63 protein-coding genes (1 of these 63 cut by a window edge) are annotated in these 53787 nt (G+C 63.3%); 17 read left to right on the top strand and 46 right to left on the bottom strand.

Annotation, left to right across the window (positions count from 1 at the left end; all coding sequences use genetic code 11):
• Window positions 1-93: 93 nt before the first annotated feature.
• The gene (locus tag KF712_12700; protein ID MBX3741848.1) at window positions 94-1167 is read left to right on the top strand and encodes a lipid A deacylase LpxR family protein; all 1074 of its coding nucleotides are present in this window, start codon (window positions 94-96) and stop codon (window positions 1165-1167) included.
• 661 nt (window positions 1168-1828) lie between these two features.
• The gene (locus KF712_12695; protein MBX3741847.1) at window positions 1829-2863 is read left to right on the top strand and encodes a BON domain-containing protein; all 1035 of its coding nucleotides are present in this window, start codon (window positions 1829-1831) and stop codon (window positions 2861-2863) included.
• Here KF712_12695 and KF712_12690 read toward each other — a convergent pair.
• Genes KF712_12690 through KF712_12665 form a run of 6 tightly spaced genes read right to left on the bottom strand, consistent with a single transcriptional unit; the run spans window position 2847 to window position 9831 of the window.
• Window positions 2847-4235, bottom strand: a complete 1389-nt coding sequence (locus KF712_12690; GenBank protein MBX3741846.1) for an NAD(P)/FAD-dependent oxidoreductase — start codon at window positions 4233-4235, stop codon at window positions 2847-2849. The genes KF712_12695 and KF712_12690 overlap by 17 nt on opposite strands.
• Window positions 4232-5089: a metallophosphoesterase gene (locus KF712_12685; protein ID MBX3741845.1), complete on the bottom strand. Its 858-nt coding sequence runs from the start codon at window positions 5087-5089 to the stop codon at window positions 4232-4234. The genes KF712_12690 and KF712_12685 overlap by 4 nt, the downstream gene beginning before the upstream one ends.
• A gap of 2 nt (window positions 5090-5091) precedes the next feature.
• Complete coding sequence (locus KF712_12680) at window positions 5092-6024, bottom strand: hypothetical protein (protein ID MBX3741844.1); 933 nt, start codon at window positions 6022-6024, stop codon at window positions 5092-5094.
• On the bottom strand, window positions 6021-6650 hold the full coding sequence (locus KF712_12675) for a response regulator (protein ID MBX3741843.1): 630 nt from the start codon (window positions 6648-6650) through the stop codon (window positions 6021-6023). The genes KF712_12680 and KF712_12675 overlap by 4 nt, the downstream gene beginning before the upstream one ends.
• Window positions 6634-8442, bottom strand: a complete 1809-nt coding sequence (locus KF712_12670; protein ID MBX3741842.1) for a HAMP domain-containing protein — start codon at window positions 8440-8442, stop codon at window positions 6634-6636. The genes KF712_12675 and KF712_12670 overlap by 17 nt, the downstream gene beginning before the upstream one ends.
• Before the next feature lie 12 nt (window positions 8443-8454).
• Complete coding sequence (locus tag KF712_12665; GenBank protein MBX3741841.1) at window positions 8455-9831, bottom strand: sigma-54-dependent Fis family transcriptional regulator; 1377 nt, start codon at window positions 9829-9831, stop codon at window positions 8455-8457.
• 312 nt (window positions 9832-10143) lie between these two features.
• On the opposite strand from KF712_12665, the gene KF712_12660 reads away from it, so the two are divergent.
• The gene (locus KF712_12660; GenBank protein ID MBX3741840.1) at window positions 10144-10350 is read left to right on the top strand and encodes an entericidin A/B family lipoprotein; all 207 of its coding nucleotides are present in this window, start codon (window positions 10144-10146) and stop codon (window positions 10348-10350) included.
• 88 nt (window positions 10351-10438) lie between these two features.
• On the opposite strand, the gene dxs is transcribed toward KF712_12660, so the two are convergent.
• From dxs to KF712_12635, 5 genes are read right to left on the bottom strand one after another with little or no spacing between them, the layout of a single operon-like run.
• On the bottom strand, window positions 10439-12340 hold the full coding sequence (dxs, locus tag KF712_12655) for a 1-deoxy-D-xylulose-5-phosphate synthase (GenBank protein MBX3741839.1): 1902 nt from the start codon (window positions 12338-12340) through the stop codon (window positions 10439-10441).
• Window positions 12318-12647: an exodeoxyribonuclease VII small subunit gene (gene xseB / locus KF712_12650; GenBank protein MBX3741838.1), complete on the bottom strand. Its 330-nt coding sequence runs from the start codon at window positions 12645-12647 to the stop codon at window positions 12318-12320. Before xseB ends, dxs begins: the two co-directional genes overlap by 23 nt.
• A gap of 4 nt (window positions 12648-12651) precedes the next feature.
• A complete protein-coding gene (locus tag KF712_12645; GenBank protein MBX3741837.1) occupies window positions 12652-14454 on the bottom strand; it encodes a glycosyltransferase family 39 protein in 1803 nt (600 codons plus the stop codon).
• 24 nt (window positions 14455-14478) lie between these two features.
• Entirely contained in the window at window positions 14479-15846 is a 1368-nt protein-coding gene (locus KF712_12640; GenBank protein MBX3741836.1) for a sigma-54-dependent Fis family transcriptional regulator, read from the bottom strand.
• Between the two features lie 3 nt (window positions 15847-15849).
• Complete coding sequence (locus KF712_12635; GenBank protein MBX3741835.1) at window positions 15850-17007, bottom strand: PAS domain-containing protein; 1158 nt, start codon at window positions 17005-17007, stop codon at window positions 15850-15852.
• 35 nt (window positions 17008-17042) lie between these two features.
• On the opposite strand from KF712_12635, the gene KF712_12630 reads away from it, so the two are divergent.
• A complete protein-coding gene (locus tag KF712_12630; GenBank protein ID MBX3741834.1) occupies window positions 17043-17360 on the top strand; it encodes a divalent-cation tolerance protein CutA in 318 nt (105 codons plus the stop codon).
• A 110-nt stretch (window positions 17361-17470) separates the two neighbouring features.
• On the opposite strand, the gene KF712_12625 is transcribed toward KF712_12630, so the two are convergent.
• The 3 genes from KF712_12625 to KF712_12615 are packed head-to-tail and all read right to left on the bottom strand — an operon-like array spanning window position 17471 to window position 20087.
• On the bottom strand, window positions 17471-19078 hold the full coding sequence (locus tag KF712_12625; protein MBX3741833.1) for an FAD-dependent oxidoreductase: 1608 nt from the start codon (window positions 19076-19078) through the stop codon (window positions 17471-17473).
• Between the two features lie 29 nt (window positions 19079-19107).
• Complete coding sequence (locus KF712_12620; protein MBX3741832.1) at window positions 19108-19458, bottom strand: hypothetical protein; 351 nt, start codon at window positions 19456-19458, stop codon at window positions 19108-19110.
• Window positions 19459-19469: 11 nt separating this feature from the next.
• On the bottom strand, window positions 19470-20087 hold the full coding sequence (locus KF712_12615) for a L,D-transpeptidase family protein (protein MBX3741831.1): 618 nt from the start codon (window positions 20085-20087) through the stop codon (window positions 19470-19472).
• Between the two features lie 126 nt (window positions 20088-20213).
• Here KF712_12615 and KF712_12610 point away from each other — a divergent pair, with 126 nt between their 5' ends.
• The 3 genes from KF712_12610 to KF712_12600 are packed head-to-tail and all read left to right on the top strand — an operon-like array spanning window position 20214 to window position 22658.
• Window positions 20214-20510: a zinc ribbon domain-containing protein gene (locus KF712_12610; GenBank protein MBX3741830.1), complete on the top strand. Its 297-nt coding sequence runs from the start codon at window positions 20214-20216 to the stop codon at window positions 20508-20510.
• Between the two features lie 46 nt (window positions 20511-20556).
• On the top strand, window positions 20557-21243 hold the full coding sequence (locus KF712_12605; protein MBX3741829.1) for a hypothetical protein: 687 nt from the start codon (window positions 20557-20559) through the stop codon (window positions 21241-21243).
• Window positions 21243-22658 (top strand): hypothetical protein, encoded by a 1416-nt coding sequence (locus tag KF712_12600; GenBank protein ID MBX3741828.1) that lies wholly within the window; start codon window positions 21243-21245, stop codon window positions 22656-22658. The genes KF712_12605 and KF712_12600 overlap by 1 nt, the downstream gene beginning before the upstream one ends.
• 91 nt (window positions 22659-22749) lie before the next feature.
• Here KF712_12600 and KF712_12595 read toward each other — a convergent pair whose 3' ends face one another.
• Window positions 22750-23469, bottom strand: coding sequence for a hypothetical protein (locus KF712_12595; protein MBX3741827.1), 720 nt, complete (start codon window positions 23467-23469; stop codon window positions 22750-22752).
• A 369-nt stretch (window positions 23470-23838) separates the two neighbouring features.
• Here KF712_12595 and hemL point away from each other — a divergent pair, with 369 nt between their 5' ends.
• Window positions 23839-25125 carry a glutamate-1-semialdehyde 2,1-aminomutase gene (gene hemL / locus KF712_12590; protein MBX3741826.1) on the top strand — a complete coding sequence of 429 codons (1287 nt, stop codon included), beginning with the start codon at window positions 23839-23841 and terminating at the stop codon, window positions 25123-25125.
• Between the two features lie 9 nt (window positions 25126-25134).
• Window positions 25135-25419, top strand: coding sequence for a hypothetical protein (locus KF712_12585; GenBank protein MBX3741825.1), 285 nt, complete (start codon window positions 25135-25137; stop codon window positions 25417-25419).
• A gap of 192 nt (window positions 25420-25611) precedes the next feature.
• Here the strand turns inward: KF712_12585 and KF712_12580 are convergent, their stop codons facing one another.
• The 3 genes from KF712_12580 to KF712_12570 form a co-directional block, all read right to left on the bottom strand.
• A complete protein-coding gene (locus KF712_12580) occupies window positions 25612-25956 on the bottom strand; it encodes a hypothetical protein (protein MBX3741824.1) in 345 nt (114 codons plus the stop codon).
• 226 nt (window positions 25957-26182) lie between these two features.
• Window positions 26183-26566, bottom strand: coding sequence for a hypothetical protein (locus tag KF712_12575; protein ID MBX3741823.1), 384 nt, complete (start codon window positions 26564-26566; stop codon window positions 26183-26185).
• Window positions 26567-26612: 46 nt separating this feature from the next.
• On the bottom strand, window positions 26613-26831 hold the full coding sequence (locus KF712_12570) for a hypothetical protein (GenBank protein ID MBX3741822.1): 219 nt from the start codon (window positions 26829-26831) through the stop codon (window positions 26613-26615).
• Window positions 26832-27138: 307 nt separating this feature from the next.
• Between KF712_12570 and KF712_12565 the strand changes: the two genes are divergently transcribed.
• From KF712_12565 to KF712_12550, 4 genes are read left to right on the top strand one after another with little or no spacing between them, the layout of a single operon-like run.
• Complete coding sequence (locus KF712_12565) at window positions 27139-27468, top strand: tryptophan-rich sensory protein (GenBank protein ID MBX3741821.1); 330 nt, start codon at window positions 27139-27141, stop codon at window positions 27466-27468.
• Between the two features lie 3 nt (window positions 27469-27471).
• Entirely contained in the window at window positions 27472-27630 is a 159-nt protein-coding gene (locus tag KF712_12560) for a tryptophan-rich sensory protein (GenBank protein MBX3741820.1), read from the top strand.
• Window positions 27631-27668: 38 nt separating this feature from the next.
• Entirely contained in the window at window positions 27669-28007 is a 339-nt protein-coding gene (locus tag KF712_12555; protein ID MBX3741819.1) for a DMT family protein, read from the top strand.
• A 10-nt stretch (window positions 28008-28017) separates the two neighbouring features.
• On the top strand, window positions 28018-28590 hold the full coding sequence (locus KF712_12550; protein ID MBX3741818.1) for a pseudouridine synthase: 573 nt from the start codon (window positions 28018-28020) through the stop codon (window positions 28588-28590).
• 4 nt (window positions 28591-28594) lie between these two features.
• Here KF712_12550 and KF712_12545 read toward each other — a convergent pair whose 3' ends face one another.
• The 6 genes from KF712_12545 to KF712_12520 all read right to left on the bottom strand — a co-directional run bounded on the left by KF712_12545 (window position 28595) and on the right by KF712_12520 (window position 34172).
• The gene (locus tag KF712_12545) at window positions 28595-28972 is read right to left on the bottom strand and encodes a hypothetical protein (GenBank protein MBX3741817.1); all 378 of its coding nucleotides are present in this window, start codon (window positions 28970-28972) and stop codon (window positions 28595-28597) included.
• 179 nt (window positions 28973-29151) lie between these two features.
• Window positions 29152-31074, bottom strand: coding sequence for a hypothetical protein (locus KF712_12540; protein ID MBX3741816.1), 1923 nt, complete (start codon window positions 31072-31074; stop codon window positions 29152-29154).
• Window positions 31075-31130: 56 nt separating this feature from the next.
• Window positions 31131-32237, bottom strand: a complete 1107-nt coding sequence (locus KF712_12535; protein ID MBX3741815.1) for a metal-dependent hydrolase — start codon at window positions 32235-32237, stop codon at window positions 31131-31133.
• 71 nt (window positions 32238-32308) lie between these two features.
• Window positions 32309-32761 carry a hypothetical protein gene (locus KF712_12530; GenBank protein ID MBX3741814.1) on the bottom strand — a complete coding sequence of 151 codons (453 nt, stop codon included), beginning with the start codon at window positions 32759-32761 and terminating at the stop codon, window positions 32309-32311.
• A complete protein-coding gene (locus KF712_12525; protein MBX3741813.1) occupies window positions 32758-33345 on the bottom strand; it encodes a sigma-70 family RNA polymerase sigma factor in 588 nt (195 codons plus the stop codon). The genes KF712_12530 and KF712_12525 overlap by 4 nt, the downstream gene beginning before the upstream one ends.
• Window positions 33342-34172 (bottom strand): hypothetical protein, encoded by an 831-nt coding sequence (locus tag KF712_12520; GenBank protein ID MBX3741812.1) that lies wholly within the window; start codon window positions 34170-34172, stop codon window positions 33342-33344. Before KF712_12520 ends, KF712_12525 begins: the two co-directional genes overlap by 4 nt.
• A gap of 277 nt (window positions 34173-34449) precedes the next feature.
• Here KF712_12520 and ilvD point away from each other — a divergent pair, with 277 nt between their 5' ends.
• Complete coding sequence (ilvD, locus tag KF712_12515) at window positions 34450-36150, top strand: dihydroxy-acid dehydratase (protein ID MBX3741811.1); 1701 nt, start codon at window positions 34450-34452, stop codon at window positions 36148-36150.
• 101 nt (window positions 36151-36251) lie between these two features.
• A complete protein-coding gene (locus KF712_12510; GenBank protein MBX3741810.1) occupies window positions 36252-36959 on the top strand; it encodes a hypothetical protein in 708 nt (235 codons plus the stop codon).
• 93 nt (window positions 36960-37052) lie between these two features.
• On the opposite strand, the gene KF712_12505 is transcribed toward KF712_12510, so the two are convergent.
• From KF712_12505 to hisI, 19 genes are all read right to left on the bottom strand, one after another.
• Window positions 37053-38333: a dihydroorotase gene (locus KF712_12505; GenBank protein MBX3741809.1), complete on the bottom strand. Its 1281-nt coding sequence runs from the start codon at window positions 38331-38333 to the stop codon at window positions 37053-37055.
• A 45-nt stretch (window positions 38334-38378) separates the two neighbouring features.
• The gene (locus KF712_12500; GenBank protein ID MBX3741808.1) at window positions 38379-38753 is read right to left on the bottom strand and encodes a PIN domain-containing protein; all 375 of its coding nucleotides are present in this window, start codon (window positions 38751-38753) and stop codon (window positions 38379-38381) included.
• Window positions 38741-38962 (bottom strand): hypothetical protein, encoded by a 222-nt coding sequence (locus KF712_12495; GenBank protein MBX3741807.1) that lies wholly within the window; start codon window positions 38960-38962, stop codon window positions 38741-38743. Before KF712_12495 ends, KF712_12500 begins: the two co-directional genes overlap by 13 nt.
• 65 nt (window positions 38963-39027) lie before the next feature.
• The gene (locus KF712_12490; protein ID MBX3741806.1) at window positions 39028-39948 is read right to left on the bottom strand and encodes an aspartate carbamoyltransferase catalytic subunit; all 921 of its coding nucleotides are present in this window, start codon (window positions 39946-39948) and stop codon (window positions 39028-39030) included.
• The gene (locus KF712_12485) at window positions 39938-40642 is read right to left on the bottom strand and encodes a hypothetical protein (protein MBX3741805.1); all 705 of its coding nucleotides are present in this window, start codon (window positions 40640-40642) and stop codon (window positions 39938-39940) included. The genes KF712_12490 and KF712_12485 overlap by 11 nt, the downstream gene beginning before the upstream one ends.
• Complete coding sequence (gene pyrR / locus KF712_12480; GenBank protein MBX3741804.1) at window positions 40639-41169, bottom strand: bifunctional pyr operon transcriptional regulator/uracil phosphoribosyltransferase PyrR; 531 nt, start codon at window positions 41167-41169, stop codon at window positions 40639-40641. Before pyrR ends, KF712_12485 begins: the two co-directional genes overlap by 4 nt.
• A gap of 10 nt (window positions 41170-41179) precedes the next feature.
• Window positions 41180-42430, bottom strand: a complete 1251-nt coding sequence (gene purD, locus KF712_12475) for a phosphoribosylamine--glycine ligase (GenBank protein ID MBX3741803.1) — start codon at window positions 42428-42430, stop codon at window positions 41180-41182.
• A 78-nt stretch (window positions 42431-42508) separates the two neighbouring features.
• Entirely contained in the window at window positions 42509-42946 is a 438-nt protein-coding gene (locus KF712_12470) for an ester cyclase (GenBank protein ID MBX3741802.1), read from the bottom strand.
• 220 nt (window positions 42947-43166) lie between these two features.
• Window positions 43167-43373 carry a phosphodiester glycosidase family protein gene (locus tag KF712_12465; GenBank protein ID MBX3741801.1) on the bottom strand — a complete coding sequence of 69 codons (207 nt, stop codon included), beginning with the start codon at window positions 43371-43373 and terminating at the stop codon, window positions 43167-43169.
• Complete coding sequence (locus KF712_12460) at window positions 43313-43918, bottom strand: hypothetical protein (protein MBX3741800.1); 606 nt, start codon at window positions 43916-43918, stop codon at window positions 43313-43315. Before KF712_12460 ends, KF712_12465 begins: the two co-directional genes overlap by 61 nt.
• A 22-nt stretch (window positions 43919-43940) precedes the next feature.
• A complete protein-coding gene (locus KF712_12455; protein MBX3741799.1) occupies window positions 43941-44330 on the bottom strand; it encodes a type II toxin-antitoxin system VapC family toxin in 390 nt (129 codons plus the stop codon).
• Window positions 44318-44530, bottom strand: a complete 213-nt coding sequence (locus KF712_12450; protein ID MBX3741798.1) for an AbrB/MazE/SpoVT family DNA-binding domain-containing protein — start codon at window positions 44528-44530, stop codon at window positions 44318-44320. Before KF712_12450 ends, KF712_12455 begins: the two co-directional genes overlap by 13 nt.
• Before the next feature lie 51 nt (window positions 44531-44581).
• The gene (locus KF712_12445) at window positions 44582-44992 is read right to left on the bottom strand and encodes a GNAT family N-acetyltransferase (GenBank protein ID MBX3741797.1); all 411 of its coding nucleotides are present in this window, start codon (window positions 44990-44992) and stop codon (window positions 44582-44584) included.
• 156 nt (window positions 44993-45148) lie between these two features.
• Window positions 45149-46273 carry a YcaQ family DNA glycosylase gene (locus tag KF712_12440; GenBank protein MBX3741796.1) on the bottom strand — a complete coding sequence of 375 codons (1125 nt, stop codon included), beginning with the start codon at window positions 46271-46273 and terminating at the stop codon, window positions 45149-45151.
• On the bottom strand, window positions 46270-47433 hold the full coding sequence (locus KF712_12435; protein MBX3741795.1) for a hypothetical protein: 1164 nt from the start codon (window positions 47431-47433) through the stop codon (window positions 46270-46272). The genes KF712_12440 and KF712_12435 overlap by 4 nt, the downstream gene beginning before the upstream one ends.
• Window positions 47430-48167: a hypothetical protein gene (locus tag KF712_12430; GenBank protein ID MBX3741794.1), complete on the bottom strand. Its 738-nt coding sequence runs from the start codon at window positions 48165-48167 to the stop codon at window positions 47430-47432. The genes KF712_12435 and KF712_12430 overlap by 4 nt, the downstream gene beginning before the upstream one ends.
• A gap of 9 nt (window positions 48168-48176) precedes the next feature.
• Window positions 48177-49109 carry a hypothetical protein gene (locus KF712_12425; GenBank protein MBX3741793.1) on the bottom strand — a complete coding sequence of 311 codons (933 nt, stop codon included), beginning with the start codon at window positions 49107-49109 and terminating at the stop codon, window positions 48177-48179.
• 120 nt (window positions 49110-49229) lie between these two features.
• The gene (rplS, locus tag KF712_12420) at window positions 49230-49577 is read right to left on the bottom strand and encodes a 50S ribosomal protein L19 (protein ID MBX3741792.1); all 348 of its coding nucleotides are present in this window, start codon (window positions 49575-49577) and stop codon (window positions 49230-49232) included.
• 135 nt (window positions 49578-49712) lie between these two features.
• Window positions 49713-50162, bottom strand: a complete 450-nt coding sequence (gene hisI, locus KF712_12415; protein ID MBX3741791.1) for a phosphoribosyl-AMP cyclohydrolase — start codon at window positions 50160-50162, stop codon at window positions 49713-49715.
• 142 nt (window positions 50163-50304) lie between these two features.
• Between hisI and KF712_12410 the strand changes: the two genes are divergently transcribed.
• On the top strand, window positions 50305-51321 hold the full coding sequence (locus tag KF712_12410) for a hypothetical protein (GenBank protein ID MBX3741790.1): 1017 nt from the start codon (window positions 50305-50307) through the stop codon (window positions 51319-51321).
• Window positions 51322-51326: 5 nt separating this feature from the next.
• On the opposite strand, the gene KF712_12405 is transcribed toward KF712_12410, so the two are convergent.
• Window positions 51327-51788, bottom strand: a complete 462-nt coding sequence (locus KF712_12405) for a TPM domain-containing protein (GenBank protein MBX3741789.1) — start codon at window positions 51786-51788, stop codon at window positions 51327-51329.
• A gap of 189 nt (window positions 51789-51977) precedes the next feature.
• Here KF712_12405 and KF712_12400 point away from each other — a divergent pair, with 189 nt between their 5' ends.
• On the top strand, window positions 51978-52334 hold the full coding sequence (locus tag KF712_12400) for a cupin domain-containing protein (GenBank protein ID MBX3741788.1): 357 nt from the start codon (window positions 51978-51980) through the stop codon (window positions 52332-52334).
• Window positions 52335-52585: 251 nt separating this feature from the next.
• Here the strand turns inward: KF712_12400 and KF712_12395 are convergent, their stop codons facing one another.
• Window positions 52586-53011 carry a transcriptional repressor gene (locus tag KF712_12395; protein MBX3741787.1) on the bottom strand — a complete coding sequence of 142 codons (426 nt, stop codon included), beginning with the start codon at window positions 53009-53011 and terminating at the stop codon, window positions 52586-52588.
• A gap of 44 nt (window positions 53012-53055) precedes the next feature.
• A protein-coding gene (gene ruvB, locus KF712_12390; protein ID MBX3741786.1) for a Holliday junction branch migration DNA helicase RuvB crosses the window boundary here: on the bottom strand, window positions 53056-53787 show its 3' portion. 300 nt of this gene lie beyond the right edge of the window; only the last 732 of its 1032 coding nucleotides appear in the window; its start codon lies off the right edge, out of view; its stop codon occupies window positions 53056-53058.

Genomic DNA, 53787 nt, shown 5'->3' with positions numbered 1-53787 from the left:
GATGCCTGAAACAAAGGGGAGTGAACGATTCGGGAGGATTCGTTCACTCCCTCTTCCCTTTTCTGATACCCATACCCTCCTGCACCCACCCCGATGAAACTCCTGCCCAGCATCGCCACCGCCGTCATCTGCACCACCGCCGCCACCCAGGCCCAGGGACTCTATTCCCTGAATCCTTTCCCCGACAAGGACAGCGGCTACACGACCCTCTATTTCGACAACGACCTCTTCGGAGGCGATGACAAGGACTACACCAACGGCATCCGCCTTTCGTGGATTTCGGAAGACCGTCCGGTCGAGCGCCTTGGCCTGCAGCGGAACCTGCGGCGTTTCTCCGGCGATGATGAGAGTTACGGTGTTTTCAGGAAAATCACCGGCTTCAAGGATTCGTCGAAGGTGCACTACAACTACGGCTTCTCCCTCACCCAGTTGATGTTCACGCCGGAAGATCCCGCGCCTGCCGTGCAGCCCGCCGGGCAGCGCCGTTACGCCGGCTGGCTTGGCCTCGGCTTTTCCCTCCACGTGAAGGACGAGCACATCCTCAACTCCATCGAGTTCACTGTCGGCATGATTGGGCCGAACTCCCTTGCGGAGGAGTCCCAGGACACCATCCATGATCTCCGGGACATCGACAAATTCAACGGCTGGAATGACCAGGTGCCGAATGAGGTGACGGCGGACATCAGCTTCGTGCAGAAACGCCGGGCGGACTTTGTCGAGGTGGAGCGCGGAGCGTTCCGCATCGACGGCCTCACCGAATGGGGCGTGAGGCTGGGCACTTTCCGGACGGAGGCCCATCTGGGCGGGTTCTTCCGCGCCGGTTACAACCTTCCTCCTGACTTCTCGGATCCGCGGCTTTCCTCGACCGCCTATTCCCATCGCTACTTCGGCGGCGGCGGTGACTATCAAGGCCACTGGTCCATCTACACGCTTTTCGGCGCGACGGTCCGTGGGGTGGCCCATGACGCGACGCTGGATGGTCCGGTCTTCCGGGATTTCGACACGGGGAATCATCGCAGGCCCTTCGTGGCGGAGGCATTCTGCGGCCTGGGCATCCGCTACCGCCTCGTCGAGCTGAGTTATGTCCACACCTGGAGGACCAGGGAATACCGCGAGCAGGAAGGGCACGCCGACTTTGGGACGGTGGCCGTCCGTGTGAAGTTCTGAGGGATCACCGTGTGGCTGGGCCATCCTGGCCCAGGCCGTTGCCGGAGCATCCTGCTCCGCCACGGAACGGTCACTGGTCACTGGTCCACTGCTGACGCCCCCGAAGCGGGCATCCCATGAACAACTCCGGCTTGGTCCCACCATGCCGGTGCGGCATCATCCATCCATCGCGGAACCTCCTGCCCGGAGAGTTCGCCGGCGAGCTGGTCCGCTTTCCATGACATTGCGGGGAACCCGGCCGAGTTCCATCCCCCTACCTCGACAACAGCACGGGGGGCAACCGAGTGGCAGGGGCTAGGTCCGCACGCCACCCTAAACAAGGTGCGGAGGGTCACCCTCTTCCACAACTCCATGCAGGCAGGTCACTGTCCCATGGGGGGAGGGGGGGTATTGCCCGAGGAGTGCTTTCCATCCGTGTCGATCCCCGCCTTTTCCCCCGCACATACCCCCGATTCAAAAAAGAGCCCCCGATTCAAAAAACCCGCGTCCTTGCCTTTTCGTGCCCTGTGCATGCACATTGCACGCCCATCCGGGCTGGTGCGGGGGAGGGAGCGGTCAGGCGGAAGTTCGATGGGTTTGAGGGACAGCCGCTTGTGGCCGCTTCCGGGTTCGTGGCACGGGGTATGCGATTTGGTCCATGGAATTTGTCCCCGATGATGCCATGAAAACGAATACAGCAGAAAACCACGCCCGTTGGATGGCGGTGGCCATGATCAGCACGGCTTTTGCTTCCGCCACTCCGGAGATGGCTCCGGGAACACCCGGCGAGATTTCCGAATACATCCAGATGGAGATCTCCTCCGACACCCGCATGGACGGGACGAAGGTGTCCGCCACCATGCGCGACGGCATCGCCATCCTTACCGGCAACGTCGCGACGCTGGATCAAGCGGAGCGCGCCGCCGAACGGGCGATGTCGGTCGTCAAGGTCCGCGCCGTCGTGAACGAACTGAAGATCGGTGGCACCACCACCACGGATGATTCCGTAAAGGCCGCCGTACTCACCGCTCTCGGGAAGAACAAGGCGCTCGATGCCAGCCGCATCACTGTGAACGTGGAGGGCGGGAAAGCCGTCCTCGGCGGTGCCGTGGGCACATGGGATGAGCAGGAAATCGCCCGTGAGACGGTGTCCAGGGTTCCCGGAGTGACGGTGATCGAGAACAAGACCGAAGTCACTTTCGACGGCATCCGCAGCGACGACCAGATCGCGGATCAACTGCGCCAGTTGATAGCGAATGATCCGCTCTGCGATGGACTCGCGCTCTCGGTTTCCGTGAAGGAGGGGGTCGTGAGGTTGAAAGGTGAGCTGGGCAGCAGGGGGGAGTATGACCGCCTCGTGCGCCGCTCCTCCGTCACCGGTGTGTTCGAGGTGAACGCGGACCGTCTCACCATCAACTCCGACCTCAAGATGGAAGCGGTGGAGGACAAGGACTTCACTCCGGAACAGATGATGGCCGCGCTGGACGATGCCATGGCGGCGGACCGCCGCATCGATGCGGGTCTGGTCAACAGCGAGCTTGCCGACGGAGTGGTGACACTCACCGGGCAGGTTCCAGCGGAGGAAATGAAAACCGCGGCGGAGTCCACGGCGCGTGGTGTCCCGGGCGTGATGGCGGTGAACAACCTCATCCGTGTCGGGGAGACGCAGCGCCCGCTCGTTTCCGTGAACGCTCCGGTGGTCACTCCCCGCCGGTGAGCGCTTCTTCCGCCGCGGATGCCCATGCCTCCACCAGAGTGGGATGGTAGTGCGGCACCGCGGCGTATTCCTCCAGCGTCATTCCCCGGGAAATCGCCACCTGGATGGCATGGGAGGTTTCCAGCACCTCCGGCCCCGCCGCCGCCGCGCCGATGATCCGGTGGGACTCCGCCTCCGCGATGACCTTGACGAAACCATGCCGCGACCCGGCGATCATTCCCTTTCCCTGGTCGTTGTAGTCGATCCTGCCGGTGAGGATTTTGATGCCTTTCTTCCCGGCTTCTTTCACACCCGTCCCGATCTCCACGCACTGCGGCTCGGTGAACAGCCCGACCATCGCCGTTTCCGGACTCCATTCATGGGAAAGCTCCGAGTGGCCGTCCCGGATGATGCGTTCCGCGTTGCGGGCCGCGACCGCTCCCTGGATGACGGCGAGATGCACCACCGCGAACGGACTCGCACAGTCCCCCACCGCGAAGACATGCGGCAGGGAGGTCGAGCACCGGTCGTCGATGAGGATCCGCTTGCGGTCCATGGCGATGCCCACCTTCTGGAAGCCGAAGCCGATCGTGTTCGGAACCCGGCCGGTGGCGATCAGCAGGGCATCCACGGTCAGCGTTTCCTTTCCCGTCAGTGACAGATGGAATTTCCCGCCCCTGTGCTCCACGTGGAAGATCTCCGTCTTCTTCAGGAATGTGATGCCGCGTTCCGTGCTCTCCGACTCGATGGCTTCCGCGATGTCATCGTCAAAGTGGCTGAGGATCCTCTCGCCGCGGACCAGGACGGTTACGCGGCTGCCAAGTCCTTCGAAGAGATGGGCGGCCTCCATCCCGATCGCGCCGTGCCCCACGACGGCGATGGTCTCCGGAAGGTCCGGGATCTGGATCATCTCATCGCTCGTCCAGTAGGGTGTGCCTTCCAGCCCTTCGATCTCCGGGATCTCCGGCTTTGATCCGGTGGCGATGATGAAGGCCTTGGCCTGGAGGCGTTGCTTGGTTTCCGCCAGTTCCAGCTCATGGGCGGAGACCAGCATCGCCGTGCCGCGGATCAGTTCGTAGTCCGCATTCTCCATCTGCTCCCTGCGGTATTCGCGGAAGTCCTTCAGGAGCACATCCGCGCGTTCGCGGAGCCGTTTGATGTCCAGCACCGGAGCGTCCGCAATGATCCCGAAGCGTTCCGCCTCACGGATGGCGCGCATCCGGTTGGCGGTCTCGATGATCGCCTTCGACGGCATGCAGCCGCGCAGGATGCAGAGGCCGCCGAGCGGGCCGGGTGCCTCCACCAGCGCGCAATTCAGGCCCAGTTCCGCTGCGGTGGATGCCGCGGAGTGACCGGCGCTTCCGCCGCCGATGACGATGAGATCGTATTTCATTCGGAATCTTCGGGTGGGATGACGGCAATTTCATCCGTAACGGAATCTTCGCAATCCTTCCATCCATCCTGGCCACGTTCGAAGCGGGAAGTCGATGTGGGAATGAAGCTTTCCCCGATGAACCGCCAAACCGTGATCTCCATCATCGCCGCGGTGAAGCGGATCTCATGGAACCCTTGTGGCTCCCCTTGCAGACGGGTGGAACAGACGGTCGGAGCCTGGGAGACGACACATTTCCAACCCTCCAGCACTCCCGCGGTGGCGAGCTGCGAGCGGTGGAAATGTCCGCAGAGAACGAGATCCACCCGCGCGTCATCGACCGTCTGGAGCAGGTCGGGCAGCGGCTTCACCACCACCCTGTTGTATCCGGGAGGGGCCAGCAGCGGGTGGTGGAGGGTGAGGATGCGGAAGGGGTTTTCCCCGCCTTCCTGGAACCGCGACACACAGCGGGCCAACTGTTCCCTGGAAAGGATGCCTTCCGACCAGTCCGCGTGGAAGCCGAACGCACGCGTGCTGTTCAGGCTGACGATGTGGAAGTCCGCCGCGCGGTGGACGGGTTCCAGATCCCTGCCGAACGACCGCGAATACCGCCGGAAGGGCCGGAAAAAACGGTCGAACGGTTGGTTGGTGGCGGGGATGTCATGATTGCCCGGGATCACCAGCAGCGGACCGGGGATCGTCGAGACGAAGTTGTAGGCCGCCTCCAGTTCGGTCCGCCGGGCACGCATGGTGAGATCCCCGCTGAGAACCGTGAAGTCGTAGGCATGGGACCGGGCGTGGCTCAGGAAAGCTTCCGCCGCGGCGGTGCTCACCGCGCCGAAATGGGGGTCGGAGAGGTGGAGGAGCCGTGTCATCGTCAGGTATCTCCGGAGTCAGCGAGATGTTCCGCGGTCGTGAGGACCACCAGCCGTTCAGGCAGGATGTCCAGCCGGATGGGCAGGGAAAGGCGGATGATTTCCCCGTCCAGCATGACGGTGCAGTGCTTCCTGCCGCGGGCATGCAGTTCCAGCGAGCGCGCCTTGATGATCTTCAGCTCCGCGTTCTCCTCATGTCTTCCCAACAGATAGTCGAGCATCGCCCTCACGGCGGAGGAGGCCTTCCGGTGCGTGCCGATATAGCCGGTCAGCGTGCCGGAACGGAAGTCCGTGCGTGCCGGGACGATGCCCGTGGTGGAGCGGTATTTCCCGGGAACAAAGGCGGAGAACTTCGTGCGCGCCCGCCCGGAGGCATCCTCCCCCGACCACTCCAGGGAGAGCGGGCGGGCACGGGCGAAGATCTTCGGCACCCCGGTGATCAGTTTGAGAGTCTTCCTCCACCACCGGCCGCCGTGGTCCCGTTTCTCGAAGAAACTGGAGAACTCCGGGTAGAAGCCGAGGATGGTGGTGCAGAGGCAGGCACGGCCCGACACCATCAGCACGTCGATGGGGATGGCCTGCGCCCCGGCGAGGAACTCCGCCGCCTCCCTGATGTCCAGTGGTACCCCCAGGTCGCGTGCGGCGAGGTTGAATGTCCCCATGGGCAGGATGCCCAGCGCGATGCCGGTGCCACCCAGCAGCCCGGCGGCGGTGGAAACCGTGCCATCCCCGCCACCCACGATGATCGCGTCCGGCCTGTCCGCCACGGCCTTTTTGATCTCATCCTCCACCCGTTCAGGGTCGATCACGTGGGCGAGGAGCTGATGCCCTTGCCCGCGGAAAATTTCCTGCACCGTCTGGCAGACATCCGATGCGAGCAGGCCTCGTTCGTTGCCACCTGCGGCGCGGTTGAGGAGGAGCACGCATTTCATCATGTCGGGGAGGTGCTGGAGCGGAAGGCGAGCGCGGCCAGAGAGGAGCGTATGAGGCTCTCCCCGGCGCCCGGTGATTCATCGTCCGGAGGATTGAGGATGGATTCCAGGACCTTGATCCAGACGGTCGTGCCATGGTGGTGGGGGGAGTCGGAGCGCGCGTGCTCCAGAGCCAGCGGGACGTCGCCCCTGCGGATGGCCCCCACCGTGCGGGAGGTCGGCGTATCCGGTGGGGCCAGCACGTAATCGACCACCTCCCGCAGATCCACCGGACGGACGGGCTTGAGCAGGAAGTCCGGCACCCGGTGCTGGATCGCGCGGATCACCGCCAGCGGGGTGAGGGCCGCACTGCACAACACGATGGGAACCGTGTTGCCCGCCTCGCGCAGGGCTTCGATCACACCCAGCCCGTCGATGTCCGGCATGCGCAGGTCCAGGATGAGCAGGTCGTAGGAGGCGTTCTTCAGCCTGTCGAGTGCCTGCCTGCCCGTGGCGGCGGTGTCCACCTGAGTCGCACGGCTTGCCAGCGCATAGGAAAAACCCAGCCGCAGCGTGGGCTCGTCATCCACAACGAGCAAACGCCGCTGTGGCGGACCGGCGGCGTTTTCCTGATCAGGCGATGGGGACATCCAGGTAAAATTCCGTTTGGTTGCCGGCACGCTCCATCAGACCGATCCGGCCTTCATGGGCGCGCATGATTTCCCGTGAAATGAAAAGCCCCAGTCCGACGCCCTCATGCGGCTGGCCGGGTGCGCGGAAGAACCGTTCGAAGATCCTGCCCTGGCTTGCCTCGGGCACGCCCGGACCCCGATCGATCACGGACACCCTCAGAAACTCCGCCCCCTGCTTCGCACAGCGGAGCGTGATGGTCCCGCCGGGCGGGCTGTGCTTGATGGCGTTGGACACCAGATTGTTCATCACTTCGTCCAGGCGGATCGGGTCCGCCAGTGCGTCCGGCAGGGTGCTCTCCGGGGGTTCCACCTCGATGAGGCAGCCTTTCGCGGAGGCGGCGCCGTGGTAGAGGCGGACGGAGCGTTCCATGGTTTCCCGCATCGGCACCGGGACGCGCGAGAGCTGGGTGGTGCCGCCTTCCGCGCGGGAAAGGTCAAGCAGCGTGTTGAGGGTGACGAGGAGTCTTTCGCAGTCCTCGTTGGCGGACTCCACCATCTTGTGCTGCATCGCGTTGAGCGACTTTCCGCTCTCCTCCAGCAGGAGGTGGAGCACCATGCGGATCCCGGTGAGGGGGGTCTTGATCTCATGGCTGACCGTGGAGAGCAGGTTGGTCTTCATGTCGTCCAGCCAGCGGATGCGACTCACGTTGTGCAGGAGCACCGCCCAGCCGCAGCCTCCCTTGTCGTCATCCTCGGAAACGAAACGGAAAATACGGGGGAGGTAGTAGAACTCCTCTTCATGGATCCGGAAGAGAAGGGCCTCCCGCGGGTCTTCCGGCAGCAGGTGGGTGCCTGTCTTCCGGCATTCATCGAGGATGCGCTGGATCTTCAGCGGCAACCTTCCGGAGACCCCCAGATCCTCGGTCAGCTCCTCGGCCGCAGGGTTGATCTGCACGATGTTCGTGTCATCCCCCAGCACGAAGACGGGCGAAGGGATGGCCTCCAGGATCGCGCGGTTCACCAGGTTCGTCCGCATCAGGTGGTCATCCATCACGGACCGCCGCTGCTTCAGCTCCGCCGCCATGTCGTTGAAGGCCGTCACCACGGACCGGAATTCGCTGCCCTGGCCGGGTTCGGGCAGGTTCAGCTCGAAGTTTCCTTTCCGGATTTCATCGATCGAAAGCTGGAGCCGGCTGACGGGGTCCACCAGGTGGCGCATGAGCTGGAAGTAGATGATGAAGGCGATGGCGGTGCCCAGCAGCACCAGGGTGGAGACGAAGAGGTAGTTCTGCGTCGCGGTTTCCTTCGCTTCCCGCCCGGTGGAGAGGAGTTTCGTTTCCGCCATCTTGGCGATGCTGTCGGCCAGGTCGGTGATCCTCTGGGTCTGGTTGCTGATGGAGAACAGGATGCGGTCCTTTCCTTCATGATCCCGCGGCGGGTTGGTCAGGATACGTTCGTAGGTTTCCTTATAGGCCGCCACCGCCCTCGAAAGAGCCTCCTCCTTCATCTCCGACTCGTGGAGGATCTGGAGGCGCGCTGACAGTTCCGCGGAGTAGGTGTCATAGACCGTGCGGTCGGGGAGATCCGGCGCAGCCTGCACGGGACCCGTGAACAGGGGGATGTAGGTGGAGTTCAGTGTGGAGGTGATGGTCCTGAACCCGTTCGCCGTGCTGACGATCATGTAGTCGGAAGCAAGACGCTTGTCGAAGCGCTTGTTGGAATCACGCATCAGCAACAGTGCTGCGGCTCCGACCCCCCAGAGGAGGATGATGAGCGTCAGCAGGCCGAAGAACAGACGGAATCTTAACATTGCCGTGAGATGTCATTCGATCCCGTAACGCTTCCGTTTCCGGTAGAGCGTGGCCTTGTCGATGCCAAGGATCGACGCGGCATCCTGCAGGGACGGAGCCCATTCCAGGACACGCAGCAGGTGGGCCTGCTCGATCTCATCGATGGTGTGTTCGCCGCCGATGCAGAGGCCGGAGGCGGGGTCGCGGCTCGCGGTGTTCGCGGAGACCGGAGTGGGGCGGGGAAGATCCTCCGCTTCGATCTTGTTGCCGCGGGCCAGGATGGCGGCCCTTTCGATGGCGTTGCGGAGTTCCCGCAGGTTGCCCGGCCAGCCGTGTCTCATCAGTGATGAGCGGCCGTTCTCGCTGAACCCCTCCACCTTGCGCCCCATCTGCCCCGTGAAGAACGAAAGGTAGTCGCAGGCGAAACGATAGAGGTCGATGGGGCGGTCACGCAGCGAGGGCACCGTGATGCTGATGACGTTGAGGCGGTAGTAGAGATCCTCGCGGAAATGGCCTGCCGCGATCTGCGCGGGCAGATCCCGGTTGGTGGCGGCGATGACCCGCACGTTGGACGGTCGGACCTTGTTTTCCCCGAGGCGTTCGTACTCACGCTCCTGGAGGAGACGCAGCAGCTTCGGCTGGATCTCCATGGGAAGCTCGCCGATCTCATCGAGAAACAGCGTGCCGCCTTCCGCGGCGTGGACCTTGCCCCAGGTGTCTTTCACTGCGCCGGTGAACGATCCCTTCATGTGGCCGAAGAGGACGCTTTCGAGAAGCTCCTTCGAAAGGCTGGGGCAGCTCACTGTGACGAAGGGCTTGTCCCGCAGGTGGCTGCGGTCATGGACCTCCCGGGCGATGACGCTCTTGCCGGTGCCGCTCTCGCCGAGGATCAGGACGGAGGCATTGGTGGCCGCCGCACGGAAAAGGATGTCGAACTCCTCATGGGTCCTCTTGTCTTCGGAGGTGAAACGCAGGGGAGGCGAGGATTGCTTCGCTTCCGACTTCAGTTCCTGCACGGTTTCCTGGAGACGCACCACCTCGCCCTGGGTCTGGAGCGCTTTCTTCGCCTTGATCAGGATGGCCCGCAGTTGGTCCGGAGTGAATGGCTTCTCCAGATAGTCGAACGCCCCCAACTGGGTGGCCTTCACCGCCGTGGCGACCGATGCGTGGGCGGTGAAGATGGTCACCAACTGCCGCGGCTTCATCCCCAGTATTTTCTGGAGGATCTCCAGGCCGTCCTCGTCGCCAAGGCGGAGGTCGAGGAAGACCAGGTCAAAGTTTTCTTCTTTGACACGCCGCAGGCACGAATCGCCGTCTTCGGCGGTTTCGACATAGTGGCCCTCGGCTTCAAGAGCCAAGGAAGTGGTCAGGCGGATTGATTTTTGGTCATCGACGATCAGGATATCCATGCAAGGAGGGCTTCTGCTGTTGGTGGTCTCTACCAGTTTCCATGCCGTTGATGGAATTCGATGCAACCGACAGGTAATGAATGGAATATCATTTGTAGCAGGCTTCGTTTATGAAAGATTCTGTTGCATATTGCAACTAAATCCGAGGTCCCCGGCATAATGCAATGGACTGCGTAATCTCACCAACTTGCTGCAAATTGCAATTATAAGCCCTGCCCATTGGATAGATGATTTTCAATATTAATATTGAAAATCAATGGTTTGGGCATTGTGGGAGAGTTTGGCCTGATCAATGCGAGAAGGGATTTCACTATGAATCCTGTAGTCATCTCCAAAACCGCGGCAAACCAGCTTTCCAACTTCAACCGCACCCTCCTTTGCGGCTTTGCGCTCATGGTGACGGCAGCCTTCGCGCTGTCCACCACCTCCTGCGCAACGTCGAAGGGCTTCGGACGGGATGTGAAGAAAGTGGGTAACAAGATCGAAAACGCGGCCGACCGCACCGGCGGAGCCAACTGATCCTCAGCAAACATGGACGCTCCCGTCCATGTTCGCTGACGTAAGGCTAGGGACGGAAACGTCCGCGCGCCTTACCCTTTCCCGCCACTCAGAAGTGGCGGGAAATTTTTTCGACCGCAGCTTCGGCGGTCAGGCCATGGAGTGCCCGGAGGGTCTCCGGCTTGCCATGTTCGACAAACTCGTCCGGCCAGCCGATCCGTTCCACCGGGGTGTGGATCCCGGCACCGTGCAGATGCTCGATGACGGACGCGCCGAATCCGTTGAACAGGACATGGTCCTCGAAAGTGCAGACTACCTTGCAGCGCGAGGCGAAGGCTTCCAGCACCGCGGTGTCCAGCGGCTTGATGAAGCGGGGATTGATGAGTGCGACGGAAAGGCCTTTCGCCTCAAGCTCCAGTTTGGTGCGCTCCGCCATCTCGAACATCGTCCCCAGGCCGATGAGGGCCACATCCGTGCCCTCCGCCACGACCTCCGCTTTGCCTATCGGCAGGATCTCCGGTGTCGCGGCGATGGGTGTGCCCTTGATCACGCCCCGCGGGTAGCGGATGGCGGATGGACCGTCATCGTAGGCGGCCATCGTGTGGAGCATGTTGACGAGTTCATTCTCATCCTTCGGCTGCATGTGGATGAGGCCGGGGATGTGGCGCAGGTAGCCGATGTCGAAAAGCCCGTGGTGCGTGGGTCCGTCGTCTCCGGAAAGCCCGCCGCGGTCCATGCAGAGGCGGACCGGCAGTCCCTGCAGCGCCATGTCATGGATGATCATGTCATACGCCCGCTGCATGAAGGTGGAATAAATGGCCAGGAACGGGCGGAGACCCTCCGTCGCCATCCCGCAGGCGAACAGCGCGGCGTGTTCCTCCGCGATGCCCACGTCGAAATAGCGCTCCGGCAGCTCGTTTTTGAAGATGTCCAGCTTGGTCCCGCCCGGCATCGCCGCGGTGATGGCGACCACCTTCGGGTCCTTCTTCGCAAGGTCCGTCACCGTCCGCCCGAAGATCTCCGAGCAGGTGGGGGAGGTGGTGACATCCGTGGATCCGTCCTCGATCTTGTAGGCGCCCAGGCCGTGGAATTTCCCGGGGTTGTCGAGGGCCGGCTGGTAGCCACGGCCCTTCTCCGTGATGATGTGCAGCACCACCGGTTCCTGCAGCGTCTTCAGGTGCTCGAAGGTTTTGACCAGCAGCGGCAGGTCATGACCATCGATCGGTCCGAAGTAACGCAGGCCGAATTTTTCGAACAGCACGTTCGGGAACAGCAGGTTTTTCGCGCCTTCCTCGACCTTGTGGGCGAGCGACCGGATGGCCCGGCCGGCGACTTTCTCCACGAAGTCCGCCGCCTTTCCGCGGACCGCGGAATAGGTGGGATGAGTCTGGAGCGCATTGAAATAGCGGGCGATGGCTCCGACATTCTTGTCGATCGACCATTCGTTGTCGTTGAGGACGACGATGAACTTCCGCGTGGTCTCCGCGATGTTGTTGAGCGCCTCGAGGGTCGGGCCGCAGGTGAATGCGGCATCTCCGGCCACGGCGACGACATGGTTGCCGCCCCCGGTCAGATCCCTCGCGGCGGCCATCCCCAGCGCGGCGGAGAGGGCGGTGCCGGCATGTCCGGCTCCGTAGGCATCATGCTCGGACTCCGACCGCAGCAGGAAGCCGTTGAGGCCCTTGTAGGTGCGGATGGTGTGGATCTGCTCCGCCCGTCCGGTCAGCATTTTGTGGACGTAGCCCTGGTGGGCCACATCGAAGACGAACTTGTCCTCAGGGGTGGAAAACACCCGGTGCAGGGCGATGGACAGCTCCACCACTCCAAGGTTGGGACCCAGGTGGCCGCCGGTCCGGGAAAGCGAGGTGATGAGCGAGTGCCGGATCTCCTCCGCCAAGGCGGTCAGTTCGTCGTCGGCCAGGTGCTTGACATCATCCGGGGTGCGAATCGAGGAAAGCAACGGTCCGAGTGCCGGTGGCACGTCGGGCTTAGAAGAGGCGGATGTCGTCATCGTCGTCGGGATCGGCCGCGGAGCGGGCGGCACTGGCGGGCCCGGGAATGTGCGCGGGATCGTTGTCGGTTTCCAGTCCGATTTCCGCCTGATTTCGGAGGGTGATCAGCTCGATCCGGGATTTCGCCTCCTTGAGCAGGGATTCGCATGTGTTGAGCAGGGTTGTACCCTTCTCATAGTGCTCCACCAGCTCGCCCAGCGGGAGCTGGTCGTGCTCCATCGCTTCCACGATGGCCTCCAGGTCGCTGATGGCTTCCTCGAAGCTGGGGCCGGTCTGCGGCGGTGATGCTGGATTCTGCTTTGCCATCGGTTCAGCGGCCGGGTTCGGAGGTGGAGCGGATCGCGCGGTCGCTGTAGAAGATCATGTCCACACCGAACAGGGGCAGGGGATAGGGGTAGCGCTTGGCGATGCCTTCCAGCTTCGGGTCCTTGTCAAAGGTCCGCAGGCCGGAGGTGGAGGCGTAGGTCCGTCCGTCGATGACCAGCGAGGTGAAGTCCTGGTACTGTTGGTAGATCTCCGCGATGGAGCCGTGCTGGTTGGAGACGGGGGAGATCAGGATGCCGGTGAGCGGAGTCTGGGAATCCGCGGCGATGGTCTCGAATTTCTCGAAACCCCTCCGCGTGGTGGGCAGCCAGAGGCTCACCCGGTCCGCATACCAGGCCACGGCCCACGGTTGGTCCGCCACGACGATCTCGTTTTCCTTCACCACCTTCTTGAGGCCGATGTTGAGCGCGGGCGCGTAGTACGGCGGCCAGTGGGGGAGTCCCCCGCTGTCCCGCATGTTCATGCCGTTGATGACCTGGCGCGGCAGGATGATCATCATGGGCATCGCGCAAACGAGGACGATCACGTAGAGGTGTATGTTCCTCATGAACGGCGTGGTGTTCACCACGGGCAGGCGGGACCACAGGATCGACACGAAGGCGATCCCGTAGGCGGCCATGATGGGCGCGAACAGGAGGTGGAGCTGGTTGGGGTCCAGCCCCTCGCTGGAGACTCCGTAGAACGACAGCCCGATGGCGGTGGTCACCCACATCAGCAGGATCACCCAGCGGAAATTCGCGATCGGTGCGCGTTTGAAGGGGTGGAGCAGGGAAAGGAAGAACAACGGCGCCACCACGATGCCGGCCAGCAGCGGGATGATGTCCATGGTCTGCAGCAGCGTGGTGCGGACGATCTTCATCACCAGACCATCCGTCACGGCCGCCGCTTCGGTCAGGTCATGGCCGCGCATCACCGCTTCCTCGGTGCCCATGCCCACGCCATTGTAAAGGGTGAGGAAGGCCGCGCCGAACGGGGACTCCGTGATCCGGTAGGCGCGCAGCATCGGCCCGACCGCGGCGAGGATGATCAGCACGATGACCGCCGCGCCGATGACGCCGCGCGGGCGGAACGCGAGCGCCGCGTAGATGACATAGCCCAGGGCGATCCACACCGTCATCCAGTGGGTGAGCGCCAGCAGGGTGAAGAACACCCCGGCGATGAGGGCCGGGACGAAGGGGAGCCGTCCCTCCGCCTGGGCTTCCACCGCCCGGTAGGCGAAGTAGAGGGCGGAGGTGAAGAGCAGCAGCATCAGCATCTGCGGCAACCCGCTGAGCGAGAAGTCCCAGAAGGTCTGGCAGAAAAGCATGAGGATGGCCGAGACCGCGGCGATCTTCGGGTCGAAAATCCTCGTCACCAACAGGTAGGTGACCGCCATCGACATCAGGAAAAACAGCGTGGAGATGGCGGCGATGACCCGGTCCAGCGGGAATACCATCTCCTTTTCCTTCATCGGCCAGGCGTTGGGATCGTTCGCGCCGATCAGCCTCAGAACCACGGAGTTGACCAGCGGATTGAGGGGGGCGTGGTAGGTGTCCTTGAAGTCTTTCAGCGCGACGGTCTCGGAGAACCCTTTTGACGCCATGTCATAGGCGGCGGGGCTGACCATCTTGGTGGAGAACCCGTTGCCCCGCGCGATTTCACGGGCGATCTGCGCCTGCTCCATGCCCTTCGGGGCGTTCAGCCCCTTGAACAACGCGAAAAGGTTGGCGAAGGTGAGGATGATCAGCACCAGGATGAAAAGCGTGCGGCGGATCAGGATGCCTTTTTCCAGGACAGGGCGTTGGCTCATAGGTGGAGATGGAATTGGGGGTCGTCAGAAATTGAATTCCTTCAATTTGCGTTGGAGTGTGCGGCGGCTGATTCCCAGCAGTTCGGCGGCGCGGGTCCGGTTGTCACCCGCCGCGGCGAGGGCACCGCGGATCGCGTTGCTTTCGAGCGCATGCAAGTTGAAATCGGCAGGCGCGACAAGCGGGTTTTTGAGCAGCAGCGGCGCGTCCGCTTTCGGAATCGGCGCGGAATGAAGGAATTGGGGCAGATGGCGGACGTCGATGACGGGATCGTTGCTCATCACCACCCCGTGTTCGATGGCCGTGCGCAGCTCCCGGACGTTGCCCGGCCATGGGTAGGACAGCAGCAACTGCAGCGCCGCGTCCGTCAGCGGCTTTTTCGGGCGGTCGTTCTCCTTGGCGAACTCGCCCAGGAAGCTGTTCGCCAGCAGGACGATGTCTTCGCGCCGGGTTCTCAGCGGCGGCATCTCCAGTTTCACCACATTCAGGCGGAAATAGAGATCCTCGCGGAAATCCCCCTGCTCCACCAGGTCCCGGAGGTTCTTGTTCGTCGCGGTGATGACCCGCACATCCACCTTGATCGGCGTGTTGGAGCCGACCCGCTCGATCGTCCGCTCGGACAGCATCCGCAGCAGCTTCACCTGGGTGGGGGCGTCGATTTCCCCGATTTCATCGAGAAAGAGGGTGCCGCCGTCCGCCTGCTCGAACCTGCCGATGCGTTTCTGCGCCGCGCCGGTGAACGCGCCCTTTTCATGGCCGAAAAGTTCGCTCTCCAGCAGTTGCGGGGAAAGGGCCGCGCAGTTCACGGTGACCATTTTCCCGGAAGGCCGGCCGGACAGGTGGTGGAGGGTGTTCGCCACCACCTCCTTGCCGGTGCCGGATTCGCCTTCGATGAGAATGGTGGCGCGGGTGGGGGCCACCTGCCGGATCAGGTCGAACACCCGGTTCATCGCCGGGGATTTTCCGATCAATTTGTCGATCTTGTGGGCCTGCTTGACCTGGGTGACGAGCTGACGGTTCTCCGTCTCCAGCGTCCGTCCGCGCAGCGCGCGCTTCAGCAGCATCTCCACCTCGTCCAGGTTGAGCGGCTTGGTGACGAAGTGCCAGGCCCCGCGCCGCATGGCCTCCACCGCGGTGTCCACGGAGCCATAGGCGGTCATGATGAGGGAAACGGGCGGCTCCGGGAGCTTCTGCGCCATCTCCAGCAGGTCCATCCCGGAGTCCCCGCCCAGCCGCAGGTCGGTCAGCAGGAGCTGGATCGGCTCGGATTTCAGGATGGTCAGGGCTTCCTCCACCCCGGCGGCGGTATAGACATCGAACTCCTCCTCCAGCGCGCTGCGGAGGCCTTCGCGGGTGGCGCGTTCGTCATCGACGATGAGAAGGGTGGGGAGCATGGGTCAGAGGTCGATGGTGGGTGAGGCGAGCAACCGCGGGCTGCGGTCGCCGCGCGGCAGGTGGATGTGGATGCGGGTGCCGGAGTTCTCCTTGCTGTCGATCTCGATCTCCCCGCCATGCTCCCGGATGATCCGGCGCACGATGAGCAGCCCCAGGCCGGAGCCGGAGGATTTCGTCGTGCGGTAAGGCTCGAACAAGGCCCCCATGTGCTCCGGGGAAATGCCGGTGCCGTTGTCCTCGATGGTGATGACGAACTCGTATTCGGTGAACCGCGTGCGGATACTGATGCGGCCGTTCTGCCCGGGCAGCGCCTGGTAGGCGTTCCGGATCAGGTTGTAGAAGACCTGCTGGAACTGGCCGCCATCGACATTGGCGGGGGGCAGGAACTCCGCCAGGTCCAGCTCCACGGCGATGTTGCGGGACGCCAGTTCCGGCTCCAGCAGCTTCAGGGTTTCCTTCAGCAGGAAATGCAGGTCGCACCGCTCGCGGGTCGGCTTCGTCGGCCGCACGGCGTGGAGGAACTGCTTCAGGATGGTGTCCAGCCGCTGGATCTCCTCGCGGGCGGTCTTCAGGTTGTCCTCCAGCGGGCCGCGGTCACCCGGTGCCAGCTTCCGCAGCTTCCGCCCCATCAACTGGAGGTGGATGTCCAGCGAGTTGAGTGGATTCCCGATCTCATGGGCCACCCCCGCGGCCAGCAGGGTCAGCGCGTTGAGCCGCTCCGTCTCCAGCGTTTCCTCCGCCTCCGCCCGTGTGCTGGTCAGGTCGCGCACCAGCATCACGTGTCCCAGCGGCGCTCCGGAGTCCTCGATGGGCGCCAGATAGAAATTCAGGTAGCGGTGGTCCGGATAAAACACCTCCAGATCCCGGGAGACCGCATGCCCGGGCCGGGCGAGGCTGTCCCAGTCCAGCCCGCGGATCTGGCTGGCGATCAGCTCGCCGGTCGCCCGCTTCGGGTCCAGCCCGAAGAACTGGCACGCCGCCGTGTTCATGAAGTCCACCCGGCTTTCCGGATCCAGGATGATCACCCCTTCCCGCAGCGCCTCAAACACTTTTGTCAGCGTCCCCTTCTCCCGGATCAGGCGGGTCACCAGTTGGTGCACCTCCCCCGGATCCACGCTGTCCAGCCGGGAAACGAGTTTGTCGAGGAAGCCGGGTTTCACCTTTTTGGACGTTCGGTTATCGGTTAAGCAGGGGAATGGATCTCTTGCTGGTCATCTCGACGTTTCCTGATGAGGAAAAGGCGCGACAGATTGGCACGCTGCTGGTGGAAAAGCAACTGGCTGCGTGCGTGAATCTTCTGCCCGGCGTCACCTCCATCTACCGCTGGCAGGGAAAGGTCGAAACGGAGGGCGAAGTGATGGCCATTTTCAAAACCACCGCGGCGGGCTTCCCCGCGCTGCGGGATGAGCTGCTTTCCCTCCACCCTTATGATGTGCCGGAGGTTGTGGCCCTCCGCATCGAGGATGTCTCGGAAGCCTATGGCCGCTGGATCATGGCGGAGGTGAGAGGCTGAAGCTGGCTGGCCGCTGGGAGCGCCGGTCTTCAGACCGGCGATATGAAGCGAAGATGCCGGTCTGAAGACCAGCGCTCCCAGCCTCCGGAGGTCGGCGCGTTCCTTCCTCCTCAGCCACCCGCTTCCAGTGGCGTGGCCCCCACCAGCCGCACGCCTCCTTTCAGGAGTTCCAGCATGCGGCCGCGGAAGACGATGGCATCGGTGCTTTCCACGGCGGTGAGGTTGCGTTTCCAGAGGCCGTTTTCGGTTTCCGTCTGGTCGATGATGCTGCCGGGGCCGTAGTGGCGGTCTTCCTCCCCGGTGGCGGTGGCGGCGATGAGGCCTGACCGGACCATGAGGTAGGCACGGCAGACGTCGCCTTTTTCGATGAAGGTTTCGCCCGCTTCGAAGTGGACGGAGGGCATGGGGTCCGGGGTTGCGGCGACGGGCAGGGCGAGGTCGCGGGGAAAGAGCAGCTCGAAGGTCCAGTCGAAGATCACGCGGAGCTTCCGCGCGGTGCCGGGTAGTTTGGCCAGGTAGATGGTGCGCCACATCCACCAGGCGATGAAGCCGCTGAAGCGGTAGCCCATCACCTCCGCGACCGCTTCCCGTGAGCCGACGGTGGCGAGCTGCCCCATGTAGCGGTAGGTGAAAGGCGCGGGCTTTTCACCCTTCAGGACCGCGGCGATGTTGCGGCCGATCCGTTTGCCTTGGCGCGAAGCGAACTGGGCGGTGGGCGGGGAGGTCTTCATCTCCCCTTCATCGTCCCATGGGACGGCGGCGCAGTCGCCCGCCGCCCACAGGGTGGGATGCCCGGCGACCTGCATGGTGGGCAGGGTGGGGATGCGGCCTTTTTCCGGCTCGATGCCGAGCTGCCTGCACAGGTCCATGACGGCCGGGTTCGGGGCGTTGCCGATGCTGGAAATGATCGTGTGCGTGCCGATGAAGCTCGTCTGGTTGTAGGTGATCCTGCCTGCGGTCGCCTCGCTGACGCGGGAGTTGAGGATGATCTCCATGCCCCGCTTTTCGAGCACCCGCTGGGCATGGTCCCCGAGTTCCGGGCCGATCTCCTCCAACAGATGCGCGCGGCTGTGGATGAGGATCACCCGGGCGGGTGTGTCATTCAGGTTGGCGTAGAATTCCTTCGCGCCTTTCACCAGGTCGAGGATTTGTCCGGCGGTCTCCACCCCCGTGTAGCCGCCACCGACGATGGTGAACGTGAGCAGGCGTTTGCGCACGTCTTCATCACTGGCCAGGTTGGCCTCCTCCAGCCGGTTGATGATGGCGGAACGGATGCGGAGGGCGTCGGTCACGGACTTCATCGGCATCCCGTGTTCGGTCATGCCCGGCACCCGGCTCAGGTCGGTGATGCTGCCCAGAGTGACGACCAGATGTTCGAAATGGATGGTCTGGTTGCGGGTGAAGCGCCCGCCATCGACGATGACTTTTTTCCCCTGCCAGTCGATGTGCTGCACCTTCGCCTGGAGGACATCGACGTTGCGGCAGAACTGCCGGAGCGGGTGGACCACATCCTGCGGGGCCAGCGCGGAACCGGCGACTTCCGCCAGCATGGGGTGGAACACCATCGCGTTCCGTTCCGCGACCAGCGCCACTTCATCGACCGCCTCCGGGCCGAGGATTTTCCCGAGAGCCTTCGCGCAATACGCTCCGGCGAACCCGCCGCCGAGAACCAGGACTTTATAACGGAGCGGCTGGCTGGCTTCCACAGGGTCAGGCATCCCGCAGCCTAACAGGGAATCGCGTTTCCTCAATAGCGGGGAACTTCCGGATCCACCGTCAGGCTCCACAGCTCGATGCCGCCGTGCATGGAGAACGCGTTCGTGAAGCCGCGGGAGCGGAGGAAAAGCGCGGCACGCATGGACCTCATGCCGTGGTGGCAATAGACCACCACACCCCGTGCGGGATCGTCCGTCAGTGCACCGGCCCGCTCGGGAAATTCACCGAGCGGCACCCACTCGTTGCCGGGGATCCGGCAGATGGCCAGTTCCTCCGCCTCACGGCAGTCGATCAGGCGCGGCCGTTCGTTTTCCGGCAGATCGATCCAGGCGGCGACGGACTCCGGGGAAACTTCGGCGGTGGCTGCGGGATCGGGAAGCATGGTTCCGGAGCTCACTCCACGATCACCGGCGTGCCCATCTGGACGTTCTCGAAGAACTTGGTGGACATGTGGTGGGGCATCCGCACGCAGCCGTGGGAGGCCGCGTAGCCGGGGAGGTAGCCGGTGTGCATGCCGACACCGCCGTTGAAGCGCATGAAATTCGGCATCGGCGCACGGACGAAGGTCGCTCCGGCGGGGATCTTCTTCAGGCGGATGTCCACATCGTCATCGATGGTGTTGCCCGCGGCGTCCTTGAACACGCCATAGAGGGAGGAGCGGTGGTCCTTGCTTTTTTCGGTGATCTTGTAGGTGCCGGGAGGGGTGCCGTGGTCCTCGTCACCACTGGAAATCTTGGAAACGCCGACCAACTGGCCGCCTTTGTAGAAGAATGCCTTCTGCTGCGCGCGGTTGATTTTGACCAGCGGGGAGCCGACGACTCCGTCACCGTCCCAGTAGGAAATGTCGTCCGGGATGGCCGGCGGCTTGTGGTGGGGACCGCCGGAAGTCTGCCGGTGGATGGAGCCGCCGATGCCGGCCATATAGTCCGAACCGGGAGGCGCACCACCACCACAGGAGGTGAAGGCGAGTGCGGCGAGACAGGAAATGGAAAGCAAGGAGAGAAACTTCATGGCGGATCGGTTTTCCGCGCGGACCTTGGTCCGGACGGGGTGCTAGGTCAAGTGAACAGTCATCCCGGCCCGCTCAGGCCGGGGTTGCGCCATGGGAGGGAAATGGTAAGGATCTTATTCCAATTTATGCCGAATTACGATTACCAATGCGGGAAATGCGGACACACCTTCGAAGTGTTTCAAAGCATGAAGGACGCCAAGCTGGAGGATTGCCCGCAGGAGGGGTGTGACGGAAAGGTGAAGCGCCTCCTCGGCACCGGTGCTGGTCTGATTTTCAAAGGCGGCGGCTTCTACCAGACGGACTACCGTTCCGCTTCCTACCAAGCCGGCGCGAAAGCGGACAGCGGCTCATCCCCGGCGCCTGCCGCGAAATCCGAGTCCGCTCCTGCTCCGGCGCCCGCCGCTCCCAAATCCGGCGAGTGAGTCTCCGGCTTTCCTTTTCCTGCCTTTTCCAGAAAAACCCCAACCCATGGCCGAAGAATCGAATACCAAGTCCCGCGGCTGCTTCTCGCGTCTCTTCTCATCTTTCCTGTTCCTGATCGCCATAGGGCTGGCGGTGGCTTTGTATTTTGCGACGCAACCGCAGGACCTGTCGGATGTGAAGGGCTATGGTGGGATCTCCGGCACCCCTCCGCGGGATCTCGGCCAGGCGCTCCACAATGCGGTGGAGAGAGGCTATGACCTCCGTCTTTCCGAGGAGGATATGAACCGCTGGCTGGCGGGCACGCTGGCCATGAAACAAGGCGGCGTGCTGGGAGCCAGCGTGAAGCTGGAAGGGGTGGCCATCCGCCTGGAGCAGGATGTCGCTGAGGTGGTGATGGTGCGCTCCGCGTTCGGCCGGCCGTTCACCGTCTCCATGTTCCTGAGGATCGAGCAGACGGAATCTTCCGATGGCGTTTCGACCGCCCTCCACCGCGATGGTGGTGCGTATATGGACAGTTTTCCGAACCTGAAGAAAGGCGGGCGCTTCGGAAAGCTGGTGGTGCCCCAGGGACTGCTGCTGCTGGTGATGCCGTCGTTTTCCGAGTTGAAGGACCAGTTCAAGGATGAGATCTCCAATGGACTGGAGAAGATGGCACGGGTGAGGATCGAGGAAGGGAATCTCGTTCTGGATCCACGTGGAAGCCCCTCCCCCGAAACGATCAATCCATTCTGATGAAGTTTCCGCCACTCATCGTCTCCCTCGTCCTGCTGCCACTTGCCATGGCACAGGAGGCACCGCGCGCGACGCTGGTGGTGGAGGACAACGGGGCCGCGCCCGGTGAGGCGGTCAGCCGTTCCGGTCTCTTCCGGGTGACCGGTGGCGACGGTGGCACGCGCGGGACCATGGCCTTGCTGGCGGACCAGACGCGTGAGGAACTCCGTGCGCTGACCGAGGAGAAGGGGGAGGAACAGGTGGTGATGCCCATCCGCATCCTGCTGTCAGGGACCCCGGGGGAGCCAGCGCCGTCGCGGCCGGTGATGATGGAGTTGTTTTTCAACGACCAGGCGTTCGACCTGCGGGTGCGGGCGCACATGGGGCGCGGCGTCGAGCGGGAGCGGTTCGCTTCCGTGCTGACATCCGCCCTGATCTACGAGCGCACGCTGCGCAGCCGGAAGCCGGACGAGTCCGAGAAGGAGTTCAACGTGCCGCCATGGTTGGTGGAGGGCCTGCGGGAGGCCACCGCATGGAGGCTGAAGGAGGCGGACCGCCGCCACTATGAGGCGCTGTTCCGGCAGGGGGGGATCTACCAGATGGACCAGTTGTTCTCCGTCACCGGGCCTGCCAAGGAGGAGATGGACACCGCGATGAAGCTGGCGTTCCGTGTTTCCTCCGGCGCGCTGGTGATGGCGCTGCTGGAGCAGCCGATGGGCAAGGAGGGCTTCCGCGCCTTCCTCTCTGAGGTGGCGGGCTACCAGGGGGAGATGCCGGTCCTGCTCAGGAAGCATTTCCCGGAACTGAATCTTTCCGAAAACAGCCTCGAGAAGTGGTGGGCGCTCCAGATGGCGAACAAGGGTGCCGCCCCGCTGTCCGACAGCCTTTCCATCGCCGAGACGGAGACCGGTCTGGATGAGGCGCTGCGCTTCCACTTCCGCGGGGAGGGAGGAACCGTGGCGGAGAAGCCCCTGTCCTCATGGCAGGAACTGTCCGACCTGAAACCGCAGGAAAGGATCGATGCGGTCAAACCCGCCCAGGATGCCATCTGGCGTCTCAGCTACCGCAGCTTTCCCTCCTATCGGCCGTTGCTGGTGGAGTATCAGGCGGTGCTCACCTCCCTGGAACGGGGGGAGACGGCGAAGGTGCCGGAGCGTCTGGCGTCCCTGGAGCAGTCCCGGGAGCTGATGCGTGCAAAAGGAGAGCGGGCGGTGGATTTCCTCGACTGGTTCGAGATCACGCGCGCGCGCAATCCCAGCGGCGTGTTCGACGACTACCTGCGGTTGAAGGAGCGCCTGCAGGAGCGGAAGCACGTCCGGACGGATCCCATGTCGAAGTATCTCGACCGCATGGACGAGCTGTTCGACCACGGACAGGATGCAAAGCCGCAGTTGCCGGCGCGCGATGCGCAGGCACCGTTGATGCTGCCGGAGTGAAAGCGTGGGGCCGGGACCCTTTACTACGTGAAGACGCCGGTCTGAAGACCAGCGCTCCCAGCACCCGCGAGCCGCCTGGTCCCTGAGGTCGTCACCACCTGAAGATGAGCGGTGGAACGATGATCCGCACATTCCCTCCCTGCCGGTTCTCGCTCTCCGTCACCGCGGTGACGAGGCCGTTTTCGAACTCGACGGCGGTCTTGCTCTTTTCCTCCTGCGTGACGTGGGAAAGCTGGCGGAAAACCCCGCCGGTCACCGGATCAATGCGGGTCACGTAGTGTTTCACCTCCTCATAGTCGATGAATTCCCATGACCCCGCCTCGCCGGTGCTGGTCCGGCGCATGGAGGTTTTCGTCGGCTTGCCCAGAGAGAGGGCGACTTCGTCGATGGTCATGCCCACCGCCACCGCCTTCGCGGCGATGAGGTTCTGCACCTCGATCTGGCGGACGTAGAGTTTCTTCAGATTCTCCACGAACGCGGGGTCCTTCGACGCGAACGCCCACGGCCCGACCCAGCCGGAGATGCCGCCGCTGCGGCCCTGGCCCCGCACGCGGTACACCTTGTCCGTGATGGCCTCCAGCTTCACCCGTTGGTTCGCCCGCAGGTAGCCAAGCCGGTGGCTTCCCGTCTTGTCGGAAAAGACCGGCGCTTCCTTGATGACCTCCAGCTCGATGGGGTCCTTCAGCGTTTCCTCCAGATAGACCACATCCGGATCGGAGTTGAGGAGCGAGGTGCGGTCAGCACGTTTGATCTGGGCCCCCGCGGAAACCGCGAGACAGACGGAGACGAGCGCGATGAGCCACCGGTTCATTGGATCAATCTACCGGCATCCGCGGAAAACGGAAGCCTGTTTCTCCTGTGACGTCCGGTACACCGGATTCATTCAAAGGAAAATGACGCCGGGAGGCAGGGACCGCATTCCATGCGGTCCGGATGGGGAAAGCTGCCGCGATCCCACGATCCCGCCCTTGTCGACACAGCGTGATCCCATCCTGCGGGGCATGCCGCAACACATCCGGCATCACGGGATTTTTTCTGCCGTCCCCAGCCTGACCGCATGGAATGCGGTCCCTGCCATCCCCTCCAATCCTTAACGGCATTGGACTGAAGCCCGCGCTCCATCCTGCAAATTTCACGGATTGCGGCCCCGGGATTTCCGGGAGAACATCCCCGCGCAACCATGTCCTCCTCGTCGATCTCCTCCAAACTCTTCGCCACCGCCAAAACCCTGATCCCGGGAGGGGTGAACTCACCCGTCCGGGCATTCCGGAATGTGGGCGGGGAGCCGTTCTTCGTCCGCCGGGCGAAGGGCAGCCGCATCGAGGATGTGGATGGGAAAACCTACATCGACTACATCGGCTCCTGGGGGCCGAACATCCTCGGCCACGCGCCCACCGTCATCACCAACACCATCCATGAGGTGGCGAAGGACGGTGTCTCTTTCGGCATCCCGAATCCCTACGAGGTGGAGATGGCCCGCACCATCGTCGAGTGGGTGCCATCCGTGGAAAAGGTCCGTATGTGCAGCTCCGGCACGGAGGCCACCATGTCCGCCATCCGCCTCGCGCGCGGCTACACGAAACGCGACTACATCGTGAAGTTCGACGGCTGCTACCACGGCCACAGCGACTCGCTGCTGGTCGCCGCCGGTTCCGGCGCGCTCACCCACGGGGAGCCTGACTCCGCCGGTGTGCCCGCCGCCTTCGCGGAAAAAACCATCGTCCTGCCCTACAATGATGTGGAGGCGCTGGAGAATCTCTTCGCCGCGCAGGGGGAACTCATCGCCGCCATCATCGTGGAGTCGTATCCCGCGAACGCCGGCTTGGTTTTCCCGAAACCCGGTTACCTCGACCTGCTTTCCTCCATCACGAAAAAGTACGGCGCGCTGCTCATCTTCGACGAAGTCATGACCGGCTTCCGCCTCGGCAGGGCGGGGGTGCAGGGGCTGGAGAACCTCACGCCGGACCTGAGTTGCTTCGGCAAGGTCATTGGCGGTGGTCTTCCCGTCGGCGCGTTCGGCGGCCGGGCGGATGTGATGGACATGCTCGCCCCGATCGGCCCGGTTTACCAGGCGGGCACGCTTTCCGGAAACCCGCTGGCGATGGCCGCCGGTCTCGCCCAGTTGAAGGAACTTGCCAAGCCCTCCGGCTTCGCCCGGCTCGACCAGCTCGGCGCCCACTTCGAGCAAGGCCTGCGCGGCGTGATGGAGGAAAAAGGCATCCCCTACCGCCTGAACCGCGTCGGTTCCATGTTCTGCCTGTTCTTCACCGACCGGGAGATCGTCAATGTGAACGACGTGATGAAGCAGGACCTCGAGCTGTTCCGGAAGTTCTTCTGGGGCTGCCTGGAGGAGGGCATCTACATCGCCCCATCGCCCTATGAGACCGGCTTCCTTTCGCTGGCCCACACCGAGGCGGATCTGGATGACACCCTATCGGTGTTTGCCAAGGTGCTCTCCAACATCTAGGAACGGGGCGTGCCGCCTCCACAGAAAGTCTTCAAGAACATCAACCACCGCGATACCATGTATCGCTGGATCATGCGCAATCAGACGGGAACCAATGAGCTGGTGATCGAATTGGTGGCCGGTGTGAACGGGCAGCTCTTCATCGCGCAACTGCCGAAGGTGGTCAGCCACAACATGGTCACGCTGGGCATCGACTTCGGCCGTGCCAACGGCTGGAAGCCGGAGGAAGCGGGCGAGCCATTCCGTTGCAAGTGGCTGCGTGGCACCTTCCACGTGAAGGCTCCGGACGCCTGAATCAGCGGTTGTCCGGGGCAGGGACCGCATTCCATGCGGTCCGGCAGGGGACGGCCCCCGATACCTTCCGGCTTCCAATATCCCACCGATTATCCATCTGGAAACGGGTGAATCATTCGCAGGGATGGCATCTTGGGATGATGGGGAATCTTCCCCGCCGGACCGCATGGAATGCGGTTCCTGCCACATGATTCAGCGGTTCCGCAGCCGCTCCAGTTCCGTCGCCTGGGCGAGGTTCATCATTTCCAGTTCCTCGATGCGTCCGCGCATCCGGGAGAGGCGGACGGCATGGATGGCGAACCCGATCATGAAAAGCAGGGCGCTGCCGGACCTGACGTAGCTGGTGGTATGATATACCATCATCAACATTTCGTGGCCCCAGAGTCCCTGCCAGATATAGATGGTGAGGTGGAAGGCCATCGAGAGGGTGTAGCTCACGGTTCCAGCGAGCATGCACCACCACGCGCCTGTCCGCTCTGTCTTCCGGAGGGCCATCACTCCGATCCATTGCAAGGTCAGGAGAGGGATCGTGGCCATGAGAAATTTTCCAATCTCGAGATGCATGGATACCATCTTCATGAATCCCGTGGATTCTTCAATTGAATTGCCCGTAGCGGCGTTGGTGTCTGAGGTCCTCGTAGTTCGAAATGGCCAGTGGGTATTTCCGCAAAAAGTCTGCTCCAGGCGTCGGGCGAAACTTGACGGAAGACCGGGGCGGGACGCCCCGGCAACGGCCTGGGGCAAGATGCCCCAGCCACAGGACTCAGCGGTTCCGCAGCCGCTCCAGTTCCGTCGCCTGGGCGAGGTTCATCATTTCCAGTTCCTCGATGCGTCCGCGCATGCGGGAAAGGCGGATGGCATGGATGGCGAACCCGATCATGAAAAGCAAATAGCCCAGGGTGGACACCCGGCTTGTGACCATCAGCGTGGTGGGGTAGTGGGTCATCGGTCCATTCATCGCCCGATAGATCACCTCCACGGCGATCCAGAGAACGGGTTGCAGGGTGATCAGGATCGCTCCCGCCAGCATGCACCACCAGTGGCCGGGACGCCCTTTTTTGGAAAGGTGGACCACACCGATCCACAGGGCGATGAGCACGGGGAGGGAGCCAAGGAGGAACAATATGCCGGAGAAGGACGAGATCATGCCCTATCCTCGCCGTCGCCGCCGTGGGGAGTCAATCTTCCCGGAGTCAATCGTAGCGGCCGTAGCGGCGCTGGTGGGTGCGGTCCTCGTAGTTCTGCCTGGCCCGGTCGTAGTGGGTGTCCCGGATGACGTCACCGGCGGATGGTCCCCGCAGCGGGGCATTCCCCGAGCCGCGGCGATGACCGTCCCCTCCGTCGAAATGGCCCGGATCCCCGGCGCAGGATGAGAGGACGATGGCGGAGAGGGACATGAGGAGGTATTTCATGGGCGGTGGGACGGTCGGAGTATCGCAGCTATTCAGGATGGTTCAATCTTCCGTGACAGCTCCGCCGTTCCGGCTGGGAGGGAAGCACTGGGACCGCGGGATTCATCCCGCCCCGGAGAATCCGCTTCCAGGCAGCGACCGGTTCTGCGCTGCCAGCAAATCGGGGCGGGATTCATCCCGCGGTCCCAGTCTCCATGCGGATGCCGGAGAAAGGGAGGAGGCGTTTCCCAACCGTCGTGGCGAAGCCGCGCCCCTACCCCGTGAGGTCGAAGTTGAAATTCCCGCCGCCTCATACGAATCTTGTTCCATGACCGATGAAGAAGCACCTCCCGGAAGAGTTTCCGCATGGCTCTGGCCCATCGCCGGTGCGCTGGTCTGCCTCGGCCTGGGCACCGCCGTCGGCCTCACCATGGAGAAGGGCGGCGGGGAATGGTACCAGGACCTGATGAAACCTCCGGGAAATCCACCGCCGTGGGTGTTCGGTCCGGTGTGGGGTGTCCTCTACGTCCTGATGGGCGTCGCCGCAGGTCGTCTCATCCACCTCCGCGCGATGGGGACGGTGACGTTGTTCGTCATCCAGTTCGTCCTGAACCTCGCGTGGACTCCGGTCTTTTTCGGCGCGCATGCCATCGGCTAGGCGCTGGCCGTCATCTTCTGCATCTGGGGTTTCCTGGCGCTCACCATCCGCAGCGCGGAAAAGGTGGATCACCTTTCCGCGATCCTGCTCCTGCCGTATCTGCTGTGGATCATGTATGCCACCTACCTGAACGCGGCCATCGGCTGGCTCAACCGGGCGTGAGGCTTGCCGGTGGCGCGGTCCCCCGCTACACCTCCGGCATGATCGGTTTGAAAACCATCGTCCTCCTCACGATTTCGAATATTTTCATGACCTTCGCCTGGTACGCCCACCTGCGCGACCTGAAGGACAAGCCGTGGTGGATCGCGGCGTTCCTTTCCTGGGGCGTCGCCCTTTTCGAGTACCTGTTCCAGGTGCCCGCGAACCGGATCGGCCACCAGGCGTTCAGCGTCGCCCAGTTGAAGATCATGCAGGAGGTGATCACCCTGACGGTGTTCGTTCCCTTCGCGATTTTCTTCATGAAGGAAAAGATCACGTGGAACTACCTGGGCGCGGCGGCCTGCATGGCGGGCGCGGTGTTCTTCATCTTCAGGAAATGAGGCGGACATCATGCTGATCGCGTTCAACAAGCCGTATGGCGTGCTCTGCCAGTTCACGCCGGACCAGCCGGGCCAGCGCACGCTGGCGGACTTCGGGTTTCCGAAAGGGGTGTATCCCATCGGGCGGCTGGATCTGGATTCCGAGGGGCTGCTGCTGCTGGGGGATGAACCGGGCTTCAACCACCGCTTCCTCGATCCTTCGGCGGCGCACCCGCGCACCTACCAGGTGCAGGTGGAGGGCATGCCCGGCGATGATGCCGTGAAACGGCTGGCGGCCGGGGGCATCGTTATCCAGGGCCACCGGACCCGGCCCTGCCGCGCGCGGCTCCTGGAGGCGGAGCCGGACTTTCCTCCGCGGGATCCTCCCGTCAGGTTCAGAAAGGCCATCCCCACTTCCTGGATGGAACTCACCCTCACCGAGGGCAAGAACCGCCAGGTCCGGCGGATGACGGCGGCGGTGGGATTCCCCACCCTGCGGCTGGTGCGTGTGGCGATCGGCAAGCTGCCGCTGGGCGATACCGCACCGGGAGTGTGGCGCGTGCTGGATGCCACGGAGGCGGCGCTGGCCCAAGGCCGCGGCTGAGTCCTCACCACTCGCTGTTCGGCGGGAGCGAGTGACTCCGCGTTTCGCTGAAGGAGCATTCCAGATACACCTGCCCGATCTGGGGGAGGGTGTCCTCGCCGGAGGTGCCTCCGAAAGTATAGGTGCCGCCGCCTTTGCAAACGGGGGTCATTTCGATGAATCCACCCGGTGCGAATATCTTGTCTTTCAAGCCGGTCACGGAGTCCCCGGGAGTATATCCGTAGAGGTTGCCGAAACTGCGGATCGCCTTCTGTGCCACCTGGATGTTCATCACGCACATGCCGCGGTCCGCGCCGCGCTTCCACGCCTGGGCCGCCACGAACATGATGGAGACGAGCCCCATCAGGACGAAGATCACCACCGTCAGCTCAAGCAATGTCATCCCCCGTGCGCGGGTGCGCTGCGGAGTGGATGATATGGACCGGGCTATCATGGCTCAACAAGGGGAATGAGATATGCCGACGGAATGTCCGCACTGGGTTTATGTGCTCATGAATATCAGAAAATCCAAACCACACCATTACGCGAACGAGTAAATCAGCCCGTATTTTTGCGTGGAAGCTATCCGCCGGTCTTGTTGCGGAATTTGTCGAGCAGGCTTTTGATCTCCTCCAGTGAAGCCGGAGTGGTGAAGTCCCGGATGCGGCGCAGGACGGTATCGTTCAGTATTTTCCTCCCGCCCGTCGATTCTCCGAAAAGATCGGCCCCGATGAGGATCCGGGGGCCTTGGGGGGTGGCCACCACAAGATAGAGGGGGAACGTGATGGTCGTTCCTGATTCCGACCTGACTCCGACAACGGTCCAGGTGGTGCCGCGCTCGCAGTGGATGATGGAGAATCTGTTCTCGTCACGCAGGGCGGTGCTGAACTCGAACCCGAGATTGCGGAGCGTCCGTTCGGTCTCCCCCTGCCGGTTGACGATGACGAGGCCGCGCAGTGCGGAGGGGAGATCCGCGGAGTGGGTGGCGGCGAGCCAGCCTTCCACCAGTTTCCTGGCTTCTTCCTCCGCAGGTGCGTTCCCTTCGGCGATGGGGTCGATCCGCGTGCAGCCCTCCACGAGCTTGGCCTGCCAGCCGCCGCGCCATGTCCTTTCACGATCCGCAACCCAGTCCCTCACGGCGGACTGCTCCTTGTTGGGGGAGTTGGTCAGCTTCAGGCCCGGAAGCAGCAGCCAGCCGTCCGCGGTTTTCTCCAGATAGAAGGATTTGAGATCGAGCGTGCCCGGCTCCCGCGGGGAGAAAAACTGGAACGTGACGACACCCGCCCCGCCGCTTTCATGATAGCCCAGGAACTGGGGCATCCGTGTGGCCTGCGGATTGTGGAGCTGCCACCACAGCCTGGCCCCCAGGGCGCATCCACGGCTGGCGGTCCCGGGGTCGCCCTCCAGATCCATCAGGGCGATGAGCGGGTCCAATGATCCCGCCGCCAGGGCTTCCCCAAGTGAAGCGGCGGCCTCCCGGATGGAGGGAGCGGGACTGGCGGGGATCTGTTTGCGGATTTCCCCGGGAAAGGCGTCGAGCAGGGATTTGACGAAGTCATCCTCGGAGTCGTCCGGTTCTTCGCCCGGAGGGAGGAGGAACGAAGGGGGCAGGTCGATCTTCCACAGTCCTTCCTCATCCCGGCTCAGTTCGATGTGGAGGATCTCCACTTTGGTGGACGTCTGCTTCACCCCGGTCCCGGCGGGGTCGATGCAGGCGAACGAAAACAGGGAGCCGTCCGTCTCACCCCCGTCCTCCACCCGCACCCTCACCACCTCCGGGGCGATGAGCAGCCGCCAGGGCCAGCCGACTTTTTTCCCGGCTCCCACCGCAGCGTCCGCGGAGCGCAGACGGTCCGCCCAGTCGTCGGGAGGCGTGTCCTGCAGCCCGCCCAGAAATCCCAGCATGGCAGGCAGATCCCGCCGCCTGCATGCGGCGAGGAACTGGTTCGCAGCTTTTTCAGGGGATTCGTCACGCAGGACCTCCACATCCATGGCCGTGCGGATGTTCCGCCGCATGTGTTCGCGGGATTGTTCCCGGAGGGTGGTCAGTTCCTCCGCCTGCCCGCGCATCATCCAGTTCTCCAGTTGCCCGAGGCGTTGCCTGGCGCCGGCCACCAACCCCGTGCCGGTGTTCTCGAACGACGATGGCACCGGCGCCGGCAGCCATGTGTCCTTCATCCTGACCAGACCGATGGAAACCACCCGGATCTTCGACGGGTCGAAGCCGCCGGTGTTCCTCACGATCACCGCGGCCAGGTTGTCGTCCACCTTCACCTCCGCGGCTTCCAGGCTGCCTTTGCCAAGATCATCCGCCAGGCGGGACAACCGGCGTGAAATCTGTTCACGCTTCTCGGAAGAGGTGTGGGGGGACAGCGCGGTGTCCGTCCCCAGGTCCACCGTGCGCTGGCGCACTTTCTCCAGATAACCCAGCACCGCCGCCGCAGGATCAACCGCCGCGGCGAACGACACACCGGACAGCCCGAGCATCAGGAGCAGGATCTTCACCGGCGGAACTAATAACCCATTCACAGCCGGACGGAAACCAGATTTCCGTGGCGCGCTCATTGCTCCGCCCGCAGCACCTCCGGCAGGCTGCCGTGGACACCCGCCAGCCTTGGCTGCGCTTCCCAGGCCGCCCGGTCCCCGGCGACGCGCTTCGCCAGCCGTTTCATTGTTTCTCCCGGATTCCTCGATTCCGGCATCAACTGCCGCAGTTTTTCGCCCTCCGCCTTCGGATGGAACACCCATGAAAATGAAACGCGGGAGTCCACGGAATCTTTGCGCGCGTTCCACGTGCGGGTCTCCCCGAACCTCAGGTCCCCCAGCCAGATGCCCTGCTTGTGCGGGCGGCAGATCCACCAGCCGTCGGAGAACCACGCCACCGTCTTCGCCTCCCGCATCGCGGAGTAGGGGAAATAGGCGTCCGTCCCCTTCGGGTACACGGTCCAGCGCACGGGAGTGTCATGGAACTCGAAGATGCTCCGGTAGCCGACCCACAGTTCATCCCCGCGGTCCACCACCGACCGCCAGAACAGGATGTTGAAGGTGGTGGGGGCCTCCATCCGCCGGGTGAAGGTCACGCCGCGTTTCCGCAGGTCCGCATCGAATCCCGCGGATGCCGCCCACTTCGCCAGCAGGCTCACCGCCACATACCCGCTGCTCAGGCCCAGCCCCCACCAGCACAGCCTCCGCCGCTTCGCGAGCTGTTTCTTCGTCCGCAGGAATGCCAGCCATACCAGCGTGACCAGCAGGGGGACGGTGTAGAAAGGATCGATGATGAACAGGTTGTTGAAGGCGATCCGCTTTTCCGTGAACGGCCACAGCACGGAGGTGCCATAGACCGTGAAGCAGTCGAGCAGCACATGGGTGCTCCAGACGGCGAATACAAAGAGTCCTGCCTGACCACGGCTGATCTTCTGTTTTTTCCACAGCTTGGCCAGCCAGTGGCCGAGCGCAGCCGAGGCGATGACCATCACCAGCAGGGAGTGGCTGGGGCCGCGGTGCCAGATCAGGTTGTTCGTGGTGTCCAGGAAGAAGGAGACCAGGACATCCAGGTCCGGCAGCGTCCCGAAGAACAGACCCCACAGCAGCGCCCGGTTGCCCAGCTTTTTCCCGAGCATCGCTTCCCCCACCGCCGCTCCCAGCGCCGCCTGCGTGATCGAATCCATGCGCGACAACCGGACCGGGTGAGGGCAGGGCCAGTCAATCGTATTGTTCCCGGACGGGCGATTTCCTGCGCCTATGGCCGGGCCAGGCTGTCGAACACGGACAGGGGCTCCGCCAGATGGCCCAGGGCTTCGCCGAAGTCTTCTTTCAACGCGGCGATCTCCACCGCGGCTTCTTCGGCTTCGCTTTGGGCGGCAGGAGGAATGGCGGGCGTCTCCGGCGCTGGCCGGGTGAACCACCAGGCCGCCGCCAGGAGGATGGCCGCTGCGGCGGACAGCGGGGCGACGGGGAGCCGCGGGCGCGCGGGACGGTCAGATGGAAGCCGCAGCACCCTTTGCCTGAGATCTTCTCCGGCGGAAGGGAGCGGGGCGGAAAGCATGCCGTCGCTTTCCCGGCAGGTCCGGGCGAACGCGGTGCACTCCCGGCAGGATGCGACGTGGTCGCGCAGCGCCTGTGGAAAGGGGAGGCCGTCATCCGTGAGCGCGCTGATCTTTTCCTGATGGATGTCGCAGGGGTTGTCTTTCATGGCGTGGGGAATGGTTCGGGTTGGTTCCAGAGCAGCGCGAGCTGCTGGCGGGCGCGGAAAAGGAGGACGCGGACGTTTTCGGGCGACTGGCTCATCATCGCGGAGATTTCGGAAATCGAGTGGCCGCCCTGGACTTTCAGCCACAGGGCGGTGGCCTGGTTTTCGGAAAGGAGCGCATGGACCTTGTTCCAGGCGGTGACCGCTTCGTCATGCTCCTCGGAAGCGCGGGCGGGGGAGCGATCCTCCATCCCCCCGTGGTGGTCCGGATCGAACGGCTCCATCGGCCGGGTCCTGCGCCAGAGATCGATGGAGCGGCGGCGGGCGATGGTGTAGAGCCAGCCGGTGAAGGATTGGCCGGGGGTGTGGTTGTTGATCTTCCGGCAAACTTCCAGAAAAACCTCCTGGCAGAGATCGTCGGCGTCGCCGGAATTTCCGCAGCGGGAGATCAGGAAGCGGCGGACGGGATCGAGGTGCCGCGCCACGATGGCTTCGTAGGCGCGGACGTCACCCTGCCGCCACCTTGCGGCCAGGGTTTCGTCGCTTTCGGGAGTGATCTCCGCGGAATCCATGAAGGGTGGCGTCACTTTCCGCGGGCGGCTTTCAGGAACTGGTGGATGCCCAGCAGTCCCCTTTCAATCGTCGTTTCGGTGATGTTGAACTGGAGGCGGATCTTCTCGTCGGTCTGGGTGATGGTCAGATCCTTGGCGAGATCCTCGATGGAGATCTCCTCGCCGGATACCAGGGTGGCGGCGGCGGACAGCTTGCGGGCCTTTGCCGCCGCCTTCGCCGCCATTTCCGGAGTGACGGAGGCGGTGAGGACTTCCGCGGAGATCCGGCCGCCGTCCGCGTTGAGGGAGAAGTCGATGCGGTCGAGCAGCCGCAGCAGATCGGACTTCGGCAGCTCGTCCTTGATGGACGAAATGGGGACGCCGCCGGACACCCATGCCGATGCGGGCGTTTCCGCCGCCGGAAGCACGGCGGTGTTCCGGTTGTCAGCCGGGTGGACGGCGCGGATCACATTGTCCCCGGAAGCCCAGACCGCGTAGGTCGCCGAGTTTTTGGAAAAAAACAGGGTGCCGTCCTCATGGCGGAAGCCGCCGTATTTCGCGGCATCCGCCACGAGCTGCCTGGCACCGGCCACCTCCCGGAGTTCCGCGACCCAGTCACCACCGGGTGTGGCCGGATTCCGGAAGCCGGTGGCGTGGAACGTGGCGCCGTCCTCCAGCACGACGGCGTGGGCGACCGGGGCGAGCAGGAGCCGGGTCATCTCGGCGAGGCGGGCATTCCCCCCGCCATCCGCCCGGACGTGGATCTCCCAGGTTTTTTCCGGCGGGGCCGGAGCCTCCTGCGCGGAGAGGGACAGCGGGTGAAGGATGGCGGCGGCCAGTGGAAGGAGTGCGGTGAGTTTCATGGTGTTACTGACTCATCGGAGGGCGTGCTGGAAATGTTACAGCGCGGGGTGTTGATGGGATGGCCAACTTGCTGTTTCGATTCATGGTCTTGAACCACGGATGGACGCGGATGGACACGGATTTCGGATAGTCGGGTACCGGATTCCCCATTCTTCATCCGTGTTCATCCGCGTCCATCCGTGGTTGAATCTGAAGGTATGCCGGGCAAATAAGCACGCTGTAGGATCAACGCTTCCCTTGACTGCCGGGGATTTTCCGAAAGATGCTGGCCGCCTGATGAACGACAACAAACGCCCGTTTTCCAGTCCCATGCTGGATGGTCCCGACCGTGCGCCCAGCCGTGCGATGCTTTATGCCGTAGGTTTCAAGAAAGAAGACTTCGCGAAGGTGCAGATCGGCATCGCCTCCACCTGGAGCCAGGTGACCCCCTGCAACGTCCACATCGACAAGCTGGCGATCGAGTCCGCCAACGGCGTGAACGCGGCGGGCGGAAAGGCCACCATTTTCAACACCATCACCATCTCCGACGGCATCTCCATGGGCACGGAGGGGATGAAATACTCCCTCGTCTCCCGTGAGGTCATTGCCGACTCCATCGAAACCGTGGTCGGTTGCGAAGGCATGGACGGCTATGTCGCCATCGGCGGCTGTGACAAGAACATGCCCGGTTGCGTGATGGCCATGGGCCGCATGAACCGCCCCGCCGTCTTCGTCTATGGCGGCACGATCCTGCCCGGCTGCGCGAAGATCAAAGGCGAGGAAAAGGATCTCGACGTCGTCTCCGTGTTCGAAGCGGTCGGCAAGCACGCCAACGGCGAATTCACCGATGATGACCTGGCCACCGTCGAAGCCTGCGCCATCCCCGGCCCGGGATCCTGCGGCGGCATGTACACGGCTAACACCATGGCCAGCGCCATCGAGGCGCTCGGCATGTCCCTGCCGAACAGCTCCGCCCAAGCCGCCATTTCCGATGACAAGATGCGCGACTGCTTCGACGCCGGAGCCGCCGTCCTCAACCTGATCAACCTCGGCATCAAGCCGCGGGACATCATGACGAAGGAAGCGTTCGAGAACGCCATCACCGTCCTTATTGCGCTCGGTGGCTCGACCAACGCCTGCCTCCACATCCCCGCCATGGCCCACGCCGCGGGCGTGGACATCTCGCTCGATGACTTCGAACGCATTGGCAAGCGCGTGCCCCTCCTCGCGGACCTCAAGCCATCCGGCAAATACGCCATGGCGGACCTCGTCCGCATCGGCGGCACCGTCCCGCTGATGAAGATGCTGCTGGATGCCGGCCTGCTCCACGGCGACTGCATGACCGTGACCGGCCGCACCATGCGCGAGAACCTGGAGAAGGCGAACGCCGTCTATCCGGAAGGCCAGCAGATCATCCGCCCGCTGGACAACCCGATCAAGAAGGACAGCCACCTCCGCATCCTCTACGGCAACCTCGCCGAAGGCGGCGCGGTGGCGAAGATCACCGGCAAGGAAGGCGAGCTGTTCAAGGGCAGCGCCAAGGTTTTCAACTCCGAGCCTGAGGCCATGAAGGCCATCCTCGCGAAGGAGATCGTGAAGGGCGACATCATCGTCATCCGCTATGAGGGACCGAAGGGAGGCCCCGGCATGCGCGAGATGCTCGGACCGACATCCGCCATCATGGGCCTGGGCCTGGGCAAGGACGTCGCGCTCATCACGGACGGACGTTTCTCCGGTGGCAGCCACGGCTTCGTCGTCGGCCACATCACCCCGGAAGCGTTCGAAGGTGGCGTCATCGGCCTGCTGAAGGACGGCGACACCATCACCATCAACGCGGTGGACAACCGCCTCGACGTTGACATTTCCGCCGAGGAGATCGCGCGGCGCAAGGCAGCCTGGGTCCGCCCGGAGCCACGCTACACCCGCGGCGTCCTCGCCAAGTATGCGAAGCTCGTCAGCACCGCCAGCGAAGGCGCGGTGACGGACAAGTATCTGTGACCAACCGGACGGAGGGGCGCACGCCGATGCGCCCTTGCCGTGCGATGGATGGACCATCTTTTCAGGGAGAGGGCGCATCGGCGTGCGCCCCTTCGCTTTCCATGAACACTCCGCTTCCCCAGCTTTCCTGCATCCGCTACGTGGACAGCTTCGAGGAACTGGTCTCGGCGAGGTTTTCCGGGAAAGTGAACGCGCTCTGCTGGCCGCGGAAGCTGGATGGGGACTTTGCGGAGATCGTGGAAAAGCTGCAGGTGGGCCGTGGTATCACGACCATTGATGCGGACACTTTGGCATCACTGGAATTGAGTCCGGCGGGAGAGGTTGCGAGGAAGATCCTGCTGGAGGACCAGGCCATGCTGGAGAGCCATGATCTCCTTCCCGTGCTGGACTGCATCAATGGTTACGTGAACCTCCACGAGGACGACGGGCCGATGTCCACCCACGTGCAGTCCTACCACGTGGACAGCGCGACGGATGAGGCGGACACCTATCTCTGCACCTATTCCGGGGCGCCCTCCGAAGCCCTGCCGAATGACCGGGTGATCCGGAAGGCGGATATCCCCGGAACACGCGTGGAACTGCTGGCCCTTTATGGGGGCGGAGATGACGACGGATTCCTGGAGTTCCTGAACGAAAATTTCTTCGATCTCCACTATGCTCCGCTGCCCGGAGCGGAGCCATGGAGCTTCGGCATCGGGAATCTCTGGCGCATCGCCTGCGACTATCCCGGCAGCCCCGTGCCGCCCTGTGTCCACCGTGCGCCGGACACCATTCCCGGTGCACCGCCGAGGCTGCTGTTGATCGGTTAGGGCGCTGGGAGCGCCGGTCTTCAGACCGGCTTGGCAGGCAGGGCGGACAACGAGAGATGCCGGTCTGAAGACCAGCGCTCCCATCTCCTTCCATCACCGCTCCAGCAGGATCTCATCCCCCAGCACCACCAGATCCACGCTGCCCTTGAGGGTCTTGTCGAGGAACGGAGTGTTCTGTGACTTCGACTTCATGAACTCCTTGGTGAAGGTGGTTTCCTTCTCCGTGTCGAACAGCAGGAGATCCGCGCGGCAGCCTTCGGTGACGGTGGGGACGTCCAGTCCCATCATCCGGCGCGGCTCGGCGGAGTAGCGTTTCACGACCAGATCCCAGCCGAATTTCCCGGTGGCGATGAAGTGGTGGTAAAGCGAGACGAGCGCGGTATCCAGGCCGGTGATGCCGTTCGGTGCGCTGACGAAGTCCTGGGACTTCTCGAAAGGGGTGTGCGGAGCGTGGTCCGTGGCGATGAGGTCGAACACGCCGTCGATGAGTCCTTGCAGCAGCGCCTCGTTGTCCGCCTTCGTCCGCAGCGGAGGGTTCATCTTGTAGTGCGTGTCGTAGTCGCCGATGTCCTCGTCGGTGAAAAGGAGATGGTGCGGAGCCACCTCGGCGGTGACCTTCACATCGCCGCGGGATTTCCACCAGGCGATGGTTTCCATGCCCAGCTTGCTGGAAACGTGCTGGATGTGGATGTGCGCCCCGGCGGCGTGGGCCAGGCGGATGTCACGGTCGATGATGATTTCCTCCGCGCAGGCGGGGGATCCCTTGATGCCCAGCTTGTAGCTCATCACGCCCTCGTTGAGCGCGCGTGGCCCGGCCAGTTCCGGCACCTCGCAGTGGCTGGCGAAAAACAGGCCGAATTCCGTGGCATACTGCATCGCCCGCAGCAGCACCGCCGCATCCCCGGTGGTGTCGCCGTCGTCGGTGAGCATCTTCACGCCCAGCGCGCGCATGCCGTCGATGCCCGCCAGCTCCTTGCCATGGCGGCCTTTCGTGACGCAGCCGGAGGTGTAGATGGGGATGCGGGCGGTCCGCTTTCCGATCTCAAGCACCTGTCCGACCACGCTGGCGGAATCGATCGCCGGGTTCGTGTTCGGCATCATCACCACGCCGGTGATGCCGCCGTTGATGGCGGACTCCGCGCCGCTGGCGATGGTTTCCTTCGCCTCGAAGCCGGGTTCGCGGAAATGCACGTGCGCGTCGAACATCGCCGGCATCAGGATGCGGTTCGCCGCATCGATGATCTTGGCGCCGGCAGGCGCGGCCAACCCTTGGCCGATGGACTTGATGATACCGTCCTCGATGAGGACATCGGAGACGGGGAGATCCCCGGAGTTCTCCGAGGCGATGCGGGCGTTCTGGATGAGGATGGACATGGGAAGCTTCGTGAAAGGTGCGAGGGATCCGCGCTGGGCGCGGTTTCAGTATCGGTAGGGAACCCTGACGCGGGGATCGTCCTCGCGGAAGTCTTTCGTGTTCCGCGTGACGAGAATGCATCCTTCCTTATCCGCGGTTGCGAGAATGATGGCGTCCGGCAGTTTCAGCTTCAGGGATTTTCTCAGATGAACGGCTTTTCGGGCGATGTTCATGTCCAGATCGACCTGTGTCATGGACCGAAGCAGGGCTTCCGCGGCTTCCGTTTCCTCAGGAGTGCGTGCCCTGCACATGATCTCCATCCATGAGATCACGGAATAGCGGAGATCATCATAATGGGCCAGTTCGATCTTCGAGCGTTCTTCACCCTGGAGGTAGTCGATAAGGATGTCGCTATCGATCACCGCTTTCATCGATCCCATTCCTCCCGGAGGCGGTTCACGTAGTCCAAGGAGTCAACTTTGCGGTGTTTCCATGCGCCGAAGGCTTTCTGGAAATGGGTGTCGTCCGCCTCTTCCAGCATCTTGGAAAGAGCGCGTCTGACGGCCTCCGCGCGGGAGATCCCGAGGTTGTTGCAAAAAACCGAGAGAGCCGCGACTTGCTCGGAAGGAAGATCGATGATGGTTCTCATGATGACGATATCATATATCATGCATGGCGGATGTCAACGGAGCGCCTCCTCCGCTCCATCGGCATTCACTCACGCTCCGGCTTGAGATAATAAAGCACCGCCATCCTCACAGCGATGCCGTTCTCCACCTGGTCGTTGATGAGGCTGCGCTCGTAGTCCATGACGCCGTCGCAGAGTTCCACGCCGCGGTTCACGGGGCCGGGGTGCATGATATAGAGGCCGCGGTTGCGGATGTCCGCGAGCCGCTTTTCGGTCACGCCGTAGAGCTTGTGGTACTCGCGGATGCTCGGGAAATACTGGACGTCCTGGCGCTCCATCTGGACGCGTAGGAGATAGACGAAATCCGGCCCCCACTTCATCGCTTCCTCATAGTTGGTGAAGCGGCGGATGTTTTCAGGTCCCTGTTTCGGCACCAGCGATCCGGGTCCGAGGTAGGCGACATCCACGCCGAGCTTCTTCAGGATGGTCGAGGTGGAGCGGGCGACCCGGGAGTGGAGGATGTCACCGATGATGAGGACTTTCTTGCCGGTGGGATCGGGGAACTTTTCCTTGATGGTGAAGGCATCCAGCAGGCCCTGGGTGGGGTGGGCGTGCGCGCCGTCCCCGGCATTGATGACGGAGGCCTTGGTCAGCTTCGCGATGGTGCCGGGCAGGCCGGATGCCTTGTGGCGGACGATGATGAAGTCGGTCCGCATCGCCTGGAGCGTCTCCACTGTTTCGCGCACGGATTCGCCCTTGGTGATGGATGACTGGGCGACGTCGAAGTTGGTGACGTCCGCGGAGAGGCGCTTGGCCGCCACCTCGAAGGAGGAATGGGTGCGGGTGCTCGGCTCGTAGAAAAGCATCAGCACGGACTTCCCTTTCAATGCCGGAACCTTCTTCACGGAGCGGGTGAAGATTTCCTTGAACGGAGCCGCCTGGTCGAGGAGGAGGTCGATTTCCGAGCGGTCCAGCGAGGCGATGTCGAGCAGGTCTTTACGGGGCATTCCGGAGGTGGGGAAAGTAGTAGAGGGCACCGAAGATGAGCGTGAGGATGGCAATGGCGGAGATGAACCCCGCATGGTGCAGGGAGCTCTTTTTCTTCAGGAGGATGAATCCGGAGATCCCCAGGCCGGCGAGGCAGAGGGTGCCCGGAATGTAGCGGGAGATGTCCGTGAACCAGTGGTCGATGAACGGCAGCACCGCCGCGGCGAACACGCAGAGGTAGCCGAGGCCGGCCATGAAAGGGTGGACGGCCTGCGGGATGAGGTGGCTCACCGGCGGCTGGACGGAGAACGCCTGGGTCCGGCGGAGTTGCTTGATCTCGAATTCCGTCCGGCGGTGGCTGGGAAGAACGGTCGCCGTCTCCGAAGGGACGGGCTGTGCCCTGGCGGCGGGGGCAGGGCCTCGCTCTGACTTGCGGAGTGATCTGACCTCCTTCGGCTCGGCCGGGGGGCGCGGCTCTACGGATGGCATCTCCTGTACCGGGTGGGATGCCGCAGGGAGGACGGGTTGGGGCGCGGCGGCGGGAGGGGCCTGCGGCGGCGGAAGATCCGCCGGGGCGGGAGGGACGTTGCCTTCCGCCCCGTCAGCGGTGGGGGGAGGCGGGGTCACCGGAGCGGGACCATCACCGAGGCCCATGCTTTCGCGGAGCTTCGCGATTTCCTCGGGGGTCTTCTTGCGCTTCGGGAGCTTGCTCATGGCGATTCTTTCCGGACGATCCGAACTTGATCGTTTCCGTCCGTTCCTTCCAGCGAAACCAGCACGTGGTCGAGACGATTTGTTTCCAGCGTGATCCCAACGTAGTCCGGGGCGATGGGCAGTTCGCGGTGGCCGCGGTCGATCAGCACGGCCAGCTCGATCTTCGCCGGGCGTCCGTAGTCGAGCAGGGCGTCCAGCGCGGCGCGGATGGTGCGGCCGGTGAAAAGCACGTCGTCCACCAGGATGATGTGAGCGTCATCGACGGGAAAGCCGATGTCGCTCTCCTGCAGCAGCGGGTTTTCCCGCAGGTGCTCGTAGTCGTCCCGGTAGAGGGAAATATCGAGGATGCCGAAGTCCAGCTCCCGGTCGTCCTGGGACAGCAGGTTCAGCACCCGCTCCGCGACCTCGTCGCCGCGGCTGCGGATGCCGACGAGGGCGATCTTCTTGCCGCCGGTTTTTTCACGGATCGCGGCTGCCAGCGTCTCCACGCCGGTGTTGATCTCTTCCTGGGTGAGGGTGCGTTCCATGGGGGATGTGTTATTGGAAATGGAGGATGCCGATGTCCCTGCGGCGTTGCAGGCCATCGAAGGAAATCTGGTCCGCGGCGGCGTGGGCGGCGGTCACCGCTTCCTCGCGTCCGGCGGCTCCAGCCACCACGGCCAGCACCCGGCCGCCGTTGGTCTGCCACTGGCCGCCCGTGAGCTTTGTCCCGGAGTGATAGACGCGGCCGGTGGTCACGTCCTCGATGCCGGTGATGACATCCCCGTTGCGGGAGGATTCCGGATAACCTGCGGATGCCAGGATCACGCACACGCTCCAGCCATCGTCGAAGGAGATGAGGTCCGGTTGGAGCTGGCCTTGTGCCCCGGCCAGGCAGAATGCGGCCAGATCCCCCTGCACCAGCGGCATCACCGCCTGGCACTCCGGATCGCCGAAGCGGCAGTTGTATTCGATGATCTGCGGTCCGGTCGGCGTAAGCATCAGGCCGAAGTAAAGAAACCCGCGGTAGGGCAGGTGGTCGTTCCGCAGGCCGTCCACCGTCGGCTGGACGATGTCCGTTTTGATGAGTTCCAGAAGATCGGCGGAGATGAGCTGGCGGCTGGCCACGGCTCCCATGCCGCCGGTGTTAGGCCCTTGGTCATCCTCCAGCGCGCGCTTGTAGTCACGGGCGGGGGTGAAGATCAGGTAGCGGTCGTCCACGATGGCGGCGAAGATGGATACCTCCGGGCCGGTCAGGCATTGCTCCACCAGCACGCGCCCCTCGCCAAAGCGCTTTTCGGTGAAAACCTCGTTGAGGAACTCCATGGCGGACGCCTCGTCCGGACAGACGGCCACACCCTTTCCGGCGGCCAGGCCGTCGAATTTCAGCACGGTGGGGTATTCGCCGTTGATGGCGGTGACGGCATCCTCCAACGAGGAAACGGCGGTCGCACGGGCCGTCGGGATGTTGTGGCGGAAAAGGAACTCCTTGGCGAATTCCTTGCTCGCTTCCAGTTGGGCCGACTGCTTCGGCGGTCCCCAGCACGGGATCCCGGCGCGTTCGCAGAGATTCGCCAGCCCCTCGTCCTTCACCAGATAGCTTTCCTCGCCCGCGACGCACAGGTCGATGCCGTTGTCCTTCATCCACCCGATCAGGGAGTGCAGGTCCGTGGCGGTGGTCGGCGCGGCGATGCGGAAAATGGCCTCGCTCCCCGGGAAGGAGAACAGCTCCGGCTTCGAGGGAGACTCCGCCAGGGCGCGAACGAGGGCGTGCTCGCGGCCACCTTTTCCAACGACTAAAATTTTCATCCGCAGAGGTTTTCGCGGAATCCCCCGGCGGACTCAACGCCGAAGAACGGAATTTTCCCGGGTAGCTGCAGGCTTGCCTCAGGTCGTCTGGCTTCCGGCCTGCTCCGGGGGTGGGAAAACACCGAGCTGGGCCATCAATCCCAATATGTCCATGATGATCCGGGTGGACTTGATTTTTTCGCCCTCAAACAGGTCGATGACCATGCCCCATACCGTGACGGATCGTCCGGTGGCTGGAATCCCCAGGAAGGTTCCCTGATGGGTGCCGGTCCAGGTGAAGCGGGTCACAACCTTGTCCCCATCTTCAATCTGTTCCTCCACGATCCAGTTCATATCGGGAAAGCCCCCGCGCATGCCCTTCAGCACTTCCTTCAATCCATCGACGCCGGGGCCTTGGCCGGGAAAAGGCACCTCTTCGAGCATGTCATCCCAGAAGTATTCATCAGTGGCTTCGATGTCTCCACCGCTGAGAACCCGCTCGATGAACCGACGAACTGTTGCAGACTTGTTTTTCATTGGGGTGGGGGAGTGAAAGCCTCCGTTCAATGCCTGCCGGCCATGATCTGGCATTCTTCAGGCGTGCTCGGATAGGGGTGCCAAGGCCGGTGTGCGACCGACGAATGTCCCCCGGGGATGATCTCATGCGGGTCCGCTGCGATCAACTGTTCCTTTTGTCAGGCTTCATGAATGCGGAAGCTTGATCACCGGAGATATTGAATCCTGCTCCCCCGCCCGTTCACTCCGCCACCACGAAGATGGACGCGAAACGGTTGCTTGCGACGGGCTTCTCCGGATTCACCGCCATTTGGGAAATGTCGCCGTCCAGGAACAGTGCGTCCTTGCAGCCGAGATGGAGGAACAGCCCGGCGAAGTCCCAGAAATTCACCTCCTGGCCCCATACGGTGATCGCGCAGACGAATTTGCCATCCGCATCGATGCCGATGCCGTGCGGTGCAGGCGGCTTTCCGAACCCTCCTTGAAGGCAGGATGGCGCTTGCCGCCGATCAGCAGCAGCGGGCCGGACTGGACGGCGAAGTTCGGTGCCCGCAGGTCACGGACCCGGCGGGAGAGGTCGTAGCGGGCCTTCCAGTCCTCGACCGTCGAAACCTGGGGGCCACCATGGCCGCCAATCCACATCGAGACCACGCCGTTCGGCTTCAGGAAAAAGTTGCCCTTGCCGTCCTTCGTGTTGAGCGGCAGCACGACTTTCCAGTCTTGGGCGAGAAGCCCGCTGGGGATGCATCCGGGTTCGAAGATACCTCCATTCATCAGGAACCGGACCGTTCTGCCCTTCTTGGAAAAATCCTCCTGCACCTTGTCGAACGTGCCGAAAATTTCCCCCGCGCTGTCTTTCCAGACGACCTTCAGATCATCCGGCTCGATCCGGACGACACGGAAGTCCGCGTTCGCATAGTGGACTTTTTCCTCACGGATCTCCGCGGCACCGCTGACGGCTGGAAGGAGCAAAAGGATGAGCAGGAATTTCATGGCTCGGGCTTGCTAATCTTTGTCAGCTCTTCCGGTTCGGATGTCTGATATAGGTGACTCCAGGCAGGCCATCCAAGTCGGAATCCTGGGTGAGCAACTCCGCGGAGGCATCGCGGGCTGTGGCGTAAATGATCCCGTCGGCCAAGGGCAACTGATGGCGGTGGCTGATCTCCGCGGCGATGACGGCCAACCGCTCATCCAGTGGAACAACCCGTCCCTGCTTCATCGCGGCAGCGGCGGTCAGAGCATGGGATAAGGATGATTCGCGCAATATCCAGCGATACACTTCCGTGATCGATATGGCTGGAACCACCAGATCGGAAGTCGCCTGTATGGCGGCGGCGAAGTGAATGCTGTTGGGGCCGTCGGTGAAAAACTCGATCCAACCCGAGGAATCAACTACGGCAGGCATCTGTCGGTTTCCCGTTCAAAAGTGTTTCTGACGCCCTTCAAAAATCCCTTCAAGGAGGCTACAGGGCGCACGGGGACAAGCTCGATCCTGTCTTCAAGTTGTACAATCTCGATTTTGTCGCCCGGGACCAATGCGAGGCCTTCCCTGATTTCCTTCGGAATGACCACCTGGAATTTTGGTGAAACCGTGACCGTTGCCATATCGTTGGTTAAACCGTAATACCATTTGGTGATCGATGCAAGTCGGTTGGCTCAGCCAAAAATTGCCGCGTTCCGATTTCCTTTGGTGAGTTCGGAAGCGAAAGTGACCTCGCCCAGATCAAGGATTCGCTGGAAAATCTGACGATCACCGGGGAGCACCATATGGGTTCCATGGAAAAAGATATTCCCAGCTAGGTCTTCGGAGTGGTCGTGCCATTTGAAGCCGAGGCGTGAAAAGAAATCGGAACTCCATTCGGTGGCCTCCAACAAAATCTCGCACCCCTTTGATCCCGGATCAATGAATGCCAACCGTGCCAGCAGGATCGCCGTTCCGTATCCTCTCCGAAGTTCGTCTTTGCTTACGACTCCAAACGTCAGGGAAACCTGGGAGCCGGGAAAGTATTCACAGATGCCTCCACCCCCGATGATCCGTCCATCAGCTTCGGCGACGAAGTAGATCACTTCGTCGCTCCGGATCGTTTCACGGAATTGATCGAAGTAGCCGCTGGGGACGGATATGCCATCGTGGTCCGCATAAATACTTTCCAACTGGGGATAGTCGGACTCCTCGATGAGACGGATGTGACACTTCGCCGCTTTCGGAGACATCCGCTTTTCCTACCTCAACCCCAGAAAGCGCGCGAGGGATTTCACCGCCGGGGCGACCGCGTGGCCCCGGCGCACGCGGCGGGAAATGACGTCCAGTTTGCCTGCTTTCACATCCGCCTTCGGATCAACATGGCCGACGATCTCGTGGCCGGAAAGCACGGGCAGGGCATAGTAGCCGCGGACGCGCTTTGCGGGCGGGGTATAGACCTCCCACGTGTAGTCAAAGTCCCACAGGGCGAGGGTGGTCCGGCGGTCGTAGATCAGCGGATCCAGCGGAGCGAGGAGCAGCGGGGGAAAGGGAGCGCCGTTTTCCGGAGTGTCCCGGCTCGCCTCCAGCAGCGGCAGATCCTCATGGAGGATATGGAGCAGGGGGGCATCCGCATCGCTGATCTTTACCGTAATGGTGTCATCCCGCGTGTGGGGGATTTCATTCCGTTTGAGCGGAGTGAGGCGGCGCTGGCGGAGCTTGGTCAACGCCAGCCAGCGGGCGGTTTCCTCCGGGCTTGGCAGGCTGGCGGCGAGCGCTGCCGGAGGCAGCACACGCTCCGGGAGATCGTAGAAACGGCGCGTGCCCTCGCGGCGGGCGATGAGCACGCGGCCGTGGAAATAGAGCTTCTGGAGCGTGGACTTCGCCAAGGTGGCGGATCCCCACCCGATTGGCAGGGAAGGCCCCGCGCCCTCGATCTGGCTGGAGGTCAGCGGACCTCGGCTTTCGATTTCCGCAAGGATCCGTTTCGCGAGCTTCCGCTCATCGGCGGAAAGGCGCCCGGACCAGGCACCATCATGCTGGGTTCGCTCGCGCATGGCCTCCTGCAGGTGCGGCCAGGCATCATGTGGCATGGCCACCAGGATGGAGCTGCCGGGCAGGTGGTGCTCGAAGGCGGTGCGCGCGTCCGCGGAAAGCGTGGCGCCATCCCCATGCAGGTGCCGCATCAGCCCGCCGGGCCGGTAGTTTTCCACCCGGTTCCGCAGGATGAGGTCCTGCATCCGCCCGCAGACGTTGATGGGGTCGATCTGGACGTAGCCGAAGCGGTCCAGCACCGCGCCGACATCCGGCACGGTCGCATTGAGGCCGGTGGCCGCCCGGGCGAACCGGCGGGCGACTTCGCGGGTGATGTGGATGGGTGCCGTCAGGGGATGGAATCGTAGATGTGTTCCAGCGCCAGCACGGTGTAGGCGGTGACCAGCACGGGGTTGGACTCCATCCACTTGCCGTTGTCGTTGGTCCAGGAGCCATCGCCCTTTTGCAGGGAGAGCAGCTTGTTCGCCAGGTCGCTGCGCCAGTCGGCTTCCTTGCCGTCGGCCAGCTTGAGGTTGTCGATCTCCGCCGCACCGAGCGCCTTGGACATGGCCTGGTAGTAGTAGTAGAGGCCCTGCGCGCCCATGCCGGGGTTTTCCTCCACGGTGTAGTTCTTGCCCAGCCAGTCCTTCACCGCCAGCACCCGCTCGTCATCCGGGCCGAGCTTGGCATAGATCAGGGAAAGCAGTCCGGCATAGGAGATGGAGCCATAGGAGCGGAGTGCTTTTTTGCCGTCACCGAGTTCATCTTCCCCTGCCTTCGACGAAGCGGGGTTGTAGATGAAACCACCCTTGTTCTTCGCGTCGTCGGATGCCCATTTCTGGTCGTTGGTGGAGGTGAGGTTCTGGCAGCGGGAGAGGAAGGTGGTCGCCGCCTTCCAGTCCAGGTCCGGTTGGTCGCCGAACTGGCCGTCATCGATCATCTTCTTCGAAAGGGCGAGCGCCTCGATGGTCAGGTAGGTGTTGGAAAGGTCGTTGTGGGGGCGTTCGGTGCCCGCTCCGTAGCCGATGCCGCCGTCACCCGGGTCATCCGTTTTTCCCGGCTCACCCTTGTCCCATTGGTTGCCGATGAGGTGCTTCCGCGCCTTCACGATGGCCGGACCGTATTCCGTGCGGTTGGCGGCGGCCAGCGCGGTCAGGGAGGTGGCGGTGTTGTAGGTGGAGAGGCCGCGGTTGTAGATGCCGCCGTCCTCCTTCTGCTGGGCCAGCAACCAATCGAAGCCCTTCCTCACATGGTCCGGATAGGGTGCGGAGCGGTCCACGTTCGGGTCGCGCACGGCGGCGTTGAGGGCCAGCGCGGTGAAGGCGGGGAGCTGGCCGTCGTCCCACTGGCCTTCCGGTTTCTGCTGTTGTTTCAGGTATTCGTTGCCCCGGGCGATGGCCTGGCTGAGTTCCTGGCGGAGGGATTCGTAGCGGTCGAGCTTTCCGTTCGGCGAGCGATCCGCGGCGGAGGCGAATCCTGCCAGTGCGATGATGAATGCGGTGGCGAGTTTCATGGTTTTCCGGGAAATGGGGTGATGATGACGGTGACGGGAGAATCGAGCGGCGGCACCCGCTTGGGATAGACGAACCACACGGTGTCATCCGTGTTGTCCTTGCCGGGGTAGTTGATCAGGGCGCTGCGCGAAAGGTAGATGGCGGCGATGTCCCCGGTGGCCTCCGCCTGGAACCTGCCGCCGGAAATTTCCGAGCCGCCATAGACCCACGGCCCGGCGGGCATGGTCCTGCCGGTGACGGCGTGCTGCACCCATTCGTTGACCGGCACCTTGCGCAACTTGCCGCCGTCCTGCCACTCCACCTCGATGTGGATGCGGGCGGCTTTCCTGACCTCCTCATCCACGGCGGGGAACTTCACCGCCGGGTCATCCGGCGCGGTGGGCTCCACATACAGTTCCGGAGAGGGCTGGTAGCGCAGCAGGGTGAAGGCGACGTTCAGGTCCGTCGCGGAAATGGCGGTCTTCAGGAGGGATTCGTGGACCTTTCCGTTCTGGTGGACGATGAGGAACTCCAGCAGATCCTGCGTCATGTTGATGGCGGCGGGAAAGCGGATCTCGCGCGTCTTGCTGTCGAAGGTGATGTCGCGGATGCGGTAGCGGGTCCCGTCCAGTTTCTCCACCTTCGCTTCCTGCGGCGGCTCCTTTCCGGTGTCCCCTCCCTGCGGTGGCGCGGGAAACTGCCCGGAGGCGGTTGCCGCGGCGATCAGTAACAGGATCAGGTGGCGGCGGAGCATGGTGGCGGCCTACTCGTCGGGAGTGGCGGTGTTGAGGGATTTTCCGAACTCCCGCCATGACAGGCGGGTGATGTTCGATTGCAACGCCTCCAGGGAAGTTTCCTCCCCGGCTGGCTCGACCGGCGGCGTCAGTTGGCCGGAGCGCTTCAGGTGGCTGGCGATGAGCTGGAAGGCGGTTTCGTACACTTCCTTCGCCAGGTCATCCGTCGGCTCGACGGTGAAGGAAAGGACGTCCGTGGAGGCGGACTCCTTTGTCGGGCCGGAAAGCCACAGCGCGGCGGGGATGGGGCCTTTCGGGGCGTTCCGTTTGCCCACCGCCAGATCCGCCGTCACCCGGAGCGTGCCACCGGAGGCGATGGAGAGTTCCCGTGCGGCTTCCTCCAGCACGGGTTTCAGTGCGGGGGCGAGCGAAGGGCCGGTCCCGGCATGGAGGACGATGTGGACCGCCGCGGCCGGATCCGTGTTCCAGTCAGGAAGGGTGGGGCGCAGGCGGCGGATGGAAGCGATGGCGGCGGCGGCCTGGGCGGTGTCCGGTTTCGTCATGTCCAGCGAGCGTTCCCATGCCAGCAGGGCGCGCTGGAATTCACCTTCCTTCTCCAGCAGGGTGGCCAGTTCCGCCAGCTTGGCGTGGCCGTCCAGCGCACGGTCGCTGTAGGATTCGAGGGTCGGCGGGGAGTCCAGATCCCCCAGTTCGACCGCCGGTGGCTGGGGTGCGACATCCGGAGCGGCCGCCTCCGGCAGCCCTTGCCGCAGCGTCGGCGGTTTCACCGGCTCGTTCATGCGTTCCGGCTGGGCGTTGGACGCTTCCGCCTTTTCCTGGATCTCCGCGATCTGTGCGGCGGTCGGCGGGGTCATGAAGTCCATTCCCTTGGTGTTCGCCCACCACATCCCGCCGATGACGGAAAGGCAGAGAAACAGCACCAGTGGGACGGGAACACGCACGGCGGACAGGGTAGGCAGGATGCGCGGCTTGACGAATGATTTTTTCCCATCGCGCGGCCTGTACGCAAAAAGCCCCGCTGGCATGCAGCGGGGCTTCTCGGAAATCTTGCGGTCGCAGGATCAGTTGGCGGCCTTCACGAGGAGAGCACGCTTGCCCACGCGGCTGCGGAGGTAGTGCAGCTTGGCGCGGCGGACCTTGCCCTTGTTGGTCACTTCGATCTTGGAGATGCGCGGGGTGTGGACCGGGAAAACACGCTCCACGCCTTCGCCGTAGGAAATCTTGCGGACGGTGAAAGCGGCGTTGATGCCCGTGCCGGCCTTGGCGATCACGAGACCGGCGAAGACCTGGACGCGCTCCTTGCCGCCTTCGATAACGCGGGTGTGGACCTTCACGGAGTCACCGACGTTGAACTCGGCGACGTCCTGCTTCATTTGCTCCTGCTCGATCTTCTTGATGATTGCGTTCATGGGCTCCTCTTTCTCGCGAAAATGTTGGTGGCTGACCGGCGTTTCTGGCGTTGGCCGGGTCGCGCGGGGCGGGAGAGCTAGCGGATGGAATTTGCCATTGCAACCGCGAAATGCTCCCGGCCCCCAGATTTTTCCTCACTTCTTGCCGTAGATGGCTTCCGGGTCGAAGGCGCGGTCCGTGCTGTTGAAGGTCAGTTCCGCCCCGTTCTTCGTGACCACGTTGCGGTAGAAGCAGGATCCGCGGCCGGTGTGGCAGGCTCCCGCGCCGATCTGCTCCACATACACCACCAGGGCGTCCTGGTCGCAGTCCGTGCGGATCTCCACCACCTTCTGGATGTGGCCGGACGTCTTGCCTTTGTGCCACAACTCCTTGCGCGAGCGGGAGTAATACACCGCCTCGCCGATCTCCAGGGTCAGCTTGAGGGATTCCTCGTTCATGTAGGCCAGCATCAGCGGCTCCTTGGTGATCGCGTCGATCGCCATGGCCGGGATCAGGCCATCCTTGTCGAATTTCGGGGAAAACTCCGTGCCTTCCTCGATCTCCGCTTTGCCGCCGCGTGGGGCGAAGGATTGGTTCGGACTCATGCGCGGGGACCGTGGTAGGGGGCCGCCCGCGTGTCCAGCGAACATTATTGGGGAACATCGAACGTCGAACATCCAACATCGAACGCCGAAGAAGGGATTTCGGAATTGCCTGGAGGGCCATGCCTGAGACGATGGCGGCGCGATGGCATATACGGCGGACCGGGCATTCGAACTGATTTCAGAAGCACACCAGCGGGGACGCCTCGCGCACGCCTTCCTCATCAGTGGCGCACCCGGCAGCGGGAAGGAAAACCTGGCCGCCCGGATGATCCAACTGGTGAATGACGGGGGAGGCTCCGGCGGCGGTGGGTTCGACCTCTTCGGGGAGCCGGTGAAGGTGGAGACGCCTCCGCTGGATGAACTGGAGGGCGGGCATGTGCGTGTCATCCGCCCGCGGATGAAGTCCCGCCGCGTCGGCGTGGAGGAGATCCGTGACCTGGAGCAGACGCTCCACCTCGCCGTCGCCAAGGGTTCCTGCAAGGTGGGCGTCATCGTCGAGGCGGACCGCATGAACGACCAGGCGGCCAACGCCTTCCTCAAGACCCTGGAGGAACCGCCGAAAAGCACCCTCCTCCTGCTCCTCACGGCGAATCCCCAGCGGCTCCTGCCGACCATCCTTTCCCGCTGCGTGCGCCTGCCGCTGCTGGGCGGACGGCCCCTGCTTGAAAACGGCGGGGCCGAGCTGGTCGCCTCCCTCAACCGGGCCGCCAGCCGGGGCTTCGGCACACCCGTCGCCGCACTCCATCTGAAGGCTGCCTTTTCCTCTTTCCTCGCACAGTACCGCAGCGAGGCGGACGATGCCGCGAAGGCGGCGGAGAAAGAAGAGTCCGCAGCCTACCGGGATGCCACCGACGGAGCATGGCTCAAGGAGCGGGAAGCCTTCCACAAGGCCGCCGCGGAGGCGGAGTATCTGGATGCCCGCTCCCGCCTGTTCGATGTGCTGATGGCATGGATGGCCGACCTTCTCCGGATGAAGGTGAACTCCGCCGATCTGGATTTCCCGGACACCGCCGCCAGCCTCGCTCCCATCGTGGAAAAGGAAACGGAAACCGCGTTGCTCAAACGCATGGAGGCGCTGGACTCCCTGCGCCGCACGCTGGACACGAACGCCTTCGAGCCGCTCGCCATCGAGGTCGGTTTCCTGAAGGCCTTCGGCTGAACCAATCAGAACTCTCCGTTGATCGCGCCGGTTTCCTCCGGTGCGCCCACACTTTCGAGGAGCTTTTCCAGTCCGCCGAGCACCCTCTCGATGCCTTCCAGCCACATCCCGGCGTCCCACACCGGACTGGCGAGTTCGAGCAGATGTCCGAGGGCCTCGGGTTTCAGCAAAGGTTCCAGGCCGTAGCCGGGGATCAGCGCGGATTCCTGCCGGACCGGGTCGATCAGCAGCAGGATGCCGTGGTTGTTCGCACCGCGCCGTCCCTCACCGGCGAAGGCACCGGCATTGAACAGCCAGAAGGCGTAAAGGCTGAAGGGATGCTCGTCCGGCATCGCGCGCATCACCACCTGCAGCACCAGTTGCGGGAACCGCCGTTGGAGGGCGTTCACCCGCTTGCGCAGCTTGCCGGTTTCACCGGAAGTCAGCTTGCCCGTGGTGTCGGACACGCCGGGAGACAGACGCGGCATGGTCCCCAGCAAGGTGCTGGTCCGTGGATAGTTCAACCGGCATGACGGGCACTCGGTTGTCTGCGGATGCACCGGGGATTGGCAGTAGGGACACCGCATGTGCGATAATGCTACGCATTTCCTAAGCGAATGATGAAGCGAAAAAGCAGCTTGAAAGTTTCATGCAATTAATTACGTTATCTGGAAACCATGAGCACCACCGCCTCCGCCAACTACCTGTTCGCCCAACTGGATGAGATCGAGCCGAAGCGCTGCCCCTGCGGCTTCAGCCAGCGCGCCTTCGCCGTCCCTGAGAACCAGACCGCGACCATCCACCTGGTGGACATCCAGGAGGACGCGCAGACCCACTATCACAAGAAGCTCACCGAGATCTATCTGATCCTCGAAGGCGAGGGCCACATGGAACTCGATGGCGAACTCATCCCGGTGAAGCCGATGAGCACCATCCTCATCAAGCCCGGCTGCCGCCACCGCGCCATCGGCAAGCTCAAGATCGTCAACATCCCCGTCCCGGCCTTCGACCCGGAAGACGAGTGGTTTGATTGAGTAAGGGGGAGGACATTGCGGCAGAGCCGCTATGTCCGCTTCGCTCCCATTCCTGTCCACCGAGGGCATTGGCGAATCATCAAAGACTCACCGCAAAGACGCGAAGATTCCGAAGTGAAGAGATCTACTTCATGATTCGCCAGATTCGTAAGATTCGCGGTCAGCCTCCTTCTTTTCCTGAAAACGGAACGCTGAAATCTTCTCGTTCTCGGTTTGCCAATGCCGCCGGTGGACAGGAGTGTCCACCCTCCTTAAGCACACTTCGGACAGACCCCGAAGAACTCCAGCTCGTGGTAGAGGTTGCGGTAGCCGGTTTTTTCCCGGATTTCGTCTTCGAGCGCGTGGACGGGGCAGGGGGCTTTGATCGACTCGATGGAGCCGCAGCCGGTACAGATGAGGTAATCGCTGTGCTTGCCGGGGACCAGCAGGGTGAAATAGGCGGCCCGTTCATGGAGGCCCAGGCGGCGGATGATGCCGTGTTCCGCGAGGCGCTGGAGCAAGCGGAAGACGGTGGCCTTGTCGCATTGGTCTGCCAGATGCTCGGACGCGGCCAGCTCCGCCAGGGTCATCGGCCTCCCGTTTTCGAGCAGGGTGCGGATGAGTTCCTCGAGCGCCTTGGTCCTGCGCAGGCCTGCGGCCCGGCAGCGCTCGATGGTGTCCTGGATCAAAGCTTTCATGGCGGGAATGTAGCGACGGATTGGCGGGTTGGGAAATGCGGAAATCAGAACAGGCTGGCCTGCGGGTCGTCCGGCCGGGAGGGCGGCTGCGGCGCGCCGATCTTGGTGTAGGCGGCGCCCATGGCCGTGCGGCCGCGCGGGGTGCGCTGGATGAAGCCCTGCATGATGAGGAACGGCTCATGGACTTCCTCGATGGTGGCGGCGTCCTCGCCCACGGCGACCGCCAGCGAGTTCAGGCCGACGGGGCCGCCGCCGAACTTGTAGATCAGCGCTTCCAGCAGGCGCTTGTCCATTTCATCGAGGCCTTCGGAGTCGATCTCGATCATCGCCAGCGCGTCATCCGCGACCGTGCCGTTGATGGTCCCGCCACCGCGCACCTGGGCGTAGTCGCGGACCCAGCGGAGCAGCGCGTTGGCCACCCGCGGGGTGCCGCGCGAGCGCGAGGCGATCTCCAGCGCGCCCGCCCGCTCGATGGGCACGTCGAGCAATCCGGCGGACCGCTCGATGATGTCCGCCAGCTCCTCATGCGTGTAGTAGTCCAGCCGGTTGATGAGGCCGAAGCGGGAGCGCAGCGGCGCGGTGAGCATGCCGGAGCGGGTGGTGGCCCCGACGAGGGTGAAGCGCGGCAGGTTGATCTGGATGGAGCGGGCGGAAGGGCCGGAGTCGATGATGATGTCCAGCCGGTAGTCCTCCATCGCCGGGTAGAGGTATTCCTCGATGGCCGGGTGCAGGCGGTGGATCTCATCAATGAAAAGGATGTCGCCTTTCTGGATGTT

The organism is Akkermansiaceae bacterium, assembly GCA_019634595.1.
GTDB lineage: Bacteria > Verrucomicrobiota > Verrucomicrobiia > Verrucomicrobiales > Akkermansiaceae > Luteolibacter.
This window is presented reverse-complemented; position numbering and strand designations above follow the sequence as displayed.

Bases quoted from the DNA above. Each gene is read 5' to 3' on its own strand.
- KF712_12700 (MBX3741848.1), top strand. From the start codon at position 94: ATGAAACTCCTGCCCAGCATCGCCACCGCCGTCATCTGCACCACCGCC.
- KF712_12695 (MBX3741847.1), top strand. From the start codon at position 1,829: ATGAAAACGAATACAGCAGAAAACCACGCCCGTTGGATGGCGGTGGCC.
- KF712_12690 (MBX3741846.1), bottom strand. From the start codon at position 4,235: ATGAAATACGATCTCATCGTCATCGGCGGCGGAAGCGCCGGTCACTCC.
- KF712_12685 (MBX3741845.1), bottom strand. From the start codon at position 5,089: ATGACACGGCTCCTCCACCTCTCCGACCCCCATTTCGGCGCGGTGAGC.
- KF712_12680 (MBX3741844.1), bottom strand. From the start codon at position 6,024: ATGATGAAATGCGTGCTCCTCCTCAACCGCGCCGCAGGTGGCAACGAA.
- KF712_12675 (MBX3741843.1), bottom strand. From the start codon at position 6,650: ATGTCCCCATCGCCTGATCAGGAAAACGCCGCCGGTCCGCCACAGCGG.
- KF712_12670 (MBX3741842.1), bottom strand. From the start codon at position 8,442: ATGTTAAGATTCCGTCTGTTCTTCGGCCTGCTGACGCTCATCATCCTC.
- KF712_12665 (MBX3741841.1), bottom strand. From the start codon at position 9,831: ATGGATATCCTGATCGTCGATGACCAAAAATCAATCCGCCTGACCACT.
- KF712_12660 (MBX3741840.1), top strand. From the start codon at position 10,144: ATGAATCCTGTAGTCATCTCCAAAACCGCGGCAAACCAGCTTTCCAAC.
- dxs (MBX3741839.1), bottom strand. From the start codon at position 12,340: ATGACGACATCCGCCTCTTCTAAGCCCGACGTGCCACCGGCACTCGGA.
- xseB (MBX3741838.1), bottom strand. From the start codon at position 12,647: ATGGCAAAGCAGAATCCAGCATCACCGCCGCAGACCGGCCCCAGCTTC.
- KF712_12645 (MBX3741837.1), bottom strand. From the start codon at position 14,454: ATGAGCCAACGCCCTGTCCTGGAAAAAGGCATCCTGATCCGCCGCACG.
- KF712_12640 (MBX3741836.1), bottom strand. From the start codon at position 15,846: ATGCTCCCCACCCTTCTCATCGTCGATGACGAACGCGCCACCCGCGAA.
- KF712_12630 (MBX3741834.1), top strand. From the start codon at position 17,043: ATGGATCTCTTGCTGGTCATCTCGACGTTTCCTGATGAGGAAAAGGCG.
- KF712_12625 (MBX3741833.1), bottom strand. From the start codon at position 19,078: ATGCCTGACCCTGTGGAAGCCAGCCAGCCGCTCCGTTATAAAGTCCTG.
- KF712_12620 (MBX3741832.1), bottom strand. From the start codon at position 19,458: ATGCTTCCCGATCCCGCAGCCACCGCCGAAGTTTCCCCGGAGTCCGTC.
- KF712_12615 (MBX3741831.1), bottom strand. From the start codon at position 20,087: ATGAAGTTTCTCTCCTTGCTTTCCATTTCCTGTCTCGCCGCACTCGCC.
- KF712_12610 (MBX3741830.1), top strand. From the start codon at position 20,214: ATGCCGAATTACGATTACCAATGCGGGAAATGCGGACACACCTTCGAA.
- KF712_12605 (MBX3741829.1), top strand. From the start codon at position 20,557: ATGGCCGAAGAATCGAATACCAAGTCCCGCGGCTGCTTCTCGCGTCTC.
- KF712_12600 (MBX3741828.1), top strand. From the start codon at position 21,243: ATGAAGTTTCCGCCACTCATCGTCTCCCTCGTCCTGCTGCCACTTGCC.
- KF712_12595 (MBX3741827.1), bottom strand. From the start codon at position 23,469: ATGAACCGGTGGCTCATCGCGCTCGTCTCCGTCTGTCTCGCGGTTTCC.
- hemL (MBX3741826.1), top strand. From the start codon at position 23,839: ATGTCCTCCTCGTCGATCTCCTCCAAACTCTTCGCCACCGCCAAAACC.
- KF712_12580 (MBX3741824.1), bottom strand. From the start codon at position 25,956: ATGGCCACGATCCCTCTCCTGACCTTGCAATGGATCGGAGTGATGGCC.
- KF712_12575 (MBX3741823.1), bottom strand. From the start codon at position 26,566: ATGATCTCGTCCTTCTCCGGCATATTGTTCCTCCTTGGCTCCCTCCCC.
- KF712_12570 (MBX3741822.1), bottom strand. From the start codon at position 26,831: ATGAAATACCTCCTCATGTCCCTCTCCGCCATCGTCCTCTCATCCTGC.
- KF712_12565 (MBX3741821.1), top strand. From the start codon at position 27,139: ATGACCGATGAAGAAGCACCTCCCGGAAGAGTTTCCGCATGGCTCTGG.
- KF712_12555 (MBX3741819.1), top strand. From the start codon at position 27,669: ATGATCGGTTTGAAAACCATCGTCCTCCTCACGATTTCGAATATTTTC.
- KF712_12550 (MBX3741818.1), top strand. From the start codon at position 28,018: ATGCTGATCGCGTTCAACAAGCCGTATGGCGTGCTCTGCCAGTTCACG.
- KF712_12545 (MBX3741817.1), bottom strand. From the start codon at position 28,972: ATGACATTGCTTGAGCTGACGGTGGTGATCTTCGTCCTGATGGGGCTC.
- KF712_12535 (MBX3741815.1), bottom strand. From the start codon at position 32,237: ATGGATTCGATCACGCAGGCGGCGCTGGGAGCGGCGGTGGGGGAAGCG.
- KF712_12530 (MBX3741814.1), bottom strand. From the start codon at position 32,761: ATGAAAGACAACCCCTGCGACATCCATCAGGAAAAGATCAGCGCGCTC.
- KF712_12520 (MBX3741812.1), bottom strand. From the start codon at position 34,172: ATGAAACTCACCGCACTCCTTCCACTGGCCGCCGCCATCCTTCACCCG.
- ilvD (MBX3741811.1), top strand. From the start codon at position 34,450: ATGAACGACAACAAACGCCCGTTTTCCAGTCCCATGCTGGATGGTCCC.
- KF712_12510 (MBX3741810.1), top strand. From the start codon at position 36,252: ATGAACACTCCGCTTCCCCAGCTTTCCTGCATCCGCTACGTGGACAGC.
- KF712_12505 (MBX3741809.1), bottom strand. From the start codon at position 38,333: ATGTCCATCCTCATCCAGAACGCCCGCATCGCCTCGGAGAACTCCGGG.
- KF712_12500 (MBX3741808.1), bottom strand. From the start codon at position 38,753: ATGGGATCGATGAAAGCGGTGATCGATAGCGACATCCTTATCGACTAC.
- KF712_12495 (MBX3741807.1), bottom strand. From the start codon at position 38,962: ATGAGAACCATCATCGATCTTCCTTCCGAGCAAGTCGCGGCTCTCTCG.
- KF712_12490 (MBX3741806.1), bottom strand. From the start codon at position 39,948: ATGCCCCGTAAAGACCTGCTCGACATCGCCTCGCTGGACCGCTCGGAA.
- KF712_12485 (MBX3741805.1), bottom strand. From the start codon at position 40,642: ATGAGCAAGCTCCCGAAGCGCAAGAAGACCCCCGAGGAAATCGCGAAG.
- pyrR (MBX3741804.1), bottom strand. From the start codon at position 41,169: ATGGAACGCACCCTCACCCAGGAAGAGATCAACACCGGCGTGGAGACG.
- purD (MBX3741803.1), bottom strand. From the start codon at position 42,430: ATGAAAATTTTAGTCGTTGGAAAAGGTGGCCGCGAGCACGCCCTCGTT.
- KF712_12470 (MBX3741802.1), bottom strand. From the start codon at position 42,946: ATGAAAAACAAGTCTGCAACAGTTCGTCGGTTCATCGAGCGGGTTCTC.
- KF712_12460 (MBX3741800.1), bottom strand. From the start codon at position 43,918: ATGAAATTCCTGCTCATCCTTTTGCTCCTTCCAGCCGTCAGCGGTGCC.
- KF712_12455 (MBX3741799.1), bottom strand. From the start codon at position 44,330: ATGCCTGCCGTAGTTGATTCCTCGGGTTGGATCGAGTTTTTCACCGAC.
- KF712_12450 (MBX3741798.1), bottom strand. From the start codon at position 44,530: ATGGCAACGGTCACGGTTTCACCAAAATTCCAGGTGGTCATTCCGAAG.
- KF712_12435 (MBX3741795.1), bottom strand. From the start codon at position 47,433: ATGAAACTCGCCACCGCATTCATCATCGCACTGGCAGGATTCGCCTCC.
- KF712_12430 (MBX3741794.1), bottom strand. From the start codon at position 48,167: ATGCTCCGCCGCCACCTGATCCTGTTACTGATCGCCGCGGCAACCGCC.
- rplS (MBX3741792.1), bottom strand. From the start codon at position 49,577: ATGAACGCAATCATCAAGAAGATCGAGCAGGAGCAAATGAAGCAGGAC.
- hisI (MBX3741791.1), bottom strand. From the start codon at position 50,162: ATGAGTCCGAACCAATCCTTCGCCCCACGCGGCGGCAAAGCGGAGATC.
- KF712_12410 (MBX3741790.1), top strand. From the start codon at position 50,305: ATGGCATATACGGCGGACCGGGCATTCGAACTGATTTCAGAAGCACAC.
- KF712_12405 (MBX3741789.1), bottom strand. From the start codon at position 51,788: ATGCCGCGTCTGTCTCCCGGCGTGTCCGACACCACGGGCAAGCTGACT.
- KF712_12400 (MBX3741788.1), top strand. From the start codon at position 51,978: ATGAGCACCACCGCCTCCGCCAACTACCTGTTCGCCCAACTGGATGAG.
- KF712_12395 (MBX3741787.1), bottom strand. From the start codon at position 53,011: ATGAAAGCTTTGATCCAGGACACCATCGAGCGCTGCCGGGCCGCAGGC.